This is a genomic window from Yersinia kristensenii, from assembly GCF_900460525.1.
Taxonomy (GTDB): Bacteria; Pseudomonadota; Gammaproteobacteria; order Enterobacterales; family Enterobacteriaceae; genus Yersinia; species Yersinia kristensenii.
In genome coordinates this window covers 401,914-459,584 of sequence record NZ_UHIY01000001.1, presented here as the reverse complement: position 1 = coordinate 459,584, position 57,671 = coordinate 401,914, and the positions used below count along the sequence as shown (strand labels likewise).

Below are 57,671 nucleotides of genomic sequence, written 5' to 3'. Positions count from 1 at the left end.
GCACTGTTTTTGCTGACATATGGTCCATTTGATGCAATCAAGGAATGGCTGATTCTCGGTTCTGTAACCAATCCATTTCCTCTATCACACTGTATTCTTGGATAATTCATTTTTGGATCATTCACTACGTGTTCATTTTTATTCGGTAAGTGCACCTGACAAGATGGCACGATAGTCAGATGTAAATCTATTGTGCCGCTTAGCCCCTGGGCTAGCGACGGACTGGTAAGAATGACCAGCCAAAACATCAATAAAGAATATTTCATGATTTATAACTGCATTTTTAGCCGCTACTATTTTGTTCAGGCAGCTATGACTCTAGGTATCGGACAATTATTTAAAAACTTGAAGATTTAATTCGTACTCATCCCCACATCTCATCCTAATGAATAAGGCTTGTAAACTCAGTGAGAGCTTACAATTAAGATATATTGTACAAAATACAGGCTGTTATTGGCAATCAGAATGATGGATGGTCATTAGTGCTCTATTTCAAATGTTGGCAGTTTTAAGCGCCAGCGAATAGCGGCAAGCCTGATACCTAAGGTTATCACCATGCCTAGCATCATTGCTTGCTGTAGCGGCATACCAAAAGTATAAAACGCAGTAGCATGCACAATACCGCCAATAATACAGGCCGTAGCATATATTTCAGTACGCAGGATCATCGGGATCTCGCGAGCGAGTACATCACGGATAATCCCACCCCCGACGCCAGTTATAACCCCCATACAAATAGCCACTAGCGGGCTGGCACCAGCAGCAAAGGCTTTATTGACCCCGATACCCACGAATACCGCCAGACCAATGGCATCCAGTACAGGTAGAATCCATTTAGGTGTTCGCCGTGGTTGCCTTACCAGCAAGATAGTTGCCAGACAAGTCACCATAGCGACCACTAAGTCGGTAGGATCTTTCACCCAAAATACAGGGCCATTGGCTAAGGCCATATCACGAATTGTGCCACCACCAACGGCAGTCACTACCCCCAAAACCAACACGCCAAAGGGATCCATACGCAACTTCCCCGCCAGTAATACACCAGAGATAGCAAATACCGCAGTACCTAAAATATCCAGCCAATAAACCAGCATTAATGTGACTCCGCCACAGGGGATGGAAGACTGGCCATTTGCTGGCACAGTTGTTTAGCGGCCAGCAGAATACGTGGGCCAGCACGATTAAACCAGTCTTCATTAAGAGTTATCACAGGAACTGCAAGTTGGGGCTGCCAAAAGGCGTGGATATTATCTGCCTGGGACTTATCACCGCTCACCACGATAACCTGTGGTTGGCGGGTCATTACTTGTTCACGACTGACTTGCGGCCAGGGAACTCGGCTACCAGCAAAAATATTTTCCCCACCGCAGAGAGAAACAACTTCACTCTGTAACGTATGTCCGGAACTGGTAAACAGCGGTTGAGTACCGAATTGTAGGAAAGTGCGTAACGGCTGGTTACGCGCATTCTGGCGACGTAACTCGGTGACCTCATGACGCAACTGAATCGCCGCCTGATGTGCTTGCTCTGGGTGTGGGCTATATTGGGCTAATTTATCCAGATCATCTGCGATTTGATCAATATTAATCGGATCAGAGTAGAAAATCGGGATACCAAAAGAAGCTAATTGATCCAGCGGACGTTGGGGATTCCCTCCGCGCCAGGCGAGAATCAAATCTGGCTTTAATGCCAGAATACGTTCGATATTCACCCCTTGCCATGAGGCTACATGTTCCAGTTTTTTAGCGGCTTCAGGATAGTCAGAGTAAGCACTTACTGCAATCAGCTTATCCCCTAGTCCAGCAGCATAGGCCAATTCTGTGGTACTGGGTGATAAACTGATAACCCGCTCAGCCGCCAGTGAGGATGAGGTAAATAGGCTGAGCAACAATAACATCGCTGCTTGAGGCAGGATTATTGTTGCTCGTGCCAAGAGGGCAATATTAAGCTGCACCATTAATCGCGGTGAGCCAGTGTAGTTAACATTGCTTCAATCATTAATGTCGACTGTTGAGCGGCGACCACCAAAAACTCTTCAAAGCTCAGGTGAGATTCCTGATCGGCGACATCAGAAATAGCGCGAACGACAACAAAGGGTGTATTGAACAGGTGGCAAACATGGCCGATAGCCGCAGCTTCCATTTCAACAGCAGCAACTGTCGGGAAAGTCGCGCGAATGCGAGCCAAAGGAGCGGCGCCATTAATAAAAGCATCACCGCTGCAAATCAGGCCACGAACTGCATTTAAATTCAATTCATTGATGCAACTTTCAGCCAGTTCAATCAGCTCAGAAGACGCGCTGAAAGCAGCCGGACAACCAGCCATCTGCCCTGGTTCATAGCCAAAAGCAGTCACATCTGCGTCGTGATAGCGGACTTCAGTAGAAACTACAATATCACCGACTTTTAGGCTAGAAGCCAGACCACCCGCCGAACCGGTATTGATAACAATGTCTGGCTGGTAATGCTCTAATAATAGCGTGGTGCCCATTGCCGCAGACACTTTACCGATACCGGATTTGAGTAGGGCGACATCTACGCCATTGAGTTGGCCGGTGTAAATCTCACAACCTGCACGAGCCAAAGTTTGGCGATTTTCAATTTTGTCACGCAGCAACGTAACTTCTTGCTCCATTGCACCAATAATTCCTACTTTCATATGGATACCTGCCGATTTTAAAGAGTAGATTAGTCTGTAATTATCAATACACAGTTTATCAGGTAAGTGAGATAGTCGGGTAGCTCACCCAAGATAATGCGTAATGTGCCGCAGTTCATACGCAATCAGCCAAAGTTCACACGTAATCAATTGCATCTTCTACTGAGAGTGGGTATCACTGTATTTAGATGAATGATCAGGGGGTAATATGTCCGGGATCGACTTTAAACAGAAAATTAGTGTTCAGCGGCCATTTGGTAAACCAAGTTCGGCTGAAGATGAATATGAGATTACCCGGGTATTTGAAAGTGATCGCGGCCGGATTGTAAACTCTGCGGCTATTCGGCGTTTACAACAAAAAACACAAGTCTTCCCCTTGGAGCGCAATGCTGCTGTTCGCAGCCGTTTGACCCATTCACTGGAAGTTCAGCAGGTTGGCCGTTATATCGCCAAAGAGATCCTCAATCGCTTTAAGCAAGATAAAAAAATCAGTGTCTATGGGCTGGATAAGCTGCTTGATCCTTTTGAAAGTATTGTAGAAATGGCGTGCCTAATGCATGACATTGGTAACCCGCCTTTTGGGCATTTTGGCGAGTCAGCAATTAATAATTGGTTTACTAAACAAATGGATCCTAATGGCGGTGGCGCTGAGCCGCGCAGCAACGATCAATGCCAGGTTAAGGTATTAAAGTTGCGGGATGGGGAAACTGAACTTAATATTTTGCGTAGTAAAATTCGCCATGACTTGAGCCAATTTGAGGGTAATGCGCAAGCAATTCGCTTGGTTTATAGCTTATTAAAGCTGAACCTCACCTATGCGCAGGTTGGCTGTATTCTTAAATATACCAAACCGGCTTATTGGTCGGGTGATATTCCGGTTTCTCATAACTATTTGATGAAGAAGCCAGGATTTTATCTCGCGGAAGAAGATTATGTTAAAGATTTACGTCGTGAACTCAATATGGGTGAGTTTAACCGTTTTCCGCTGACCTATATTATGGAAGCTGCCGATGATATTTCTTATTGTATTGCCGACTTGGAAGATGCGGTCGAAAAGAATATTTTCAGTGTTGAACAACTTTATGACCATATGATGCAAGAGTGGGGCGATGTTGCTCATGGTGATTTGTTTGATAAAGTGGTTGGCGGTGCATTTCGTCAATTAGGACGAGGGCAAGGTCGGCGCAGTTCGGAAGACCAATTCTTTATGTATTTACGGGTTAATACCGTAGGGAAATTAGTTCCCCATGCAGCACAGCGTTTTATTGATAATCTTCCCGCTGTATTTTCAGGCTCGTTTAATCAGGCTTTATTAGAAGATTCCAGTGCGGCGTGTAAATTACTGCAAATTTTTAAAAAAGTCGCGGTGAAGCATGTATTCAACCATCCGGAAGTAGAACAGCTTGAATTACAAGGGTATAGAGTTATTAGTGGGTTGCTTGATATATATAGCCCTCTATTAGCTATGCCCCAAGCAGCGTTTACACAATTAGTGGCAGAAGACAGTCATCGTCAGTACCCGATTGAGACCCGCTTGTTCCATAAATTGTCGACTAAACATCGCTTAGCTTATGCGGAGTCAGCAGAGCGGTTAAGTAATTTATCGCCAGAACAACATGAGATATATGAGTATTATTATCGCGCACGTCTAATTCAGGATTATATCAGTGGCATGACAGATCTTTATGCTTATGATGAATATCGACGTTTGATGGCTGCGGAATAGTATGCAGAAAAACTAAAGTGCCTGTTTAATTAACTATAGATTTGTAAAGGCGGACAATATTTTTTACTTTTGCAGTGATTGGTTCTCTGAACTTCATCCCCCATATTTAATCTTACTATGCAAGACGACTATATTCTTATTACTTGAGATTGCTGTGGTGTGAGCTGTTCGCATTCACCCGATTCACTAAATTGAGTTAGATTCTCGGGTTTGCCAGTTGTAACTGCGGCAACATCAACTATTACGGGATAAGTCTGTTATACACCATTTATTGACTCATTATTAATTGTATAGCGAGAGCCAGAATACATGAAAAAAACAACTTTAGTGTTAAGTGCATTGGCATTGAGCATCGGTTTAGCCATGGGGCCGGTTTCTTCTGCCATTGCGGCAGAGACGGCTTCTTCCAGCAGCCAGCAGCTCCCTAGCCTAGCGCCAATGCTAGAGAAGGTAATGCCTTCGGTTGTGAGTATTAATGTGGAGGGGAGTGCTCAGGTAAGCAATGCCGGTGCCGGCGGTATACCACCACAGTTCCAGCAATTCTTTGGTGATGATTCACCATTCTGCCAGGACGGTTCTCCGTTCCAGGGTTCGCCGATGTGTCAGGGTGGGCCTGGTAGTAAAGGCGGTGCGCCAAACAAACAGGATTTCCGTGCCTTAGGTTCAGGTGTAATTATTGATGCTGCTAAGGGTTATGTCGTTACCAATAATCACGTAGTGGATAATGCGACCAAAATCAGCGTTAAGCTGAGCGATGGCCGTAGCTTTGATGCAAAAGTGATCGGTAAAGATCCACGTACTGATATCGCATTGTTACAGCTGAAAGATGCTAAAAACCTGACTGCGATTAAAATTGCCGATTCTGATCAATTGCGTGTCGGGGATTATACTGTTGCTATCGGTAACCCATATGGCCTGGGTGAAACCGTAACCTCGGGTATCGTGTCCGCGCTGGGGCGCAGTGGTTTGAATGTGGAAAACTATGAAAACTTTATCCAGACTGACGCAGCCATTAACCGGGGTAACTCAGGCGGCGCTCTGATCAATCTGAATGGTGAGCTGATCGGGATTAACACGGCGATCCTGGCACCTGATGGCGGCAACATTGGTATCGGTTTTGCTATCCCAAGTAACATGGTGAAAAACCTGACCTCGCAGATGGTTGAATTTGGCCAGGTGAAACGTGGTGAGTTGGGTATCATGGGCACCGAGCTGAATTCTGAGCTGGCGAAAGCCATGAATGTTGATGCACAGAAAGGTGCCTTTATCAGCCAGGTATTGCCAAAATCTGCTGCGGCTAAAGCAGGGATCAAGGCGGGTGATGTGATTGTCAGCATGAATGGCAAAGCCATCAACAGTTTCGCTGGCTTCCGTGCTGAGATTGGTACTCTGCCCGTGGGCAGCAAAATGACCTTGGGTCTGCTGCGTGAGGGTAAACCGATCAATGTGGAAGTCACATTAGAGCAGAGCAGCCAAACTCAAGTTGATTCCGGTAATCTTTACACCGGCATTGAAGGGGCGGAGCTGAGCAACTCTGATGTGAATGGCAAGAAAGGCGTGAAAGTTGATAGTGTGAAACCTGGCACTGCTGCTGCGCGTATCGGCCTGAAAAAAGGCGATATCATCATGGGTGTAAACCAGCAACCGGTTCAGAATCTGGGTGAGCTGCGTAAAATCCTTGATACCAAACCATCGGTATTAGCGTTGAGTATTCAGCGTGGTGATACTTCACTTTATTTGCTGATGCAGTAATCGTCACTGATACAGTGACCGGTGTTTATATAGAAAAAGTATAAATACCGTAACAAAGGGCACAGCCGTTTATCGCTGTGCCCTTTTTATTTATGTCCGATGCCGCGTTGATATCAGGCTGCGCCCAAATAATTTCGGGCAGCATAGCGAACGTTATCTATCTCATCTAATAATTCAAGCCACTCAGGCTGCAAATCTTGCAACTCAGTTTGCTGGCGTAATTGTTGTTCAATCGTCATACATAATTGCCGCAACCGTGGCACACCGCTACATGCACAGCTGCCATGAAACTTATGAATCAGATTTAGAATATCATCATCTTGAGCACCAGCCAGAATCGCCTGTACGCGCTCTGCCACTTGCGGGGTGAACTCTAACAACATGGTTAAAAGGTCTTTGGCCAGCGTTTCTTTATTTGCTGCTTGTCTCACAGCCAATGGCCAGTCTATTGACCCCTGACATTCCGATGGAGGAATAGATTGAATGTCAGTTTCTACGCTAAGTTCTGATTTATAATCAAATTGATAGCGTGAAATTGCTTGTATTAGCCGAGCTTCATCAATGGGTTTTGCCAGATAATCTGCCATCCCCAATTTTAATAATTGCTCTTGCTGCCCACGGACGGCATGAGCAGTGACGGCAATGATCGGCGTGTCTTGGTGATGTGACATCTGATGAATCACTTCACTGGCACGAATGCCGTCGATTTCCGGCATTTGGATATCCATTAAAATGATGTCCAACGTATTTTCACGGGCGTAGGTTATGGCTTTTGCTCCGCTGTCACATAACACGGTTTCTTCAACCAGTTCTTCCAGTAAGGTTCCTATTAATTTCAAGTTAGCCGGGTTGTCGTCCACGGCCATAACTTTAAATGGCAATTTTGGCAATTTACCGGGTTGTTCTGTCACGGCTAATTCGCTAAGAGGTTCTTCACATAGTAATAAAGGAATCAATCGATTAGATGATAATGGTTTTATCAGACAGGCCTTGGCACCAATTTGTTTAAGTTGCTCAGCTTCCACTTGTGACTGACTTGGTAGTGCTAGAATAACGCGATCAGCAATTTTGAGTGCGGCCACTAATTTATCCTGATGAACTGCCATATTATTGCGGAATGGAATGGGAACCCCTACCAGCAGGAAATCATAATGCTGTAACGGCAATTGCACTAATGTCTGGCTATGAGTGACCTGCAAAGGCGTGATGCTGAGAATATCCAGTGTTGCTCTTGCCGCTGTGGCATTGCGTTCAATATAGGCCAGGGCTTTCCCTTCCAGATGCGACATATCGGGATGGCGATAGGCAATGGTTTCATTGAGATCCAAAGTGAGGTGGAATCTGAAAGTAGACCCTCGATCAACCTGGCTATGGAAGCTGATATCGCCGCCCATTTCTTTGACCAATCTTTCGGTAATGACCAGCCCAAGCCCGGTCCCCCCGTGTCGACGTGAAATACTGGCATCGGCTTGACGAAATGCCTGGAACAATTGGGCTTGCTGGGATTCAGAAATGCCAATGCCGGTATCGTGAATTTCTACCACCAAGGTCACTTGCTGCGGAGTTTTTGCCTGGGTGGCCACCAGAATATCGATATTGCCCTGTTCGGTGAACTTAATCGCATTACCTAGCAAGTTGGTGACTATTTGCTGTAAACGCATAGCATCACCAATCACTTGCTCCGGAACATCATTATTAACATGGAGGGTCAACTCCAAGCCTTTTTCATGGGCGGTATGTGCCAACAGAATAATGACTTCATCCAAGGCACCACGCAGTGGGAAAGGAATATGTTCAAGAACCAGTTTTTCGGCTTCTAACTTGGAGAAGTCCAGTACATCATTAATGATGCATAACAGATTGTTGGCCGATCGCTGGATGGTTTGTAGATAATCAGTTTGTGTCGGTGTCAGTGATGTTTTGAGTGTTTGGCGGGTAAAGCCAATCACTCCATTCAGAGGGGTTCGTAACTCATGAGACATATTGGCCAGAAATTCAGATTTAATCCGCGCGGCTTCTTGCGCACGTTTTTTCGCCAGCCCCAATTCAACGTTTTGGATTTCCATCTGTTCCAGTGTTTCACGCAAATCTGACGTGGCTTGATCAATATTTTGCTGCATCTCTTCGTGATAGGCCGCCAGTGACATGGCCATTGAGTTGATACCATTCTTTAGAATGTTTAGCTCCCCGAGCATTTGTCCTTCAACCCGGCTGTCTAATTGCCCGCGGCGAATGCGGTCGACGGTATTCACCATGTTACGGATGGGGCCTGTGACATCGCGCATCAGCCGATAAGCAAACAAAATCGCCACACACATACAGAACAGCAGCAGCAGCGTCGAAATAAAGATTTCTTTATATTGCTGCAAGCGAACTGATTGTAAATCTAAATCCATGGCGATATAGCCCAATGGCTGATTCGTGATATCGGAATCGGAAGCTCGATCACTGGACAGGTTGGATTCTGACACAATGGGCATCCGCAAAATCAGAGAGTCGCCGCGATAGGAAAGCATCAGTGAGGTAGGAATGGGAGTGCCTTTAGGCAATCTTAATTGTGAGGAATTGTAATTGTAGTTAGATGTGACAAAAAGATTGTTATCTGCGTCAAAAACGGAAATTGACCGAACAATACTCGAATGACGGCGATGAAGTAGATTAATTAACTGCCGAACAGTATCGCGGTTGCGAAAGGTCATTCCATATTCGCTGGCCACCGCTAGCGGTTCAATAATATTCGTGCCGGCGTTAACCAGTTGTTTTTGCAACTCATTGTAACGATTGACCATAAAAGACGTGCTGAGTAACAGCCCAAGAAGCAGCGTGGGGGCCAAGATTAAAATCATCATGCGCGCGCGAAGACTGTATTTGGTCATGGTATTCCAATGTGGGAGAATCAGCAGCTTACAAAACCGATGTTTGATCAATCAACATGGCGTAATTCTACTCTCCAAACCGGCGTGTGACGACCAAACAAACGCTAACTGTGACAGTAAACTTGCTCGACCCGTTGAGTCAGAGGGTTGCGTACCACCAAGGCAAAGCTATCTTTATCCTTGGCGTTTTGCCCTGAGGGGAAGTTGAAAGTGTTACCGGTGGCGAGCGAGATGAGGTTGCCATCTATCTGGCTGGCGGTAATCATAGTCTGAAAAACTTATCGGTGCGGAACCCTATTACCCGATTTGGGGTCTATGTTTAGCGTTTCATTCGCAAGATTTGACTCAAGTCAATGAGGCGTTTAACCAGTAAATGGTGGGGTAGGCTATAGCATGGTTGGATGTGCAGCCCGATGAGCTGAGGTTAGATTTACTCTGCGATAGGGATAATTTTATCTTTTCATTAGCAAAATTTACCCGCGAAGAGGTCGGTGTGGAAGGAGTTGCGGCGTGAGTAGCGAATGGGCAGTATAATGCATTGAATAACGCGTTGCCCAATGGGTCTTTTTTTCATGAAAATTTGGAATCCGACATCAATTGTCAGCCGTGGGCAACACACGTATTCGATAAAATATAGTTAGATCTCGCACGGATGCTGCTGGGGTCATGTCACATATAATTAAATACTAGTTAAACACATAATAGTTAAAAATATTTAGTTAAACTGGCGTCAATGCGGGTGGTGTATATTTCGTGTCATTCCACCACGCTGGCACGAAATAATCAGGTGTTATTAGCCGCCGGTTACCGTCTTGCTCAGGTGCGAATGTTAGATATGTTTCCCCACACCGGGCATCTTGAATCTATGGCGCTGTTGATGCAGGAGCCAGGGGTCGCAAAGTAGGGAGAAGTTATGGTTGCGGTACGAAGTGCACATTTGAATCCAGCGGGCGAGTTTGCTCTCGACGATTGGATAGCCAGTTTGGGACTTTCTAATCCGCAGTCAGGTGAGCGATTAGCCGAGACTTGGCGCTACTGTGAGCAGCAGACGCAAAACCACCCCAATGCATCGCTATTGCTGTGGCGCGGCCTTGAAATGGTTGAGATTCTTTCCACCCTGAGCATGGATAACGACAGTATGCGCGCAGCGCTGCTGTTCCCGCTGGTGGATGCCAATGTGGTGGATGAAGCCACATTGACCGAACAATTCGGTAAAAGTATTACTTATTTGGTGCATGGCGTACGCGATATGGATGCCATCCGCCAGTTGAAAGCCACCCACAATGATTCCATGAGCTCTGAGCAAGTGGATAATGTGCGCCGTATGTTATTGGCGATGGTGGAAGATTTTCGCTGTGTCGTCATCAAGCTGGCAGAACGTATTGCGCATTTGCGTGAAGTGAAAGATGCGCCGGAAGATGAGCGCGTGCTGGCGGCTAAAGAGTGTTCGAATATTTATGCTCCATTGGCTAACCGTTTGGGTATTGGCCAGATCAAGTGGGAGCTGGAAGACTTCTGCTTCCGCTATCTGCACCCGGATGAATATAAGCAAATCGCCAAATTACTCCATGAGCGCCGTATCGATCGTGAGCAATTCATTGATGACTTTGTGGCTTCATTACACACAGCCATGGCGGCAGAGGGGATCAAAGCCGACATTTATGGTCGCCCCAAGCATATTTACAGCATCTGGCGCAAGATGCAGAAGAAGTCGCTGGCTTTCGATGAACTGTTTGATGTGCGAGCTGTACGGGTGGTGGTTGAGCGCTTGCAGGATTGCTATGCCGCGCTTGGTATTGTTCATACCCATTTCCGTCATTTACCTGATGAGTTTGACGATTATGTCGCCAACCCCAAACCCAATGGTTATCAGTCGATCCATACGGTAGTGCTGGGGCCGCGCGGTAAAACGCTCGAAATTCAAATTCGTACCCGCCAGATGCATGAAGATGCTGAACTGGGCGTCGCTGCGCACTGGAAGTATAAAGAGGGTGCGGTAGTCGCAGGCCGCTCCGGTTATGAAGGGCGGATTGCCTGGTTGCGTAAATTGATTGCCTGGCAGGAAGAAATGGCGGATTCCGGCGAAATGCTGGATGAAGTGCGCAGTCAGGTATTTGACGACCGCGTATATGTGTTCACGCCTAAAGGTGATGTCATTGATTTACCCGCCGGTTCTACACCGCTAGACTTTGCTTACCATATCCACAGTGATGTCGGCCACCGCTGCATTGGGGCTAAAATTAGTGGCCGGATAGTGCCGTTTACTTACCAGTTACAGATGGGTGATCAGATTGAAATTATCACTCAGAAGCAGCCTAACCCAAGTCGTGACTGGCTGAATCCTAACCTCGGCTATGTTACGACTAGCCGCGGGCGTTCTAAGATTCATAACTGGTTTAGAAAACAAGATAGAGACAAGAATATTCTTGCTGGTCGGCAGATGTTGGACGACGAGTTGGAGCACCTGGATATCAGCTTGAAAGAGGCCGAGAAGCTGCTGGTGCCGCGCTACAACATGAATTCTATGGATGAAGTGCTGGCAGCTATTGGTGGGGGTGATATCCGTCTGAATCAGATGGTTAACTTCCTGCAAGGCAAATTGAATAAGCCGACGGCGGAAGAGGCAGATTTAGAGGCCTTACGCCATCTGAATAATAAGCATCAGCCAGCGCCGCGTAATGCCAGCAAAGACAGTGGGCGCATTGTGGTCGAAGGTGTCGGCAATCTGATGCACCATATTGCTCGTTGCTGCCAGCCTATTCCGGGCGATGAAATTATTGGTTTTATTACGCAAGGGCGGGGAATATCCATTCACCGTGCTGATTGTGAGCAGTTAGCTGAATTACAATCCCATGCACCTGAGCGGATTGTCGATGCGGTCTGGGGCGAAAGTTATTCCAGTGGTTATTCACTGGTAGTGCGAGTCACGGCCAATGATCGTAGTGGTTTGCTACGCGATATCACCACCATTTTGGCGAACGAAAAAGTCAATGTGCTGGGCGTCGCCAGCCGTAGCGATACCAAAAAGATGGTGGCAACCATCGACATGGATATCGAGATTTACAATCTACAGGTGCTGGGTAGGGTACTGGCTAAGCTGAATCAGTTGCCGGATGTGATTGACGCCCGTCGGCTACACGGCAATTAAGTTTTTTGATCTGGGCGGCTACTGCGCTTTGCCATTTTAGCCTTGGGCTGTGCTCGGCTTCCTCATGTACTCAAGTACATTCCGGAGCCCTGCGCGCAGTCCGCAACTAAACTGGCTGCGCTCGCTACGCCTCGACTTACTATAGCGGAAAATAATGAATCAAAATCACCCCACAACTGACTCTACCGCCTTAGCGCTACAACGTTTGCTGGATATTATGCGTACTTTGCGTGATCCGGAGCATGGCTGCCCGTGGGATCGTAAGCAGACTTTTGACACTATTGCACCTTATACGCTCGAAGAAACTTATGAAGTGCTTGACGCGATTCAGCGCAAGGATTTCGACGATCTTCGCGACGAGTTGGGTGATTTGCTGTTTCAGGTGGTGTTTTATGCGCAGATGGGGCAGGAGCAAGGGCTGTTTGCCTTCGATGATGTTTGTCATGCTATTAGCGACAAACTAGTGCGCCGCCATCCCCATGTGTTCCCTGATGCGCCACAAAACGCTTCAGACGCTATAATTAGCAGTGATACTGCATTGGCGGGCTGGGAATCGCGTAAAGCTGAGGAGCGGGCGGAGAAAGCCTTGTATTCGGCATTGGATGATATCCCCGACGCCCTGCCAGCCCTGATGAAAGCGCATAAAATTCAGAAACGCTGTGCATCAGTCGGCTTTGATTGGGACACTCTTGGGCCGGTGCTCGATAAAGTCTACGAAGAGATCGATGAAGTGATGTTCGAAGCTCGACAAGCTGTGGTGGATGAAGAAAAATTGGGTGAGGAAATTGGTGATTTACTGTTTGCCACCGTTAATTTATCTCGCCATTTAGGGCATAAAGCTGAAAATGCCTTACAGGCAGCAAATCGCAAGTTTGAACGTCGCTTTCGTCAGGTAGAACAAATAGTTACAGCATCAGGTAAAACCATGGAGAGCGCGACACTGGATGAAATGGAATCTGCCTGGCAGGGAGTTAAACAGCAAGAAACTGAAATGTAAGGTGTTTTAATTCATTTGGTGGATGGTTGTTGAGTTTTAATTGCGTTAATATATTGAATTATAACGGATAGCAAGACGATGTTTCGCGCGGTAAAAATGGCAAAAATGGCCACTCGCGCGGAGATAGTTTGTAGCGAAACCAAGGTTCGGGTATACTACTTTCCCGTCTTGGTTCTTCCATCGTCTTTAAACCTAAACTCTCAGGTTCAGCATGACAACTAATTATATTTTTGTGACCGGCGGGGTCGTATCCTCTCTGGGTAAAGGCATTGCCGCAGCCTCTCTGGCGGCTATACTTGAAGCCCGTGGCCTCAACGTTACCATCATGAAACTGGACCCGTATATCAACGTGGATCCGGGCACCATGAGCCCGACACAACACGGGGAAGTTTTTGTCACCGAAGATGGTGCTGAAACCGATCTGGATTTAGGGCATTACGAGCGTTTCATTCGCACTAAAATGACTCGCCGTAACAACTTCACCACTGGCCGTATTTACTCTGAAGTTCTGCGCAAAGAACGTCGCGGCGACTATCTGGGTGCAACTATTCAGGTTATTCCTCATATCACCAATGCTATCAAAGAACGCATCATCGAAGGCGGCGAAGGCCACGATGTTGTCTTGGTTGAAATTGGCGGTACTGTAGGCGATATCGAATCCTTACCATTCCTTGAAGCTATTCGTCAGATGGCGGTTGATGTTGGCCGCGAGCATACGCTTTACATGCACCTGACGTTGGTTCCTTACCTCGCCGCTGCGGGCGAAGTGAAAACTAAGCCAACGCAACATTCGGTAAAAGAGCTGCTTTCTATTGGTATTCAGCCAGATGTGCTGATTTGCCGTTCTGACCGCGCGGTTCCTGCTAATGAACGGGCTAAAATTGCATTATTCTGTAATGTGCCAGAAAAAGCGGTTATCTCACTAAAAGATGTTGATTCCATTTATAAAATTCCAGGGCTATTGAAATCACAGGGCCTTGACGATTATATTTGTAAACGATTCAGCTTAACTTGTCCTGAAGCAAATCTCGCAGAATGGGAACAGGTATTATACGAAGAGTCGAATCCAGGTGGCGAAGTGACCATTGGGATGATCGGCAAATATGTAGAACTGCCGGATGCCTATAAATCTGTGATTGAAGCCTTGAAGCACGGTGGGCTGAAAAATCGTCTGACGGTGAATATCAAGCTAATTGATTCACAGGATGTTGAGGCGCGCGGCGAAGAGATGCTGAAAGGATTGGATGCTATCCTCATTCCTGGCGGCTTCGGCTACCGTGGTGTGGAAGGCAAAGTTCTGGCGGCACGTTATGCCCGTGAACACAATATTCCTTATCTGGGCATTTGCCTGGGTATGCAGGTTGCACTGATGGAGTTTGCCCGCAATGTGGCGGGGATGGAAAACGCGAACTCCACAGAATTTGTGCCAGACTGTAAGTATCCGGTGGTTGCATTAATCACCGAATGGCGTGATGAAGACGGCAACGTTGAAGTACGCACGGAAGAGAGCGATTTGGGCGGTACCATGCGTGTGGGTGGGCAGCAATGTCACCTGACCGATGGTAGCTTGGTACGTCAGATGTATGGCGAACCGACCATCGTTGAGCGCCATCGTCATCGCTATGAAGTAAACAACATGTTGTTGAAGCAGATTGAAGCTGCCGGGTTACGTGTAGCAGGGCGTTCTGCGGATAACAAACTGGTGGAAATTATCGAGTTGCCAAATCATCCGTGGTTTGTGGCTTGTCAGTTCCATCCAGAATTTACTTCGACGCCACGTGATGGTCACCCGTTGTTTGCCGGCTTTGTGAAAGCGGCTGGTGAGTATCAGAAGCGCCAGGTGAAATAAAATATTTGGTAGAAGGGGCGGCAGCGATGTCGCCCCCTCTGTCTGGAGTTTTAGTTTAACTTGTACTGAGGAAAATCTAATGTCCAAAATCGTTAAAGTCATCGGTCGCGAAATCATCGACTCCCGTGGTAACCCAACTGTAGAAGCCGAAGTTCATCTTGAAGGCGGTTTTGTTGGTTTGGCTGCGGCACCATCAGGTGCATCTACCGGTTCCCGTGAAGCACTGGAACTGCGTGACGGTGACAAATCCCGTTTCCTGGGCAAAGGCGTTCTGAAAGCCGTTGCAGCAGTAAATGGCCCAATTGCTCAGGCAGTTATCGGTAAAGATGCTAAAGACCAGGCTAACATCGATAAAATCATGATCGATTTAGACGGTACTGAGAACAAATCACAGTTTGGTGCTAACGCCATTCTGGCTGTTTCTCTGGCAGCGGCTAAAGCAGCAGCAGCATCTAAAGGCATGCCTTTGTACGAGCATATTGCTGAACTGAATGGCACCCCAGGCAAGTTCTCTATGCCACTGCCTATGATGAACATCATCAATGGTGGCGAACACGCTGATAATAACGTTGATATTCAAGAGTTTATGATTCAGCCAGTGGGCGCTAAAACTCTGAAAGAAGCGGTTCGCATCGGTTCAGAAGTGTTCCATACTTTGGCTAAAGTTCTGAAATCCAAAGGCATGAGCACTGCAGTCGGCGACGAAGGTGGTTATGCACCTAACTTGGGTTCTAACGCCGAAGCACTGGCTGTTATCGCTGAAGCGGTAAAACAGGCAGGCTACGAGTTGGGCAAAGACGTCACTCTGGCGATGGACTGTGCAGCATCTGAGTTCTACAAAGATGGCAAATATGTTCTGGCTGGCGAAGGTAACAAAGCGTTCACTTCTGAAGAGTTCACTCACTTCCTGGAAGATCTGACCAAACAGTACCCAATCGTTTCTATTGAAGACGGTCTGGACGAATCTGACTGGGCTGGCTTCAAATACCAGACCGAAGTTCTGGGTGACAAAATCCAGTTGGTTGGTGACGATCTGTTCGTAACCAACACCAAGATCCTGAAAGAAGGTATCGAAAAAGGTGTTGCTAACTCTATCCTGATTAAATTCAACCAGATCGGTTCTCTGACCGAAACTCTGGCTGCTATCAAGATGGCGAAAGATGCAGGTTACACCGCGGTTATCTCTCACCGTTCAGGCGAAACCGAAGACGCAACCATTGCCGATCTGGCAGTCGGTACTGCTGCTGGTCAAATCAAAACAGGTTCTATGAGCCGTTCTGACCGTGTTGCTAAATATAACCAACTGATCCGTATCGAAGAAGCGCTGGGTGACCGCGCACCATTCAACGGTCTGAAAGAAGTCAAAGGCCAGTAATTACTGTGCTTTAGCTTTGATTAAAGTTGATGGAAAACCCGCTGCGGCGGGTTTTTTTATACCTGTAATGTAGCGAGAAAGTCATCTGGTTAATTATAACTACTTTAAATTTATATAATCCCCTTGCGTTACATAAATGTTTCTTATATGTTAATTTTAATGGTGTGATGCTCATCACGAAATATTATTTGTCGTCTAATTTTTTATTACTACAATTAATATCTCATGGATTTGATTAATTAATATTCCTTATTTATTCTGATGCGACTCATGGCTATTCATAATTGATGCAGACATTATAGATATAGGAGGATTTTTATCTTGGTCTAATGGGGTAAGATTAAATGCTCAATAGGATTGTTATTATCGGTGGTGGCACTGGTGGTACTATTTTAGCTAATTTATTAGCAGCTAAATTACATCGAGATATTCTTGAAAATAAAGTTGAGTTAATACTTATTTCTGACTCTCCAGTTCACTACTATAAACCCGCTTTTATGTATGTCGCTTTCAACTTATTTTATAAGCAAGAGTTGGAACGTTCACAGCAAAGTTTGTTACGGCCAGAAGTTACTTTTATTGTCGATAAAGCCGAAAGTTTCGATTTTTCAAAAAGAGAAATATCATGTCGTAGTGGGAAAAAATATAATTATGACTTTTTGGTCTTTGCGACAGGGTGTGTCCCTCGCCCCGATAGAATTGAAGGCCTTGCTGAAGCAGGTGATCATTTTTATCAATATGCCGCTTCACGTCAATTAGCTGATAAATTAGCTAAAATAGAGAAAGGTCGTATTTTTATTACTGTCTCTTTCCCGCAAACACCCAATGTACCCCATCAATGTGGCATTGCTCCGATAGAAACCACACTGATGTTGGATGACTATCTCCGCCGTCGTGGGGTGCGTAATGCTATTGAAATTGTCTATACCTATCCCACAGTTTCTCAGCTATTGCGTAATTGCCTTTTCTTACAAAGACCGACAGGCGAAGTTCTACCTAACATCTTTGCAGCTAAAGATATCAAGCACCAGCGCGGTTTTACGCTGCAAAAAGTCGACCCCGATAAAAAGATTGCCTATTCCGCCGAAGGAGACGCGCAACCCTTTGATATTTTAATGAGTACCCCTCCTATTACTGCTGTTGATGCTGTGCGTAACACCGGCTTGAGTGAATGGGATAATGGGGAGGGCTGGTTGCCGACTGACCATCAAACCCTGCAAGTCTATGGGCAGCCGGGGGTCTATGTTATTGGCGATACCGTTGACTTGCCGATTAGTAAAGCAGGTGGCTCTTGCCATAATCAAGCTCCTGTTATCGCTGACAATATTGTTTCTGAGCTGCGCATTGGCTACCCAACCCATTATTACGATGGAAAAGTACAAGCACTGGCCCAAATGGGGCTGAATGCGGGGATGCCATTGTGGTACGACTACCGTAATGATGTGATGCCAACACCACCGACCAAAGTGGGTGGAATGTTACGGAATGGTTTTAACCGTGGTTTATATTGGGCCACTGTCCGTGGCTTAATTTAATAAGAGAAAATATGAGCGAACATCAATCAGATGAAAATTATGTTGATAAAGCAATAACGCCTGAGGTTGATTTCACGCAATTGCTTAATAAATTACAACCATTACTGGCGGGAGGGCGATTAAATAACGCAGTCGATATGTTGTCATTGTTATCTGATGTGGTTGATATTGCAGATAATGCATTAGTCGAGAAATTGGCTGGTGTATTCGAAAGTATTGTTGCCGTTGGATGGGAAAGTGGTAATGCATTAAGGATAGCGAATACTGAGTTGCGGCTTAATCAAGAGGCAGTTAATTACCGTTCGTTATATTCTTTATTTCGCGACCGAGACACATTAGTCGGAATTACGTTGTTATTACGGACGTTGCAGATAATTGGTCAAAGAATTAATGCTACAAAAATATCGCCACCTTAACGCTATTTTTATGAGGATATATAGATGTCGATGCAGCCAGCAAAGTCTTTTTCTACTCAGGCTATCCATTATGGCTATCACCCTCAAGAGCATTTAGGCGCATTATCGCCGCCGGTCTATATGAGTTCTACTTTTACTTTCCCCAGTGCGGAATACGGTGGGGCTTGTTTTGCCGGAACAGAGAAAGGTTATTTTTACTCAAGAATCAGTAATCCAACATTAGATTTGTTGGAGCGTCGTATTGCCATACTGGAAGAGGGGGAGGCGGCTGTCGCTTTTTCATCGGGGATGGGGGCTATTACGGCTTGCTGTTGGACGTTTCTTAAACCGGGCGATGAAATTATTGTCGACCAAACCATCTATGGCTGTACTTATGCTTATTTTCATCATGGATTGGCACGATTTGGGGTGAAAATTACCCATGTAGATTTAACTGATTCGCGAAAACTGGCTGCGGCTATTTCGGAACAAACCAGGCTGGTTTACTGCGAAACGCCAGCTAATCCGAATATGCGAATTGTTGATATTGCGGCGCTGAGCCAGATTACCCGTGCCAATGGTTCACTCTTTATCGTGGATAACACCTATTGCACTCCCTATCTACAAACGCCTTTGGCGCTAGGTGCCGATATTGTTGTGCATTCTGCGACTAAATATTTGGGCGGGCACGGTGATTTGTTAGCGGGATTAGCGGTGACGCGCAAAAATCTGGCAGACCAAATTCGTCTGGTCGGGCTAAAAGATATGAATGGTGCGGTGCTGTCTGCGCAGGATGCAGCACTGATTTTACGTGGGATGAAAACATTGGCTGTGCGCATGGAAAGGCATTGTGCCAGCGCCCAAGCTATTGCTGAAAAATTATCTCAGCATCCATTGGTTGAGAAAATTTATTATCCCGGATTGCCAAACTTTCCCCAGCATGAGTTGGTGAAACGGCAAATGAGAGGAGCTGGCGGCATGATTGCTTTTGAACTCCGTGGCGGCATGGCGGTGGGTATCGCCTTTCTCAATGCGCTACAACTCATTTATCGTGCGGTCAGTTTGGGTGACTGTGAAACATTAGCGCAGCATCCGGCTAGTATGACCCACTCCTCTTATACCCCCGAGGAACGGCATCAGCATTTAATTAGCGATGGGTTAATTCGACTCTCGGTGGGGTTAGAGGATGTAGGGGATCTATTAAATGATTTACTTCAGGCATTAGAGGTCGCAAAGGCAATCCATGGAAACGCCGAGTTAATCGCTGATTGAGAGGGGAGACTTTATTTTTTACTTTTCTAATTTACTCGGGTTAATCTGCTGTTTTGCAGATTAACCTATTGTTATCGATTACTTATTCCTGCGAGATTAATCCGAATATCGTCAGAACCCCTCACCTGACTCACATCTCTAACACCACCATCGTGCAGATAATTCATCACCCGTTATTATTAATCAGTACCCGAATGATTCGACAATAATGCATAAAGGAAGATAACTGATGAGATTGAAATACTTAACGTTACCGGCGATGCTTTTCACGGGCAGCGTGCTGGCTGCCGGGGTTACCGTGACCATGAATGAAGCGCTGCCAGATGGAAATGGCAAAACGCTGGGCACTGTTACCGTGACAGAAACGCCTTATGGTTTATTGTTCACGCCAACTCTGACTGGGCTAGTTGCGGGTGTTCACGGTTTCCATCTCCATGAGAACCCAAGCTGTGCGCCGGGGCAGAAAGACGGTAAAGCTGTGCCCGCATTGGCTGCGGGCGGTCATTTCGATCCGCAAAAAACCGGGACGCACCTTGGGCCTTATAATGATAAAGGGCATTTGGGTGATCTGCCAGGGCTGGTGGTCAATGCCGATGGCACTGCGACCTACCAAGTATTGGCTCCGCGCCTGAAATCGTTATCCGAGATGAAACAACACGCACTAATGATTCATGCTGGTGGTGATAACTATGCCGACCATCCAATGCCTTTGGGTGGTGGCGGTGCGCGCATGGCTTGTGGGGTCATCGAGTAACGGCCTGATACAAACAAACTGGTAGCTTTGGTGTTACCAGTTTGGTCACAGCCAGGGAATCTGCGATAATCACGCATTGGTTTGAATCACGATAGAGATGCTAATGCAGTACCCGATTAATGAAATGTTCCAGACCTTGCAGGGCGAGGGTTACTTCACCGGAGTACCGGCGATTTTCGTGCGTTTGCAGGGTTGCCCAGTCGGTTGTAGCTGGTGTGACACCAAACATACCTGGGAAAAAGAGGCTGATCGGGAAGTTGATATGCAGCGCATCATGGTAAAAACCGCGGAAAGTGATCTCTGGGGAACAGCCAGTGAGCAGCAGTTACTGGATATCTTCCGTCAACAAGGGTATACCGCCCGCCATGTGGTGATAACTGGGGGGGAGCCAGCGATTTACGATTTGCTCCCTTTAACATCCCAATTGGAGCAAGCCGGTTACAGTTGCCAAATTGAAACCAGCGGTACTCATGAAGTGCAGTGTTCCGCCACCACGTGGGTGACGGTTTCGCCAAAAGTGAATATGCGCGGCGGCCTAAAAGTATTGCCACAGGCATTACAGCGAGCGGATGAAATTAAACATCCGGTGGGGCGTTTGCGGGATATTGAAGCACTTGAAGTACTGTTAGTCACCCTGACAGATGACAAAAAACGGATTATTGCTTTGCAGCCGATCAGCCAGAAAGAAGATGCCACTAAGCTCTGCATTGAAACCTGTATCGCCAAGAATTGGCGGTTGTCGATGCAGACGCATAAGTATTTAAATATCGCTTAATCCCCTTCGTCCTTGCCGCCGCAGCCGTGTTGCGGCGCTCATTCACCCAAATCACTTACTCATGTAAGCTCATTGGGATTCATTCACTTGCTGTCTTGCTGCAACATCAATGACTTTGGGTATCGATTTGTTAGTCGCGATTTATTACCCGCGGTAAACACAACCCGCCGAACAGGTCTCTTTTACCATCACCGCGCTGAGCTCTGGTAATTGCGGTTTAAGCTGCTGCCAAATCCAACTGGCCAGCACTTCACTGGTAGGGTTTTCCAGGCCGGGAATGTCATTCAGATAGTGATGATCCAAACGTTCCCAAATGGGTTTGAATGCAGCCTTGAGTTCAGCAAAGTCCATCACCCAGCCGGAGTGAGCATCAACTTCCCCTGTCACCTCAATACGGATCATAAATGAATGGCCGTGCAAACGACCGCATTTGTGTCCCTCTGGGACATGGGGCAACAAGTGGGCGGCTTCAAACTGAAAATCTTTAAATAGGGTGGTGCTCATAATTCTGACCTTATTGACTCAAAAAAACGCCGCATAGTACCGGAAAGCATGGATGCTGGCTATGAATGCCCGTCACTGTGCGCTCTATTGGGCCAGATGTGGCTTGCTTATATTGAACGTATTCCACTGATTTTTATATAGATATGATTAATTTATAGTGCAATATCAGTGGGCGAAAATTTGCTAATAAGTTGAACACTTTAACTCATATCTATTACCTGAAAAACTGCTTAGTCGTTTTGGTTATTTATTATTTCCATTGCTTCTTTAATTGTTATTATCGGGATGGTTAACCTTACAAACTATCAAGACTTTTGAGCGCAAACTGTTCGCACTGATAGCTGTCCGTGCCTACCGTGGCTAAGCATAAAGGAATTAGTACTGCAATGACGACTCAGGTTCCTCCTACTTCTTTACTCCCGCTATCGCCGGAGCAGTTGGCCCGCTTGCAAGCCGCGGTTGGTGAGTTCTCCCCCACCCAAATGGCATGGTTATCTGGCTATTTCTGGGGCATGGTTAACCAACAACCTGGCGCGGTTGTTGCTCCTGCTGTGGCCGCCCCAGCAGCGACGATCACCCTGATTTCTGCTTCCCAAACCGGTAATGCGCGGCGTTTGGCTGAACAGTTACGCGATGACCTTTTGGCCGCCAAACTTAACGTCAATCTGGTTAATGCCGGTGATTATAAGTTTAAACAGATCGCGCAGGAACGTTTGCTGGTGATTGTTGCTTCCACCCAAGGCGAAGGCGAGCCAGCCGAAGAGGCCGTGGCGCTGCATAAGTTCTTATTCTCTAAAAAAGCGCCTAAATTGTCAGAAACCGCCTTTGCGGTGTTTGGTTTAGGCGATACTTCCTATGAGCATTTTTGCCAGGCAGCCAAAGATTTCGACAACAAATTGGCTGATTTGGGGGCGCAGCGGTTAGTTGAAAGAGTTGATGCTGATGTGGAATATCAAGAATCAGCACAACAATGGCGTCAACAGGTTGTGGCGGCCTTGCAGGCAAGAGTCCCCGCGCAATCAGCGTCTGCGGTAGCAGTAACACAAAGCGGCGCGGTCGATGAAATTACCTCTAGCCCTTACAGCAAGAGTGCGCCACTGACCGCAAAATTATCGGTGCTGCAAAAAGTGACGGGCCGTCACTCTGAAAAAGATGTGCGCCATATTGAAATTGATTTAGGGGATTCCGGGCTGCGCTATCAGCCGGGTGATGCTCTGGGGGTCTGGTTTGATAATGACCCGGCATTGGTCGACGAGCTATTGGCACTCTTGTGGCTTAAAGGTGATGAGCCGGTCAGTATTGATGGGCAGAATATATCGGTGTCACAAGCGCTGCGTAGCCATCTTGAACTGACCCAAAATACCACGGTGATTGTCGATAAATATGCCGCGCTTTCCCGTGATGAAAAATTAATTGCTTTGCTGGCGGATAAACCGGCGCTGCAACACTATGCTAAGAACACTCCTATTGTGGATATGGTTCGTCAGGCCCCCTCTGATCTGAATGCCGACCAACTGATTGCATTGTTGCGGCCACTAACACCCCGTCTCTATTCCATTGCCTCCTCGCAGGCTGAAACTGAGAACGAAGTGCATATCACCGTTGGTGTGGTGCGCTATGAGATTGATGGCCGTCCTCGCACTGGTGGCGCATCGGGTTATCTGGCTGATCGATTGGAGGTCGATGGCGATATCCGCATCTTTATCGAACATAACGATAACTTCCGATTACCGGCTAACCCAGAAACGCCAGTGATAATGATTGGGCCGGGAACCGGCATTGCCCCTTTCCGTGCCTTTATGCAGCAGCGCGAAGCTGACGGGGCCACGGGTAAAAACTGGTTACTTTTCGGTAACCCGCATTTCACTGAAGATTTTCTCTATCAGGTTGAATGGCAACGCTATGTCAAAACTGGCTTGCTGACCCGCATTGATCTGGCGTGGTCGCGCGATCAAGCCCATAAAATATATGTACAAGACAAACTGCGCGAACAAGGTGCAGAACTGTGGAACTGGATCCAACAAGGTGCCCACATTTACGTCTGTGGCGATGCTAATCGCATGGCGAAAGACGTTGAGCAGGTTTTACTGGACGTGGTGGCTCTGCACGGCGCGATGGATGCTGAGCAGGCTGATGAATATTTAAGTGAGCTGCGCCTGGCGCGCCGTTATCAGCGGGATGTGTACTGATGAGTGAAAAACACCCTGGGCCGTTGGTTGTGACGGGAAAACTTTCTGACGGCGAGCGCATGAAGTCGCAAAGCAACTTCCTACGCGGGACGATTGCAGAAGATTTGAATGACGGGCTGACCGGCGGGTTCAACGGCGATAACTTCCTGCTGATCCGCTTCCACGGAATGTATCAGCAAGATGACCGCGATATCCGTGCCGAACGGACGGAACAAAAGCTTGAACCTCGTCATGCCATGATGCTGCGGTGCCGTTTGCCCGGCGGGATTATTACCCCGCAACAGTGGCTAGGCATTGATAAATTTGCTGCGGATAACACCTTATACGGCAGCATCCGTATTACTAACCGTCAGACATTCCAGTTTCATGGCATTCTTAAAGGGAATGTGAAACCGGCTCACCAGTTGCTCAATCAATTGGGTCTGGATGCATTGGCGACGGCAAATGATGTTAACCGTAACGTACTTTGCACCTCGAACCCGGTGGAATCAGTGCTCCATCAGGAAGCTTACGAATGGGCGAAGAAGATTTCTGAACATTTATTACCGCGCACTCGTGCTTACGCCGAAATCTGGCTGGATGCAGAAAAAGTCGCGACCACCGATGAAGAACCGATCCTCGGTGCGACTTATTTACCGCGCAAATTTAAAACCACAGTGGTCATTCCGCCGCAAAATGATGTCGATCTCCATGCTAATGATCTCAACTTTGTTGCGGTGGCGGAGAAAGGTAAGTTGGTTGGTTTTAACGTGTTGGTGGGCGGTGGGTTATCCATTGCTCACGGTGATAAGAATACTTACCCACGTAAAGCCAGTGAATTTGGCTATATTCCGTTGCAATACACTTTGGCGATTGCAGAGGCGGTGGTGACCACTCAGCGTGATTGGGGCAACCGCACTGATCGTAAGAATGCAAAAACCAAATATACGCTAGAGCGTGTTGGGGTTGATGTGTTTAAAGCTGAAGTTGAAAAGCGCGCGGGTGTGAGTTTCGGGGCCATCAAACCTTACCAATTTACGGGGCGGGGCGACCGTATCGGCTGGGTCAAGGGCATCGATAAAAAGTGGCATTTGACCTTATTTATCGAAAATGGTCGTTTGCTGGATTACCCCGGCCGCAGTCTGAAAACCGGGGTGGCGGAAATTGCTAAAATCCATCAGGGCGATTTCCGTTTAACCGCCAATCAAAACCTGATTGTGGCTGGCGTGCCGGAAAAAGACAAAGCGCGCATTGAAGCATTGGCCCGCGAGCACGGTTTGATGGATGACAGTGTTAGCCCGCAGCGCGAAAACTCCATGGCGTGCGTTTCGTTCCCAACTTGCCCATTGGCAATGGCGGAAGCGGAGCGTTTCTTGCCGGAGTTTGTGACCCGCATTGAAGGGATTTTGCAACAACAGGGTTTGCCTAATGAACATATTGTCATGCGCGTCACCGGCTGCCCGAATGGCTGTGGTCGTGCTTTGCTCGCTGAAGTTGGGCTGGTGGGAAAAGCGATGGGGCGCTATAACCTGCATCTGGGGGGCAACCGTGAAGGCACTCGGATACCGCGTATGTATCGTGAAAACATTACCGAAGATGAAATTCTGGCGATTACCGACCAGTTAGTCGGGCGTTGGGCTAAAGAGCGCCATACTGACGAGGGTTTCGGTGATTTTGTTATTCGTGTCGGTGTTATTGCTCCGGTGATAGATTCAGCCCGCGACTTTTATGATGTCCAGGAGGGGGTGTGAGCCAATTCAATCTCAATGAACTTAACGCGTTGCCGAAAGCGGAACAAGCCGCGGCCTTGGCGCTGGTTAATGGGCAACTGGAGCATTTAACCGCGCAAGAGCGCGTCAGTTGGGCATTAGAAAATCTGCCCGGTGAGTTTGTGCTCTCTTCCAGTTTTGGTATTCAGGCGGCAGTTTGCTTGCATTTGGTGACGCTTCAGCGGCCTGATATCCCGGTGATCCTCACGGATACCGGCTATCTGTTTCCGGAAACCTATCAGTTTATTGATGCTCTTACTGAAAAACTTCAGCTTAATTTGCAGGTGTTTCGCGCACAGCAAAGCCCGGCCTGGCAAGAGGCGCGCTATGGCAAACTGTGGGAACAGGGAGTTGAAGGGATTGAGCGCTATAACGACCTGAATAAAGTTGAGCCGATGAATCGCGCACTGGAAACGTTAGGTGCCCAAACCTGGTTTGCGGGCCTGCGCCGTGAACAATCGGGTAGCCGTGCAAAATTACCGGTTTTGGCGATTGCGCGCGGTGTTTTCAAATTGCTCCCTATCATTGATTGGGATAATCGCCAGGTTTATCAGTATTTGACTCAGAATGGCCTGAGTTATCATCCACTGTGGGAACAGGGTTATTTATCTGTCGGCGATACCCATACAACTCGCAAATGGGAGCCGGGCATGAGCGAAGAAGAAACGCGCTTCTTTGGCCTAAAACGTGAATGCGGTTTGCATGAAAGTTGAATGTGGCAGAGAGAGAAAAGGGCGCTCATAGCGCCCTTATTTTTTAGCGCCAGCTAATTCTTGTATCAGCGGCAACAATATCTGCACCGTGTTATGTGTGCGTTTAGTGATGCGGCCGGGCAAGAACTTATCCAGATAATTTAAGTTATCCAGTTGGCTTTGATGGCGGGTGGTTCCTTGAGGGAAATGCTTGCTGATAGCCCGTTGCTGGCAGCCATCTTGATTTCCTAACGTGTAGTTACTGGCCTCAACGAATAACACCGCTATTCCGGCGGCATCAAAAGCATTTTTCTCTGCCTTACAGGGGGAGGTTACCAGGCCTTTTACTGTGGCGGCGGTAATACCATAGCGGCGAGCCAGTGTTAGCGCTTGATCCTTTGCAGCAATGGCTGCGGGCTGATTATTGGCATTAAAATAGAGACGATCACCGGTAATCAGATTATCCAAATTGATCACCAACAATGTATTAGTTTTCTCTGTTGGGCTCATGCGTTGCAGATAGTTTTCGGTTCCTTGGGCACCAATCTCCTCCGCACTGAGCGCGACAAAACGCAAATCATAGCGTAGCGGTGTGTCTTTGAGGCGCTCCGCCAACTCTAGCATCACACCTACGCCCGCAGCATTGTCATCGACACCTTGTAACGTTAGGCCACCCAGGTTTTTATCTAAATCTTTGTCACTTTGCGGGGTATAGGTATCAAAATGCGCCATGATGATTATCTGCTTTTGATCATCCGCTTTGCTGGCCGCATCCGCTTTATCTGTTGATATATTGCGGGCAGCAATCACTGAAGTGGCACTGATATTTCGCCAGTTTTGTTTACCATTTTTACTGGTATAGAGATAGCGGGTGTTAAATCCCCGCAAATTACTTTGATAGCCCATCTGCTGAAAACGATGATTAATATATTCAGCAGCCAGCAATTCAGCTGGGCTACCCGCCATACGGCCAGGGAAATAAGTACTGATGTGGCGAACTTGTTGTTCAGCTATTTGACCGGTGGTGGGTGATGTCGCTGCCTGAAGTGGCAGGACGGTCGTTAAACTCAGCGTAAAGAGTGCCCACTTTAGGCAACGACGGGAAAACATACTGAAATATCCTTGTAAAGTCAGAGCCACACTTACTGGCATGGACAACGCGGTATAGTATGAAACTCTCCGGGGAAATAGACAATTTGTATACTTCCTAAAATGCAGATATTTACGTCACCAGATAAGAAAATCACTCACAGTGATAATCGGCTAGCATAGCTGGGAACCTTGCCATCACGCCTATATATCATTATGGAACTTGTAATTACTTTTCGTCATTTCATAAGGCCATAACCCCCCCCTATAGTCACCCTACGCTTATTATGTAATTGAAGGATGCTGTGGACTATCTACCTCTTTTTGCCGACTTGAAACGACGCCCTGTCTTGGTTGTTGGCGGCGGTGAAGTTGCTGCGCGAAAAATTGACTTACTCCACCGCGCGGGCGCACAGGTGCGGGTAGTGGCACAGACTCTCTCATCTGAACTCGAACAACAATATCAGGATGGCCGCATTCACTGGCTGGCATTAGATTTCTTGCCCGCGCAATTGGATGAGGTGTTTCTGGTGATTGCGGCTACCAATGATACGGCGCTGAATGCCGCCGTTTTCGCGGCAGCGGATAAGCGGCATCTGCTGGCGAATGTGGTTGATGACCAACCCCGTTGCTCGTTTATCTTCCCGTCGATTGTTGACCGCTCCCCACTGGTGGTGGCGATCTCCTCCGCGGGGCAGGCGCCGGTATTGGCGCGTATCTTGCGCGAGAAGCTGGAAGCTTTATTACCCAGCAGTTTAGGCGAGATGGCGGCTGTCGCCGGGCGCTGGCGTGGGCGGGTTAAGCAGCAAATTGCATCAATGGGGGAGCGCCGCCGCTTTTGGGAAAATGCTTTCAGTGGCCGCTTTGCCAGTTTTATCAGCCGTGGTCAGTTAGCGCAGGCCGAAGAGGAACTGCAATTGTCCTTAGACGGTCAGAGCAGCTCTCAGGGGGAAGTCGCCTTGGTGGGGGCAGGCCCCGGTGACCCCGGTTTACTGACCTTACGCGGTCTGCAAGTGATTCAACAGGCTGATGTGGTGCTGTATGACCATCTCGTCAGCCCGGAAGTGCTGGATTTAGTGCGCCGTGATGCTGAACGTATTTGTGTTGGCAAACGCGCGGGGTCGCACTCGGTCACTCAGGAAGAAACCAATCAATTACTGGTCACATTCGCACAGCGCGGGAAGCGGGTGGTTCGGCTAAAAGGCGGCGATCCTTTTATCTTTGGCCGTGGCGGCGAAGAGTTACAAGTTGTGGCGCGTGCGGGCATACCCTTTCAGGTGGTGCCAGGGGTGACGGCGGCGAGCGGGGCGACCGCTTATGCCGGAATTCCTTTGACTCACCGTGACCATGCGCAAAGTGTGACATTTATTACCGGGCATTGCCGCGCTGATGGCGATGATTTGGATTGGCAAGCGCTGGCCCGTGGTCATCAGACTTTGGCTATCTACATGGGCACGGTGAAAGCGGCGGAAATCAGCCGGCAATTAATCACTCATGGCCGGGCCAGCACTACGCCAGTGGCCGTGATTGGCCGGGGCACTCGTGCTGACCAACAAGTCCTGACCGGTACATTGGCAGAGCTTGAATTACTCGCACATCAGGCCCCGACACCCGCCCTGCTGGTGATTGGGGAAGTGGTGGATTTGCATCACCAAATTGCCTGGTTTGGGCAACAACCGCAGACTGAACAGGCTATCAGCCCGTCAGTCGTGAATTTGGCATAAAGGATCTGTTATGGACGAAAAACGACTCACTCATTTGCGGCAATTGGAGGCGGAGAGTATCCATATCATCCGTGAAGTGGCCGCCGAATTCGGTAACCCGGTGATGCTCTACTCCATCGGCAAAGACTCTTCTGTGATGCTGCATTTAGCGCGCAAAGCTTTCTTCCCCGGTCATTTGCCTTTCCCATTATTGCATGTGGATACCGGCTGGAAATTCCGTGAAATGTACGAGTTCCGTGACCACACGGCCAAAGCTTTCGGCTGTGAGTTACTGGTGCATCGTAATCCGGAAGGGGTAGCAATGGGGATTAATCCCTTTGTTCATGGCAGCGCCAAACATACCGATATCATGAAAACCGAAGGTTTGAAGCAGGCGCTGAACAAATACGGTTTTGATGCTGCTTTCGGTGGCGCGCGGCGGGATGAAGAGAAATCCCGCGCCAAAGAGCGTATTTATTCGTTCCGCGACCGCTTTCATCGTTGGGACCCAAAAAATCAGCGCCCAGAACTGTGGCACAACTATAACGGCCAGATTAACAAAGGCGAAAGTATCCGCGTCTTCCCGCTGTCCAACTGGACTGAGCTGGATATTTGGCAATATATCTTCTTGGAAAAAATCGACATTGTGCCGTTGTATTTGGCAAAGCCCCGCCCAGTGGTGGAGCGCGACGGGATGCTGTTGATGGTGGACGACGATCGCATTGATTTGCAGCCGGGCGAAGTTATCACGCAGAAGATGGTGCGTTTTCGTACCTTGGGCTGTTGGCCACTGACGGGCGCGGTGGAGTCTGAGGCGGAAACCTTGCCCGCTATTATCGAAGAGATGCTTATCTCGACCACCAGTGAACGTCAGGGTCGCATGATCGACCGCGATCAATCCGGCTCCATGGAGCTTAAAAAGCGTCAGGGATATTTCTGAGGAGCGCCCGATGAGCACAAAATTTCAAGATAAATCACTATTTCAAGATCCATCGATAGCAGAAAATCAGCCGAATTTAGAAATTAACTCGATGATTTTAAACAATACTTCTATCGCCCAGCAAATTGCTAATGAAGGTGGGGTAGAAGCTTATCTGCATGCCCAGCAACACAAAACCATGCTGCGTTTTCTGACTTGCGGCAGTGTCGATGATGGTAAAAGCACGCTAATTGGCCGTTTACTGCACGATACCCGCCAGATCTACGAAGATCAGCTCACTACGCTGCACACAGATAGTAAGCGTATTGGTACGCAGGGTGAAAAACTGGATTTGGCTTTGCTGGTAGACGGTTTGCAGGCCGAACGTGAGCAGGGCATTACTATTGATGTGGCCTACCGCTACTTCTCGACTGAGAAACGCAAATTTATCATTGCTGATACCCCCGGGCATGAGCAATACACGCGAAATATGGCGACCGGCGCTTCGACCTGTGATTTGGCGATTTTGTTAATTGATACCCGTAAAGGGGTATTGGACCAAACTCGCCGCCACAGCTTTATCGCCACGTTATTGGGTATCCGCCATTTGGTGGTGGCGGTGAATAAGATGGATTTGGTCGATTATCAGGAAAGCGTTTTCGAGCAGTTTAAAGCAGATTACCTGAGTTTTTCTCAGCAGTTACCCACTGATTTAGATATTAAATTTGTCCCGTTATCGGCGCTGGATGGCGATAATGTGGCCTCGCCAAGTGAGAAAATGAATTGGTATTCTGGCCCGACGCTGCTTGAAGTGCTGGAAAGTGTTGATGTGGTGAATGCCAGTCGCCAGCAGCCGCTGCGTTTCCCGGTGCAATATGTGAACCGGCCAAATCTGGATTTCCGCGGTTATGCCGGCACCTTATCTGCCGGTATCGTACGTGTCGGACAAAAAATAAAAGTGCTGCCCTCTGGCGTGGAATCCACCATTGCGCGCATTGTCACTTTTGATGGCGACTTGACCCAGGCCACTCCCGGTGAAGCCATTACGCTGGTGTTGACGGATGAAGTAGATATCAGCCGTGGTGATTTATTGGTTGATGCCAGTGAAACCCTAAAAGCGGCGCAAAATGCGCTGGTGGATGTGGTGTGGATGGCGGAACAACCGCTGGTGGCCGGGCAAAGTTATGACATCAAAATCGCTGGGAAAAAGACCCGTGCGCGGGTTGAAAATATTCAATATCAGGTCGAGATCAACTCGCTGACCCAGCGAGTGGTTGAAAGCTTGCCGCTGAATGGCATTGGTTTGGTTGAATTGGCGTTCGATGAGCCGTTGGTGCTGGACAGCTATCAGCGTAATCGGGACACCGGCGGCCTGATCTTTATTGACCGGCTGAGTAATGTCACTGTCGGCGCAGGGTTGATCCGTGAAACGTTGGAATCGGTTTATCAAGAAAATACTGAATTCAGTTCATTTGAGTTGGAACTGAATGCACTGGTTCGTCGCCACTTCCCACACTGGGGTGCGCGTGACCTGTTAGGGGGGAAATAACGTGCATGCCGATCAGACTAATCATGTGGGCGTCAATGAATGGGTAGGTGCGCCCGCCGATGAAAATGTTGTCTGGCATCCTCATGCTGTGACTCGAGAAGATCGCGAGCAACAGCATGGACATCAGGGGGTGGTGCTGTGGTTCACCGGCTTGTCGGGCTCAGGAAAATCTACCTTGGCGGGCGCACTGGAGCAGGCGCTGTTTGCCCGCGGTGTTAGCACTTACTTACTTGATGGCGATAATGTACGCCACGGTTTATGTCGTGATTTGGGCTTCTCTGATAGTGACCGGCGCGAGAATATCCGCCGGGTTGGGGAAGTGGCTAAATTAATGGTGGATGCGGGTCTGGTGGTGCTAACGGCGTTTATCTCCCCTCATCGGGCTGAACGCCAAATGGTGCGAGATATGCTGGCATCAGGCCAGTTTGTTGAGGTGTTTGTGGATACGCCATTGGCGATTTGCGAAGCCCGTGACCCAAAAGGATTGTATAAAAAAGCCCGTGCCGGAGAGCTGAAAAATTTCACCGGAATCGACTCTGTTTATGAATCCCCCGAGCATCCTGATACTCATTTGCAAGGTGAACAATTAGTAACAAATTTGATTGAACAATTGTTAGACGTACTGCGTGGTCGAGCTATTATCAAATCCTGATATACCCTTTGCTCTTGAAGCTACAGTGTTGTTAGCTGTGCGCACTCACCCGGATCACTGACTTGAGTCAGCTCATCGGGGTGAATCCGCTTGCTGTCTACCTGTCACACCAATGACTTTGGGTATAGATACTTATAGCTGCTGGTAAAACACCCTCAGAGTGTGCCGGTGGTAAACTGTACCCACAGGATTTATATGCTCAATATCACCCAGATTACTATCGACGAACAACGGGAACGGGAGGAGCCGTCTTACTCCTTTCTCGGTGGCGTTACAGGCTTTGTCTTCTATTGGCTGGCGTTCGCGATCCCCTTCTTTGTCTACGGCCCCAATACCGTCTTTTTCTTGCTCTACACTTGGCCGTTTTTTTTGGCTTTGATGCCCGTTTCTGTGCTGATTGGCATTACGCTGAGTATGCTATCGCGCGGTAATGTGCTTATCACCGTGGGTGGGGCAGGGATTGCGGTGGTGTGTTTATTCTGGATGTTATTTACATTCCTCACCGGTTGGTGAGGGCTAAATCAGCGGGCTGTTAGGTTTGCCCCAGGGATAGCCCGCTTCAATTTATTACAAATTCAATCTGTTACCGCTTATCCTTGCGCAGAAAGTACCTTGCTAAGAAACGCCTGCGTACGCGGGTTGCTTGGCGCAGTAAAGATCTCTTCCGGTTTGCCTTCTTCCTGAATAACCCCTTGATCAATAAACAATACTCGATCAGCAACATCACGGGCAAAGCCCATTTCATGGGTCACTACCACCATGGTCATCCCCTCCAGAGCTAATGCTTTCATCACCGCCAGCACTTCGCCCACCAGTTCCGGGTCGAGCGCTGAGGTAGGCTCGTCAAACAACATGATTTTCGGCTCCATCGCCAAAGCTCTGGCAATCGCTACCCGCTGCTGTTGCCCACCAGACAAGCTGCTGGGATAAGCATCAATTTTGTCCAGTAAACCGACTTTACGCAGCAATAATTCAGCCCGTTCAATAGCTTGTGTGCGGGACAGTTTTTTGACATCCATGGGGGCCATAATCAGGTTTTCCAGCACCGTCATATGCGGGAACAGATTAAAGCGCTGGAATACCATCCCGACACTTTCGCGCATACGATTGAGATCGGTTTTGGGGTTGTGGATCTCAAAACCATTCACGGTGATTTCACCACCGGACAAGGTTTCCAGTGCATTAATACAGCGCAAAAAGGTACTTTTCCCGGAGCCAGAGGGGCCAATGATGCAGACGACTTCTTTTGGCTGAATTTCGCATGAAATCCCCCGTAGCACATGGGTTTCGCCAAATTGTTTTTGCAGGTTATGTACGTGAATCACTTTTACCGAACCTCGTTTCCATATGCCGGACTAACAGCGAAAGTATGAATGTAATAACCCAATAAACCACCGAAATGACCAGGTAGGGTTCCCAATAAGTGGCATAGGCCCCGGAAACGGTGCGCGCAGCATAGGCTAAGTCAGCCAGCCCGATGGCGGAGGCCAGTGATGAATCTTTCACAATCGCAATGGCGTTGTTGCCCAGCGGCGGTAACATGCGGCGGAAAGCCTGCGGTAGGATAACCTTGCGCATGGTTTTGCCGTAGCTCATACCCAGTGAGCGGGAAGCTTCCATTTGGCCGCGATCAATGGATTGAATACCCGCGCGGAAAATCTCAGAGACATAAGCCCCGGCGTTCAATGTGATAGCCACGATACAAGATAAAAACGCGCCGTAATCAGAACGCAGCATTCTGGCAAAATCAGAGGACATAATGCCATTGGTGACCAGAATGCCATCCCGCGGGTTGATAAACAGCGGCACCAGGGCAAAATGCACCACCATTATCTGTACAAAGAGCGGTGTCCCACGAATGGCACTAATATAGATACGTACCGGCCATTGAACAAAGTAATACAGTATTGGCTTCCAGATACCATGAGGTGCTTGCGCTAACCGCCCCAGACCGAGTGTTAATCCCCAGGTCGTCCCCAAAATCACACAAATAATGGTGCACTTTATTGTCATCCAGGCGCCGTCCATAAACAGTGGGGCGTATTCCTGAATGATTTCCCAACGAAATCCCGACATAAGACAAACAACCTGGTCAGTGAAGTAAAACGAATGCCACCGCAGTTACACGGCGGCTAAAATAGGATGACATTTATTTTGTAGGCGGTGTTGCTGTAGGCAGAGTAGGAACCTGAGCATCAAACCATTTTTCATAAATTTTGGCGTAAGTGCCGTCAGCCACGATTTTTTGCAGGCCGCTATTGATTTTGCTGCGCAATTCTTCGTTACCTTTCGCTACCGCGATGCCGAAGTATTGGCGCTCAAATTTATCATCAGCCACCAGTTCAAAGGCTTTATCTGGGTGGGTTTTCAGGTAGAACTTGGCAACACCCACATCACCAACTGCGGCGGCGATACCATCTTCATATAACTCTTGCAGCATCAGCGGGGTATTATCAAAACGCTTGATTGCGGTACTATTTTTGCCCAATACATCTGAAACTACGATATCCCCAGTGCTGGAATTCACCACGCCAACATTCAGGTTTTTCAATGCGGCAATAGAATCCACTTTAGAGCCTTTAGGGACCACAATGGTTTGTTCTGCTGGGAAGTAAGGATCAGAGAAATCAACCATTTGCTTACGTTTATCTGTAATCGTGATACCGGAAATAATGATGTCGCGATCACCAGAACCTAAAGTGGCAAAAATACCTTCCCACGGCGTATTCACCAATTTGACCTGAAAACCTTCAGCTTTACCGATAGCTTTAATGATATCGATATCAAAACCTTCCAGCTGTTTTTGGCTGTTTTCATATTCGAATGGGCGATAAGTACCGCCGGAACCGACCACGTAAGTGGGTTCGACGGCCATAGCCGTACCCGCAGACAACACGGCTGCCAAGTAAGTCCCGACCAACATTAAACGTTTAAACATGTGAATCTCCCGGTTAAAAGGTACAGATGAATGAAAGTATGATTTTTTTATTTATGCAGTTTGAGTGCATAAAAATAAACTTTTATAACTACAAACTCAACTGTGACGGGAGTTATTTATTTATGGCGATATTAAATATGCATATTTGATTTAATGACTGGCATAAGCTAATGGAAAAAACAACTTTTCCAGTGTTTATCTCTGTGTGATGTTGTTGCGTGATTAATCGACAATAGCGAGGTGAAAGAGGGCAGGAAATTAGCATTTAATGACATTTTGTCGAGTTACGTGGTATTTTTGCCGGAAATCGTCCTTAATCTGCGCCTTGTGGCCTATTTCCGTCACAGAGTGGAGTCCGACGAAAAGTTGTGGGATGATTATACCCGTCATACTTCAAGTTGCATGTGTGTTGGCTGTCTTCGTTCACTCCAGTCACTTACTTGTGTAAGCTCCTGAGGATTATGGGCCTCATTAGAGGCTGCGCTGTTCAAATTGGTTTACAACCAATTTGTCGCTCAGTTGCTGCTTTCCTGCAACTCGAATTATTTACGGTATAGGCAGTTTTTCAGGGGGCGGAAATGGGAAAACTTACGCTACTATTGCTGATTTTACTTGGCTGGCTACAGTATTCATTGTGGTTGGGCAAGAATGGTGTTCATGATTTAGTTCGGGTTAAGGATGACGTGGCGCTCCAAGAGGTCAATAACGGCAAACTTAAAGCTCGAAACGATCAGCTATTCGCTGAAATCGATGATTTAAACGGTGGTCAAGAGGCTATCGAAGAACGCGCACGTAACGAACTGGGTATGATTAAACCCGGCGAAAGTTTCTATCGTCTGGTTCCTGACCAATCCAGACGTAATGCGAGTCTCCCTTCGACGCAAAATAACGCACAACAATAAATAATGAGTAATTTCGCCGTTTCCCTTTCTGAAGTCGCCGCACCTGAAGTTATTGCGATAGTGCCGGCGGCGGGTATTGGCAGCCGCATGCAGGCTGATTGCCCTAAACAATATTTAATTGTGGGGGGCAAGACAATTATTGAACATGCTATTTTTTCTTTGCTGAGTCACCCTCGAATTCAGCGGATTATTGTCGTGATACATCCGCAAGACACGCAATTCTCCAGGTTATCTATCGCCGAGGATCCCCGCATCAGTATTGTTCATGGCGGTGATGAGCGGGCTGATTCTGTGATGGCGGGTTTGCAGCAGGCCGGGCAGGCCGAATGGGCACTGGTTCATGATGCAGCGCGTCCTTGTTTGCACCCAAACGATCTTGAAAAACTGCTGGCAATTACTGAGCACAGCAAGGTCGGTGGCATTCTGGCGGCGCCGGTTCGAGACACCATGAAGCGCAGTGAACCAGGTGTGCAAGCTATTGCCCATACTGTTGATCGTCAAGCACTGTGGCATGCCCTGACACCACAACTTTTCCCGTTTGAGTTATTAAAAATGTGCTTATCCCGTGCCCTACAAGATGGTGCGGTGGTGACTGATGAAGCTTCAGCTCTAGAGCATTGCGGTTATCATCCGATACTGATTTCAGGGCGTTCGGATAATATCAAGGTGACGCGCCCAGAGGATCTGGCGCTGGCAGAGTTTTATTTAACCCAACGGCAATCCCAAAATTCATTGGAGTGCAATTAATGCGAATTGGCCATGGTTTCGATGTGCATAAATTTGGTGAAAATGGCAGCGGCCCATTGATTATTGGTGGTGTGCGTATCCCTTACGAAAAGGGCTTGTTGGCACATTCAGATGGCGATGTTGCATTACACTCTGCCACCGATGCATTACTGGGGGCGGCCGCGTTAGGTGATATCGGCAAATTATTCCCTGACACGGATCCAGCCTTTAAAGGTGCTGACAGCCGCGCTTTATTGCGTGAAGCATACCGCCGCATTCTCGCCAAGGGGTACAAACTGGGTAATCTGGATATTACGATTATCGCCCAAGCCCCTAAAATGGCCCCCCATATCCCACAAATGCGCGTTCATTTGGCAGAAGACCTACAATGTCATATGGATGATATCAATGTAAAAGCCACCACCACTGAGCAGCTTGGTTTTACTGGCCGTGGGGAAGGCATTGCATGTGAAGCGGTGGCGCTATTAATTAAGGTTGAACAGGTTTAAGGCATAACTGATGGATATGGACAATCTAACCTGGCTGCACGGTAAACCCAAGGCGAATGGTGTTTTAAAAGCCAATCCGGAAGATTTCGTGGTAGTCGAAGACTTGGGATTTGAGCCGGATGGCGAAGGCGAGCATCTATTGGTTCGTATCCGCAAAAATGGCTGTAACACCCAATTTGTCGCGGATTATCTGGCGCGTTTCGCCAAGATTCACCCGCGGCTGGTGAGCTATGCGGGCTTGAAAGATCGCCACGCCGTTACCGAGCAGTGGTTCTGTTTACACTTACCGGGCAAAGAAGCACCGGATCTTGCTACTTTCGAGTTAGAAGGTTGTGAAGTGCTGGAGTCTGTGCGCCAGAAAAGAAAACTGCGTATTGGTTCACTGAAAGGCAATGCTTTTACTTTGGTGTTGCGCCACATCACTGATAATCAGGACGTCGAACAGCGATTGCAGCAGATTGCCGTGCATGGTGTACCGAACTATTTTGGTAGCCAGCGTTTTGGTCGTGGTGGCAATAATCTGGTGCAGGCGCGCTTGTGGGCGAACAATGAAATTCGGGTTAAAGAGCGCAGCAAGCGCAGCTTTTACTTATCCGCCAGCCGCAGTGCTATGTTCAACCTGATTAGCAGTAATCGTTTAGCTCAACAGCAAGCCACGACGGTACTGGAAGGTGATGCCTTGCAGCTATCGGGTCGCGGCAGTTGGTTTGTGGCCGGGGCTGATGAATTGCCCTTGTTACAACAGCGGGTTGATGCGGGGGAATTGAATGTGACCGCTCCGTTGCCGGGTGATGGCGAGCTGGGCACTCAGGGCGCGGCATTAGCTTTCGAGCAAGCCAGTTTAGCGGATCAAACCGAGTTACTGGCACTGATTAAGCGCGAACGTGTTGAAGGTGCACGTCGGGCAATCTTATTAAAACCGCAAAATATGACGTGGAACTGGTGGGATGAGGTCACTCTGGAACTCAACTTCTGGTTACCCGCTGGCAGCTTTGCCACCAGTGTGGTGCGGGAAATCATGAATCAGGATAATGCCGATGCTGCGGATATTGCTGAGTAACGATGACGGTATTACTGCGCCGGGCATACAGACGTTGGCAGCCGCATTGCGGGAGTTTGCGCTGGTACAAATCGTAGCACCCGATCGTAATCGCAGCGGCTCCTCCAATGCCTTGACGCTAGATAGCGCCTTGCGCATTACCACCTTATCTAATGGCGACATTGCAGTACAGCAAGGAACGCCGACCGATTGCGTCTATCTTGGGGTCAATGCATTAATGCGACCCCGGCCAGATATTGTGGTTTCTGGCATCAATGCTGGCCCTAATCTGGGGGACGATGTTATCTACTCCGGTACTGTGGCGGCAGCGATGGAAGGGCGACATTTGGGTTTCCCTGCTTTGGCAGTTTCACTTAATGGGCATCAGCACTATGCAACGGCGGCGGCGGTCACATGCCGTATCTTGCGCGCGTTACAACATAAACCGTTGCATACGGGCAAGATACTGAATATTAATGTACCTGATTTACCCTTATCTGAAATCAAAGGGATTCGGGTAACACGTTGTGGTAGCCGCCATCCAGCAGAGCAGGTATTTTGTCAACAAGACCCGCGTGGGCAAGATCTCTATTGGATTGGGCCTCCGGGGGAAAAGTTTGATGTGGCGGAAGACACTGATTTTGCAGCCGTTGAACAAGGCTATGTGTCTATCACGCCGTTGCAGGTTGATTTAACCGCCTATGGGGCTCAAAACGTGGTTGAAAACTGGTTAGCCAATGCTGAGGTTGACGGGGAATGGTAAATAAACGCATGCAAACATTGTTGATGCTGTTACGTCAGCAAGGTATTCAGGACGAGCGCTTGTTACAGGCGATCGAAGCGGTGCCGCGCGAGCGTTTTGTTGATGAGGCACTGGCCCATAAAGCCTATGAGAATACAGCATTGCCTATAGGTTCTGGGCAAACTATTTCTCAGCCTTATATGGTGGCGCGTATGACGGAGTTGTTGCAATTGACACCCACTTCGCGCGTATTAGAGATAGGAACAGGGTCGGGTTATCAAACCGCTATTTTGGCGCATTTGGTCGAACATGTATGCTCAGTCGAACGAATCAAAGGGTTACAGTGGCAGGCAAAACGTCGCCTGAAACAGCTGGATCTGCATAATGTCTCTACCCGTCATGGTGATGGTTGGCTAGGTTGGGCATCACGCGGGCCATTTGATGCGATCATTGTAACCGCCGCCCCGCCAGAAATACCGAATGCTTTACTTGAGCAATTGGACGAGGGCGGGATACTGGTTCTGCCTGTGGGTGAACAGGCTCAAACATTGAAATATGTGCAGCGTCGTAATAATGAGTTCCAGGTTGAGACGGTAGAAGCTGTGCGTTTTGTTCCTTTAGTTAAAGGGGAGTTGGCCTGAAAAAGTGTCATTATTTCAGTCTTAATCTTTGACTAAAGTTGAAGTTCAGTTTTTTTGTGCTAAAGATGGCACAAAAATCAGTAACATAAATTTTATGGTATGGCAGGGGCGCTATTGATAGCATGCGCGCATCTATAATTATTGCTGTCATGGGGGAAGCATGAGCACGGGAAGCCCAATGATTACATTACGCCGGGTAGCGGCATGTACGGTTATGAGTTTATGGTTGGTTGGTTGCAGCAATGATAATACAACATCTGCGCCAATCAGCAGTGTCGGTGGTGATCGCTCTGGTACCATGCTAAGTGGTTCGGACACCAATAGTTCGGGCGAGCGTATCGTTTATAACCGTAGTTACGACAATATCCCCAAAGGAAGCTACAGCGGTAATACTTATACCGTTAAACGTGGTGACACTCTGTTTTACATTGCCTGGATAACGGGGAATGATTTCCGTGATCTGGCCGCAAGAAATAATATTGCAGAGCCTTATAGCCTGAATGTGGGGCAATCTATTCAGTTGGGTAATGGTTCTAGTGGTGGAATGTTAGCCGCGACTGATGCGACATCAGGCGGAATCTCAAAACCGCCTGCAAATATTCAGAACACAACTACAACGGTTGATTCTCAAGCAACTAGCGCGTATTCTGAAAACTCGGGTAAACAGAATGTTGGCAAAATGTTGCCAGCGTCAGGGGCAGTTGTCGCTACAACCGCACCTGTTATCGCACCGAGCAGTCCAATCAGTGACCCTACCAGCAATGGTGGCCCAGTGAGTAACTGGAAATGGCCAACTGAAGGTAAAACGATCGATAGTTTCTCTGCTTCCGAAGGGGGAAATAAAGGGATTGATATCGCCGGTTCTCGTGGGCAACCTATCTTCGCTACAGCAAATGGGCGAGTTGTGTATGCCGGGAACGCACTGCGTGGTTACGGTAATCTAATCATCATCAAACACAATGATGATTACCTGAGCGCCTACGCTCATAACGATACAATGCTGGTCCGGGAACAAGAAGAAGTGAAGGCGGGTCAAAAAATAGCAACCATGGGTAGCACCGGAACCAGTTCAGTAAGATTGCACTTTGAAATTCGTTACAAGGGGAAATCCGTAAACCCGCTGCGTTACCTTCCGCAGCGATAGACTGGGCAGAATACGCTGTATTCTGCTCGCCGGATTCACGGGTAGGAGCAGCATATGAGCCAAAATACGCTGAAAGTTAACGAGTTGCATGAAGATGCTGATTTTGATGAAAACAGTACGGAAACTGAAATTTTCGACGAAAAAGCATTAGTAGAAGATGAACCTACTGAAAGCGAGTTAGCAGAAGATGAGCTGTTGGCGCAAGGTGTTACCCAGCGAGTACTGGATGCAACGCAGCTCTATCTTGGTGAGATTGGTTATTCACCGTTATTGACCGCAGAAGAAGAGGTTTATTTTGCCCGGCGTGCATTGCGCGGAGATGTGTCTTCACGCCGGCGCATGATCGAAAGTAACTTGCGGTTGGTGGTGAAGATCGCCCGCCGTTACAGTAATCGCGGTTTAGCGCTGCTGGATTTGATTGAAGAGGGTAACCTCGGCCTGATCCGTGCAGTGGAAAAATTTGACCCTGAACGCGGTTTCCGTTTCTCCACTTATGCCACTTGGTGGATACGTCAGACGATTGAACGGGCAATAATGAACCAAACCCGTACTATCCGTTTGCCTATCCATATCGTTAAAGAATTAAACGTTTATTTGCGTACAGCGCGAGAGCTTTCTCATAAATTAGATCATGAACCGAGTGCGGAAGAGATTGCTGAGCAACTCGACAGACCGGTCGATGACGTGAGCCGTATGTTACGCCTTAACGAACGTATCACGTCTGTTGATACGCCTTTAGGCGGCGACTCAGAGAAAGCGTTGTTAGATATTCTGTCTGACGAAAATGAAAACGGCCCAGAAGACACCACGCAAGATGACGATATGAAGCAAAGTATCGTTAAATGGCTGTTCGAATTGAATGCAAAACAGCGCGAAGTTCTGGCTCGTCGTTTTGGTCTGTTAGGGTATGAAGCAGCAACGCTGGAAGATGTTGGCCGTGAGATTGGTTTAACACGTGAACGTGTTCGTCAGATTCAGGTTGAAGGATTACGGCGTTTGCGGGAAATTCTGCAAGCACAAGGCCTGAGTATCGAAGCATTGTTCCGTGAATAAGCACTATCATGAGTAACCTAGAAAACACGAAAACGGTGAACTGATGTTCACCGTTTTTTTATGCCTGTAACTTACTATTTGGTGGGTTACAGGCGGTAAGTGTGTTTGAAAAGAGCCGTTACACCATATTTTTCAGGCGGTAAATCCATTCAAGTGCCTGACGTGGCGATAGAGAATCTGGGTCCAGGGCTTCTAATGCTTCGACGGCGGGCGGGACTTCTTCATTTAGCAATGTGAGTTGCGAGCCATCAATCTTGCTTGCTGCTGCATTATTTGACAATGATTCCAGTTCTTTCAGTTTTTGCCGCGCGCGCTTTATCACGTCCCGTGGCACACCGGCCAAGGCTGCAACGGCTAAACCGTAACTTTTACTCGCCGCACCATCTTGCACACTGTGCATAAAGGCGATAGTTTCGCCATGTTCCAGTGCATCCAGATGAACATTGACCACGCCTTCCATCTTTTCTGGTAGGGTCGTCAGCTCAAAGTAATGAGTCGCGAATAGTGTCATGGCTTTGATACGGCTAGCCAGATTTTCCGCACAGGCCCAGGCCAGTGAAAGACCATCATAAGTCGACGTACCGCGCCCAATTTCATCCATCAACACTAAACTTTGCTCGGTGGCGTTATGCAGAATATTCGCTGTTTCTGTCATTTCGACCATAAAGGTAGAACGACCGGATGCCAGGTCATCCGCTGCACCGACGCGGGTGAAAATGCGATCAATTGGCCCAATGGTGGCTTGAGCAGCGGGAACATAACTCCCCATATGTGCCAGCAATACAATCAACGCTGTTTGGCGCATATAAGTACTTTTACCGCCCATATTCGGGCCAGTAATGATCAACATACGCCGTTGAGGTGACAAGGTTAGTGGGTTAGAAATGAAAGGCTCGCTGAGTACCTGCTCCACCACTGGATGACGGCCCCCGGTAATTTTGATCCCCGGTTTATCACTCAAAACAGGACAGTTATAGTTGAGTGTTTCCGCTCTTTCAGCCAGATTTGCGAGTACATCCAGCTCAGCCAGCGCATTGGCACTGATTTGTAATTCGGATAGATGCGGCAAAAGCAGATCGAAAATCTCTTCGTATAAACCTTTTTCAATCGCCAAAGCTTTGCCTTTAGAGGTCAGAACTTTGTCTTCATACTCTTTTAGCTCAGGAATGATATAGCGTTCGGCATTCTTCAGGGTTTGTCTGCGAACATAATGAATTGGTACCAGATGGCTTTGCCCCCGACTCACCTGAATGAAGTAGCCATGAACGCCATTAAAACCTACTTTTAGTGTATCCAGGCCCAGTTTTTCGCGTTCACGGATTTCCAACCGATCCAGATAATCGGTCGCGCCATCAGCCAGCGCCCGCCATTCGTCTAATTCTGCATTGTATCCCGGCGCGATCACGCCCCCATCGCGTACCAATACTGGCGGTGTTTCAACAATGGCGCGTTCCAACAAGTCTTGTAATTCATCAAATTGACCGACTTGTGACAGTAAATTTTGTATATGAGGAACATCCAGCGGTTGCAATAGCCGATGAATTTCAGGTAATTGCTGGAACGCATGGCGCATTCTTGCCAAATCTCTCGGGCGTGCAGTTCGCAGTGCCAGACGAGCCAGAATACGTTCTAAATCTCCGACTTGACGCAACGGAGTTTGCAGTTCAGCGGTAATATTTTGCAAGCCGCCAATCGCCTGCTGGCGATCGGTCAATACCTTAGTGTCACGGATTGGCATATGCAGCCAGCGTTTCAGCATGCGGCTACCCATGGCAGTCACACTGCAATCAAGGATAGCGGCCAGTGTATTTTCCGTTCCTCCGGACAAATTCTGGGTCAGTTCAAGATTGCGGCGGGTCGCGGCATCCATAACTATGCCATCTTGCTGGCGTTCCATGGTTAAACCACGGATATGAGGCAGGGAAGTGCGCTGGGTATCTTTGACATATTGCAGTAAACAACCCGCTGCCCGCAGTGCTTGATGAGATTGTTCAACCCCAAAACCAATTAAATCGCGGGTACCAAATTGCAGATTAAGCTGCTGTTTGGCTGTTTCCAGCTCAAATTCCCATAACGGGCGGCGACGTAAGCCATGTCGATGTTCTATCAACGACATGGGCTCGAAATTTTCTGGATAAAGTAACTCTGCGGGATTGGTGCGTTGTAACTCGGCAGCCATAGTTTCAAGGTCTGCGGGTTCTGCAACCCTAAAGCGGCCTGAACTGATATCCAGTGTTGCATAACCAAATCCGCGAGCATCCTGCCAGATAGCTGCCAGCAGATTATCTTGCCGTTCTTGCAGCAAGGCTTCGTCACTTACGGTGCCGGGGGTGACGATACGCACTACTTTACGTTCAACTGGCCCTTTGCTGGTGGCAGGGTCGCCGATTTGCTCACAGATAGCGGCTGATTCACCCAATTGAACCAGTTTTGCCAGATAGTTCTCTATTGAATGATAGGGAACACCGGCCATAGGAATAGGTTCACCGGCGGAAGAGCCCCGTTTCGTTAGTGAGATATCCAGCAACTGTGACGCGCGTTTGGCGTCACTGTAGAACAGTTCATAAAAATCACCCATGCGATAAAACAGCAAGATGTCAGGGTGCTGGGCCTTGAGCCGATGATACTGCTGCATCATTGGGGTATGGGAATCTAGCTTATCAGTATTATTCATGCGGTTATGTTTTCTAGTTAAGTCCTTTTTCCAGCCGATATACTAGCCCAGCAGCCCAGAAACTGACATAGCTAAAAACTCGAGACGACTCGCAAACAAAGCAGATTAGCCCCTAAACTCAGGAGCTATGCATTGATCTGTCAGCTTATTGGGGGGGAGGCTACTGGAATGCAGGGTTTTTGGGGAACAGCGCGTGAGCTGTATCCCGCAGGTGGTTGGCCTGAGAGAGGTCATTTTGATATTGAGTAATCATAATAAGGCTTTGATAAACATTCGGATCATTGTGCAATTGAATGTATCGCTCGGCCCATACGCGGAACTGAGTCAGTAACGCAGGATCAGGATTTTGGTTAAATTGCAGTAACAGATTGATATGCCGAATGTATTGATACCTTTCCCACTGGATATAGGGATTTATCAGTTTATCTAACGGCTGCATATCAACCAAACCACTCCTTTCACTCAGTGTCAGTATCCGACCAGTTTTGAAGCCCGTCACCATAAATAGCAGGGTACATAGTGCGGATAGCACAATAACGCCCTGTAGCCAGCGCCGCCACTGGGGAAGGGGAGAGGCTATAGGTACTAACATGTTTTCTGGTACCATCAGTCGACCCAGTAAGATCAGCACCAGCCAGTGAGCAGCAGAGTGATAAAGAGGCAGCTCGGTCATCAGATGCAAAGCAATTGGGAGAGTGAGTACCCAGAGAGGGAAAACCCTCTTCGGTTGAATTAATAGCGGTTTTATATACCCGGCAACTAATACCAGCATCCCCACCAAAGCCACGATGCCACCCTCTGCCCAGCCATAAAGCACTTCATTATGCGGATGAGAAGGGTAACCCGAGTCTTTAAATATTAGCCCGTTCTGTACTAACTCTCGGGCAAAGGCGGACTCAAAGTTACCGTATCCCCAGCCCAGCCATGGGCGTTGTTGTATCATCTGCCAGGTATATTCCAACATTAACCAGCGTTCTTGGTTGCTGGCTCCTTTTGCTACCAATATGCTGACTTTCATCTGTTCCTGCAGATAAAAGGCACCTAACAGACTGATCAGGCTGAATAGCCACAACCAGGCTATTTTTCGTTGACGCCAGTAATAGAGAGAAAGCAATGATAGCGTTGTGACGCCGCCAACCCAGCCAATTCGCGATTGCAATAGCATTAATATGCCGGGGAAAACCAGCAGCGTGAGGGTGCTTATGCCACGTATGACCCGATTGCCTGAGGCCATAAACAGGTAGGTCGCGATGCCATAGCCTGTTGCCAGGTAACTGGCCAGCACATTAGTTTGCTGAAACATCCCGTAAGGGCGCTGGGTAATATCAAATTCCATCCAGTTATCTGCTGTAAAAACAAACCATTGCAGTAAAGCCAGTATAGCCTGGCCCCAGGCCGACAACAGTATTAACAGTAACCACGCTTGTCGTGCATTGTGATTTAGTTTCAGCCGAAACAGCCCAAGCAGCAGTATTATCCCCCCCCACAAACCGAGCATTCGTGGTAGCCAGGCCCCGATATGCTGTAATGACGCGGGCCACAACCCTGGAAGTGTCAGCAGCAGCGCACCAAACAACAGCCATAGATTGCTCGGAGAGTTTACCGAGCGGGCCTCTACACTTTGTGGCCAATAGAGCACAATCACTAACAGCGCCATCATGGCCCAGATGATAATATTATGGGGAAGATGAAGCCCGGCGCCGCCTCGATTGATTTCATAGTGCATCATGGAGACAAACGTCATGACCATGAGCAGCAAAACAATAAGGTTAACTTTTCGTGTGGGAAAAGTGGTTTTAATCGATGTAAAAAAGAATAATTTCATTATTTTCAATTGATTGCTGTTTGGTGAACTGTGTTGGCGGTTAGTGGGTAACGATCATCTAGTGTATTGAGTCATAAATGCTCAATAAGAGTGACTTCAGTTATTTTTCAGTCGGATGAGCAATAAACCAGCGTAGTGAGTTCATCACTTTGGTTTCTGACATTTTGGCTCTATTTTCATCGACTAACTTCATTAATACCAATCTTGCCGTATAAATATCCAGCTGTGCTTTATCAGCAAGCTCTCTTGTTTTTGGCCAATTGATAACTGGGGGAGGTGATTCAGTAAATTGTTCCTTTAGAACATTACATCGTTCTTCCAATATACTCATGACTTCTTCTTTACGTTGATCCTTAGGTTTCATTGATTAATTCCTCATGCAATTTATCTTATTAAGAATGTCTTATTTTTAATTTCTTACATTCCTACTAACAGGTTTATATTTCACACATATTGGTAGGACGTTTCCTACAAATTAAAAGACTATTCATACAGACATCGGTGTTTTCTCTTATTTATTTTATATTGTTTTTATAATCCTTATTTTTATCTTCAGAATGGGTTCGCGAAAATTTAACAATTAGGCTCAGTTAATAAGCCGGGCAACTATTTTATTCAATTAAAACGCTCGGTTAAATACCTTTCTTTATATCTGAAGTGATGGTGGGTGGCATTTTTTAATTATCCATTAATTTCAATAACTTACTGAGTATAATATATAAAAAAACCTCGCTTTCCTTTGACTTAACCAAAGTATTAGCAAGGTTTAAATGTATTATTGTTAAGCTTTTTCTGCTTTTTGCATTAAAATTATAAGGATTTAATATCGATTATAATTTGACTAATGGAATAAGCAATCATTAATTTCGTAAAATAGACTTTTAGCGATCTAATGTGTCGATTTGCTCATTTTTGTAGTAGGATATGTCGAGCGGGCAATGTTTTTCGATCAAAGTTATCGATATTATTGTTTTAAATTAGTTAATTAAGTTAAACACTCTGAATTTTGATTGTTTGAATTAAATAACTATCAAGTGGAGCGTTATATTTGTATTATCTGCGTCGAACAAAAAGGGCTTTATCGTTATTTAAACGTTTTCTAAAGATGTAGATATTCTTCAATGTCTCCATGTTGACTTTATAGCTCTAAGCAGTTCGCAGTTTATCTTCTTGTATTTTTACAACAAGAAACTGCATGAATTTTTATGTTTAAAACAACTTCGATGCGGTATTTACCTTGATTTTATTAAGGTAAATCAGCGGGCAAAACTTTAATTGTGTATAAAGGAATCACGTAATGAAACTGAATAAAACGATCTTGGCTGCAGCTATGGTATTGGGTTTTGCTTCTGTGGCTAACGCTGCTGACCAAGGCCAAGGTACTGTAACTTTCAATGGTTCTATCATTGATGCACCTTGCTCAATCGCAGCAGGTTCAGATGCACAGACTGTTGAAATGGGCCAGATCTCTAACGTGGCACTGCAGAATGGCGGCAAATCATCTGCACATGATTTCAAAATCAAATTGGAAAACTGTGACACCACCACTCTGAAAACTGTAACCACCACTTTCGGCGGTGCAGAATCAGCAGCAGTAGCTGGCCTGTTGGGTATCACTGGTGTAGCTGAAGGCGCTGGTATCGCAATCGTTGATGGTACTGGTTCTGTTATCAAACTGGGTACTGCAACTGAACAGCAGACTCTGGTTGCTGGTAACAACACCCTGGCATTCTCTGCTTACCTGCAGGGCAGCACTGTATCTGACGCTATCAAACCAGGCAGCTTCTCAAGCGTAGCTGACTTCACCCTGGCTTACCAATAAGCATCATTTTCTAATTCGACATGCGGATTTTTCCGCATGTCTTTTTCTCTTGAAAAAGATACGTGCTGGATGAGTTAGGTGATTTATGTCCAAGTCATTTTTTTTGATAGTGCCTCCTTCCTTACTGATGGCGTCATTACTGAGTCTACCGGTAATGGCAGATCCCATGAAAACCAATTGGGGCCGCGTGAGTATGGAAGGAAGTATTACTGATACTGCTTGCGCTATAGATCCGGGAAGTTTGGAACAGACCATTGATATGGCAATTTTGCCTATCGGTCAATTGGTTCAGAACGGCGTTGGAGATGACCATCCCTTTGCCATTCGTTTGCTTGATTGCACGATAGTTCATTCCGATTCGGACAAAGCGAACCGGCAGCATTTTGCCGTGACATTTGACGGTGCTGCGGACGGTAATAATTTTGCGGTTTACGGAGAAGCCGAAGGAGTAGCAATGCAAATTATTGATGATAAAGGCATTGCTTCAACTCCAGGGGTAGCATCACCGGAAATAAATATCATCCCTGCTGATCTGAAACTCAATTATGCCCTGCGGTTAGTGGGCAATGGCAAGATGCTGCGTGCTGGAACTTATCATTCTAGCGTTCGTTTCAAATTGGATTATTACTGATTTCAATGAGTAAGGTGACATATCTCATGGTATCCGCTCGTTCCATTACCTCTGGTATTGCCTGTCGTGATTTATTGCGAATTCTGATCGCTGTTGCATTAAGTGGCAATGCGTATGGTGTGTTTGCTAGTGATGATATTCAGTTTAATACAGATGTGCTGGATACCAAGGATCGCGCTAATTTTGACCTAAGTCAGTTCTCCCAACGCGGTTATATCATGCCAGGGAGTTATAACTTATTGGTTAGTATGAATAAACAGGAACTCAGTGAGCAGCCAATTATATTCTACGCCTCTGAAACAGACCCTAAAAAAAGTGAAGCGTGTTTATCACCCCAGTTAATTGAGTTACTGGCATTAAAAGAAGATAGCTTTAAAAAGTTGGCGTGGTCGCGTGGTGGTGAATGTCTCGATATCAGCAGCTTACCCGGCTTGACCGTGGAAGGCGATTTAGCCACTTCCTCGTTGCACCTGAGTGTGCCGCAAGCCTGGCTGGAATATAGCGAACCTGACTGGGATCCTCCGTCTCGTTGGGAAGACGGTCTTCCCGGTGTGCTGTTTGACTACAACCTGTTAGGGCAGTTGAACCGCCAGCAAAAGAGCAATACCAGCAATAACACATTGAGCGGTAACGGAACCACCGGCGCTAACTTAGGTGCCTGGCGTCTGCGTGCAGATTGGCAGTCGCGTGTCGATCAGAATTCTGATGCCGAGTCTAATCGCAAATGGGATTGGAGCCGTTATTACGCCTATCGCGCTATTCCGAGTTTGGGCGCTAAGTTGACATTGGGTGAAGACTTTTTGAACTCTGCCATCTTTGATAGCTTCCGCTTCAGCGGTGCTAGCCTGGCGACAGATGACAATATGTTACCGCCGAATTTGCGTGGCTATGCACCTGAGATTACGGGTGTGGCCCGAACCAATGCGCGGGTTATTGTGAGTCAGCAAGGGCGAGTGTTGAGTGAAACACTGGTCGCTGCCGGTCCTTTCCGCATCCAGAACTTGAACAGTTTTGTTTCTGGGACGCTGGATGTACGAGTAGAAGAGCTTGATGGGCAAGTTCAACAATTTCAGGTGAATACCGCCAGTATTCCTTACCTGACCCGCCCTGGAATGGTGCGCTACCGGGTGGCCGCAGGTAAGCCTTCGAGTATCGGGCATCAGTCTGAAGGGCCGGTATTTGGTTCCGGGGAATTCTCTTGGGGGATCAATAGCGGCTGGTCATTGTTTGGTGGTGGGATCAGTGGTGAAAACGAATATCAAGCGGCATCCATGGGGATTGGCCGTGATTTGATGGAATTTGGTGCAGTGTCGGTTGATATGACCCAATCATGGGCCACTTTACCCGAGAAAGGCACTTTGAGTGGTGGCTCTTATCGCGTCAACTATTCGAAAAACTTTCAGGAGACAGGCAGTCAGGTGACGTTTGCTGGCTATCGCTTCTCTGAACGTAACTTTATGACCATGACGGAATATCTCGACACACGTTATCGCGGTAATAGTGTGGGTGGCAATAAAGAGATGTACACCATCAGCTTCAACCAGCAATTTCAGGATCTGGGGCTGAGCGCGTATTTGAACTATAGCCATCAAACATATTGGGATCGCTCGGCGAATGACCGCTATAACCTGTCACTCTCGCGCTATTTCGATATTGGCAAAGTGAAAAACGTCAGTATGACATTCTCGGCTTTCCGCAACCGTTATAACGAAAGCAATGATGATGGGGTGTATCTGTCCTTGTCTATGCCGATTGGCAACAGTGCAACAATCAGTTATAGCGCGTCAGTCAATGGCCGTGAAAACAGTCAGCGAGTGGGGTATTCCGATCGCATAGATGCTCATAACAACTACCAGATCAATACTGGCGTAGCCCGTAGCGGCGCGTTGGTCAGCGGTAACTACAACCACATTGGTAGTAGCGCGGATATTAACGCCAACGCCAGTTATCAGGAAGGCCAATATTCTTCCGTCGGTTTAGGTATTCAGGGCGGGGCCACTATTACGGCTGAAGGTGGGGCTTTACATCGGGTGAATACTCTTGGTGGAACCCGATTGTTACTTGATACCCAAGGGGTATCCGGTGTTCCGGTGCAAGGGTATGGCTCATCAATACGCACCAACCGGTTTGGTAAAGCTGTGGTCGGTGATGTGAACAGTTATTACCGCAACCGGGCCAGTATAGATATTGATAACCTGGCGGATGATGTTGAGGCCAGAGGAACCGTAGCACAAGTCACACTGACTGAAGGCGCTATTGGTTATCGCCGCTTTAATGTGATTTCCGGCGAAAAAGCGATGGCCATGATACGCATGGCAGATGGTACATCACCGCCATTTGGGGCCACCGTATTAAATGAAAATCAGCAAGAGACCGGCATTGTTAACGACGACGGTTCCACTTATCTCAGTGGGATAAAAGCCGGTGAAACTATGTCAGTAAACTGGAATGGGAAGGCGCAATGTAGCATCACCTTACCGAAGGCACTTTCTCCGGCAATACTGGCGAATCTACTGCTGCCTTGCCAGCCGATAGCGGCGGGAAATAAGCTCCCGGCATCAGAGTAGAAAGCTTTGGTAACGGACCTGCGGATAACCGCGGGTTCCGGTAAGAGAAAACGTTCGGTGCCACCAGGTTCTGACAAAACTAATTCGAAGGAAAAAGTAATGAAATTGAATAACAAACTGCGTATCACCACGATTCTGGTGACGGCACTTATGGCTCAGCAAGCAACAGCAGCGATTGCACTGGATAGAACCCGGGCCATTCTTAATGGCGGCGATAAGTCCATCAGCTTGAATATCAGCAACCAGAATAAGGAATTGCCTTATCTGGCGCAGGGTTGGATTGAAGATGAGCAGGGTAACAAGATCAATTCACCGTTGACGGTGGTTCCACCGGTTCAGCGGGTAGAACCCGGTGCGATGAGCCAGTTAAAAGTACAAACCTTGCCGGCAGTGAACCAGTTGGCGCAAGACCGGGAAACCTTGTTCTATTTTAACTTGCGCGAAATTCCACCGCGCTCGGACAAGCCCAATACTTTGCAAATTGCTTTGCAAACGCGCATCAAACTTTTCTACCGCCCAGTGGGCATCGTGCCCCAAAAGGCGGATATGTCGACACCTTGGCAGGAAAAGTTACAACTGACTCGTCAGGGCGATCGTTATCAGGTTAATAACCCGACCCCGTATTACATCACGCTGGTCGATGCCAGTGAGAGCAAAAACGGGAAAACAGCAGCGGGCTTCAAGCCACTCATGATTGCGCCAAAAGCGCAGGGTATGTTGGATGTCAGCGCTGCCGCATTGGGTAGCAAACCGGTGTTGACTTATGTCAATGATTTTGGTGGTCGGCCAAAATTGGTATTTGGTTGCACGGGTAGCACGTGTTCTGTGGTTGAAAGCATCAAGTAACGGCGTATTTCTGGGCGCTGCATAAGAAGACAGGGCGGATGTCAGGCTGAACAATGAATAAGGAATATGGGATGACTGTTGTTTTTAGGGGAATAGTTACCCGGCTGACTCCGATGGCCATGATGTCCATCATTAAGATGACAGCCATTGCAGGGACGGCAACCGCAGTGATGACATTATTGTTAAGTAGCTCTGCATGGGCGCTAAATAAGACTGCGACAGTCAATGTTTCGGTCACTATTTTCGCCGCACCGCCTTGTGAGATTAACAGCAACAACACGATTAACGTCAATTTCGGCGATACGGTTCTGACATCAAATGTTGATGGTGTCAACTACATACAGCCAGTGAGCTATACGTTGAACTGTACTGCGGCAGCAGCTAATGCGCTGAAAATAAGTATTAAGGGGAATGGTGCGACTTTTGATACCAGTCTCTTGAAAACAAGCAATTCAGCTTTGGGGATAAAATTGATACGTGATGGGCAGCCGTTTGCACTGAATACTGCATCCAACTTTACCTATCCGAATATTCCTGTATTGCAGGCGGTACCGATCAAACAAACAAATGCAACGTTGAGCACGGGATACTTTTCCGGCACAGCAACCCTGGTTGTGGAGTATCAATAATGAAAATGAATTCATTTATTTCGCGCTGTTCCGTTGCAGTGGTTCTGGCTCTTGGTAGTTCGTGGGCTTATGCGGACAACATGCTGTTCTCGGGGACATTAATTAACCCGCCGCCTTGCGTGATTAACAATACTGGCACCATCACTGTTGATTTTGGCAACGAGGTCATGACTTCGCGTGTTGATGGGGCTCAGTATATACAGCCGGTGACTTATACGTTGAGCTGCACTGGGGCCATATCCAATGCGCTGAAAATGACTATCAAAGGTAATGGTGCCGGTTTTGATGGCAATGTCTTAAAAACGAATAATTCAGATCTCGGGATTAAACTGGTACGCAATGATCAAGCATTAGCACTGAATACTGCGTTCACCTTTTCTTATCCGACGATTCCTGTATTGAAGGCTGTACCGGTCAAAAAAGTAGGTTCGACGTTGAATGCGGGAGCTTTTTACGGCACAGCGACGATGGTTGTGGAGTATCAGTAATGAAAAATAGATCACTGATATCGGGCTGTTCCATAGCGGCTGTACTGACATTGAGTAGCCCACTGGCGTATGCGGAAGACATGCTATTCACGGGAACATTAATTAATCCCGCCCCTTGTGTGATTAATGGGGGGAAAATTATAGATGTGCCTTTCGGGGAAAATCTGGGCGTAAATAAGATTGATGGCATCAATTACACCCAAACAGTGCCTTACAGCATAACCTGTGAAACGGTCAGTAGTAGTTTGGAATTGGGTCTAACGATCGTAAGTGCATCTGTTGCTACATTTGATCCCGCAGCGATACAAACTGATGTTAGGGATTTGGGTATCCGTATACTGAAAAATGGCGTTTCTTTTCCGCTGAATACCCGTGTTGCTTATGACAAAAATAACCCGCCGGTGCTGAAAGCCGTTCCTATTAAGGCCACGGGCGCAACATTAAGTGAAGGCAGTTTTGAGGCCACCGCTACATTATTAGTGGATTATCAATAGGATCAAATGATGACTAATTTAAATCTGCTGATGCGCCGTGGGCGAACTATTTTAAGTATTTTGATTCTGAATATTTTTTGGGCTATACCCGCATCGGCTGCTGATAATATGCGTTTTCATGGTGCACTAGTTGCCGAGCCTTGCACGATTCGCCCTGGTGATGAAGCTATTAGTTTGAATTTCGGTACAGTAGTTGACAAATATCTATATTCGAATCAACGCACCTTAGGTAAGCAATTTCAAATACATCTGGTTGATTGCGACATTAGCCTCGGTACCACGGCCAATATTAAGTTTACAGGTAATGATAACCTTAAATTACCCGGATTATTGTCCGTCGATGGTAATGATGTCGGCATAGGTATCGGCCTTGAAACATTGGCTGGGAAAGCTTTGCCCCTGAATACGTCGAGTGATGATATTGCACTTGATACAGGTAATAACATTATTACCTTGAAAGCTTATGTCCAGGGTGAGCCAGATGCAATAGCTCAACGCACGATTAAACGCGGTGAGTTCAGTGCAGTCGCAACATTTAATCTGCAATATTATTAATGGGTTCCCCCACTAATTTTATTTCAATAAGAATATTTCAATGCTGAAATTTATTATCAACAGCTTAAATGCCGATATGCGGATAGAGACAATGGAACTTAAACGAATGACACAGCCTAATATACGCTTAAGTAGTCAATATTTCTGGCTAATTGCTTGCGTGCTGTTTTTATTTCCACTTTATAGCCAGGCCAGTGCCTGGGTGTCGACTCAAACGCGGGTAGGGCAACAATACCAAGGGACATACTCTTGGCCGAGCGAAGAAATGCAGGGGACACTTTGTACTGCTGCATCTTGTTCTGTGGCGATATGTCACTACTCGACGGCGCCCGGTGCTGAAATATGTGGTAACCCATCCAATGCCTTGACGCGAGTTGTTGTTTCTCAGGGCGCGACGGCCGAGGTGATGAGAGCGGCCTTTGTGGCTAAAAATGGGGTGTCGGGGAGTTGGGGTACCGTGACAACTGACCCATTGCGTGCGGCTGGCAGTTGCTTTGGTGTGATGTATTGGCAAGGTTCGAATGATGGTAATACCAGTGGTAGAGTCATTCCTGGCTCTTATTGTGGCGCGGTTCCACCGACCCCAGAAACCTGTGAAATTACCGGTGATGTCTATATCAATTATGGTTCACTTAATCAGCAAAATGTTGATGGTGCAATAAAAAGTGAGCCATTAAATATCAAATGTACAGTCAATACATCCCTGAAATTAACTTTGGTGGGTTCCAGAAGTATCAATCTTGGACAAAACGGCAAGCTGACTTCAACATTAAAAATGTCAGGGCAAGATCTATACAATGGTGTCACGATAAACGCAACTGCTGGGCAGACACCTTTCCCGATTGAATCAACGCTTCATTCGGTGGGATTACCTGATGCGGGTACCTTTAGTGGTAGTGGAGTGGTTATTATGTCCTACCTCTAAATACAAAATTACATGTACTCATTGGCTGAGTACATGATTATTATGAATATAAAATAGCGCTTTAAAATCGCTATTTTTATATTCATAACTTGGGTGACTTTACTGTTGTTTTATTATGGCAGCGGGTTCCCGTGGCATTTATTTATATATGATTTAAAATTAAATAAATGTTATATTTCGGTTGTAATGTATTACGGTAATATAGTATAAATTCACTGCGTTAAATTAATGGGTTGTTAGCAATAAAACTTAAGATTAAAACGCATACTTCAATGGGCTATTAAATAATAGGCTATAAATTTTTATTTTCCTTTAAGGATTTTTCTCATGAAAAAAATGAACATGGCTGAAGCAAATACAATCGTTGGCGGTACTGGTGTAACTTGTAAAGATACTTACGAGTGGTTGTCAGGTAGTACTACTTTGACTTGCCAGGCTGTTACTACTTGTACTGACAAACACGGTAAAGTGACTAGCCGTACAGCTACAGCTAGCAACATTGCTAACTGCAAATAAGATATAAATTAAGTATTCTTTAATTATTATCGATATTTAATAGTATCCCAGGCAAGTGCGGGAGGGATTTCTGTACTTGCCTGATTTATTTCTTCAAATGTGTCATCGATGCTTAAATTCAAGAATTTTCGCATTAATTGAATGTTAGAAAGATTATTTCGTGGGCATAAATGTTATTTGATTCTGTTTATGTCTTACCTGAACTCTGATTGTGAATAGAACTGAATCTATGTCTACTGAAAAAAATATGTTTAGGAGTAAGGGATTTTTTATAGGCTATACACTGTTAGTTATCCTTATTTCTTCATTGATAACAACGGCCTATTTCCACTATTTCGTTCTTAATCAGGATGAACAGGAAACCCTATTCGCTGTCAGCAGCAGTGAAGTTGAAAACAGCCCAATCAAAGACGATAAAACGATTATCGAGATCTTCTCTTATGGCTGCCATTACTGCGCCATCAATGAAGAGAATGTGACCCAATTAGAAAACCGCATGCCAGAAGGGACGCGTTTTGTTCGCCTGCATATCAGCAGTGATAAGACCACCGGCTTGGGGCGTTTTGCACCTATTTTCGCGACTTTATCCGTCATGGGTATTGAACCGCAGCATCGCCAAAGCGCTTACAAAGCGGTGCTCGAAGACAACATCGACCTGAGTGATAACAGCCAACTCGAAACCTGGCTAAAAGCCAATGGCATTGATGTTGCCAAATATCAGCAAGTGAGCCAGTCAGCTGAAGTGAAAGAGTTGCTAGCCTATATGACGGCGGTGACCGCGCATTACAAAGTTGACGCCACTCCGAGCTTTATTGTCGGTAAAAAATGGCTAGCGCTACAGGATCGTCAATTCCCAGCGTTCTCAGATCATCTCTTGTCATTACTCGAGCACGATAAGGCGCTGGAGAAATAATGAGACTGTTAGCCGTATGGAGCTATTTCGCCTGGAGAAACCAGCTCGATAAGCTGGCTTTTAGTGGGCGGTTCTTTGCCCGCTGGCAGGCCAAAGTGGCGGTCTGGTTGTTGCGGCACGGTGATTATCGTTTCTTACTGATGCTCGGCGCTTTGCGCCGGGCTTTAGGCTTGGTTTCACGGCATCAGAAGAATCTGGCGCGGGTGGCAGCAGCCAACAGTCAGTGTCTGTTGGAAAGCCAAAATCGCCCATCGGCGCAGAGTTTTATTCGCACGGCACAGCGCCGTCAGGTATTGGAGTTGGCCGCAACTTATGGTCAAAATCGGCGAATTTTAGCCCAATTAGCCGCCTGTACTCAGCAGTTAGACAGCCAGGTGAGAGCGCTACATGAGGCCGGTTCGCCGGTTATTCTCGCGCCGTTGCACATGGTTTCTGATGTGCTCGCGGGCATGGTGGGCGCGGCGGCTTATCCGGGGCAGGCCACCGTGGTGGTTTCAGCCAGTGCCGAGGCTTATCAAGAGCAGGCGCGGCAAATGGGTGGAGTGAATATTTCCTATTGTTCTATCCATGCAGACAGCCGTGCAATCGCCGGTAACTTGATGGACGCCATCATGGAAGCTGCCGAGCATAAGCGGAATATTATGATTTTTCCGGATATTACGCCGGATTACACCGTTAATAACCAGCCAGCAGAAACGGCAAAAATGCCCTGCCAGCTATTTAACCGCCCCGCTAATTTGCACAGCGGCATTATTCGCCTTGCCAGAGCACTGTCAGCGCAGGTGGTTTTTTATTATCTGTATTACGACAAAGAAATAAAAATTCATATTTATCCTGCGCTTAGTGCTCGGGAAGTGAAAAGTAAATTACCTGAATTGATTGAAACATCAATGACGCAGCATCCGCAAGATTGGCTGTTATGGCACTCACATTCA

General features: G+C 47.3%; 53 protein-coding genes and 1 pseudogene (2 of these 54 only partly in view). 40 read left to right on the top strand and 14 right to left on the bottom strand.

What is annotated here, in order from left to right:
* The 4 genes from DX162_RS22185 to mtnN form a co-directional block, all read right to left on the bottom strand.
* A protein-coding gene (locus DX162_RS22185; protein WP_127446273.1) for a hypothetical protein crosses the window boundary here: on the bottom strand, nt 1–266 show its 5' portion. Its footprint begins 37 nt before the window's first position; only the first 266 of its 303 coding nucleotides appear in the window; the start codon lies at nt 264–266; its stop codon lies beyond the left edge, outside the window.
* 213 nt (nt 267–479) lie between these two features.
* On the bottom strand, nt 480–1,094 hold the full coding sequence (locus DX162_RS02205; RefSeq protein ID WP_019211026.1) for a TRIC cation channel family protein: 615 nt from the start codon (nt 1,092–1,094) through the stop codon (nt 480–482).
* On the bottom strand, nt 1,094–1,957 hold the full coding sequence (gene btuF, locus DX162_RS02200; protein ID WP_032819176.1) for a vitamin B12 ABC transporter substrate-binding protein BtuF: 864 nt from the start codon (nt 1,955–1,957) through the stop codon (nt 1,094–1,096). The genes DX162_RS02205 and btuF overlap by 1 nt, the downstream gene beginning before the upstream one ends.
* Nucleotides 1,957–2,658, bottom strand: a complete 702-nt coding sequence (mtnN, locus tag DX162_RS02195; RefSeq protein WP_004389077.1) for a 5'-methylthioadenosine/S-adenosylhomocysteine nucleosidase — start codon at nt 2,656–2,658, stop codon at nt 1,957–1,959. Before mtnN ends, btuF begins: the two co-directional genes overlap by 1 nt.
* A 208-nt stretch (nt 2,659–2,866) precedes the next feature.
* On the opposite strand from mtnN, the gene dgt reads away from it, so the two are divergent.
* Nucleotides 2,867–4,384: a dGTPase gene (gene dgt / locus DX162_RS02190; protein ID WP_004389078.1), complete on the top strand. Its 1,518-nt coding sequence runs from the start codon at nt 2,867–2,869 to the stop codon at nt 4,382–4,384.
* Between the two features lie 309 nt (nt 4,385–4,693).
* Nucleotides 4,694–6,136: a serine endoprotease DegP gene (gene degP, locus DX162_RS02185; RefSeq protein WP_032819177.1), complete on the top strand. Its 1,443-nt coding sequence runs from the start codon at nt 4,694–4,696 to the stop codon at nt 6,134–6,136.
* A gap of 113 nt (nt 6,137–6,249) precedes the next feature.
* On the opposite strand, the gene barA is transcribed toward degP, so the two are convergent.
* Together barA and DX162_RS22890 are read right to left on the bottom strand one after the other, a co-directional pair.
* The gene (gene barA, locus DX162_RS02180) at nt 6,250–9,012 is read right to left on the bottom strand and encodes a two-component sensor histidine kinase BarA (protein WP_032819178.1); all 2,763 of its coding nucleotides are present in this window, start codon (nt 9,010–9,012) and stop codon (nt 6,250–6,252) included.
* A gap of 104 nt (nt 9,013–9,116) precedes the next feature.
* Nucleotides 9,117–9,278, bottom strand: a complete 162-nt coding sequence (locus DX162_RS22890; RefSeq protein ID WP_004389082.1) for a hypothetical protein — start codon at nt 9,276–9,278, stop codon at nt 9,117–9,119.
* Here DX162_RS22890 and DX162_RS02175 point away from each other — a divergent pair.
* The 10 genes and pseudogenes from DX162_RS02175 to queE form a co-directional block, all read left to right on the top strand.
* Nucleotides 9,237–9,916 (top strand): annotated as a pseudogene (locus DX162_RS02175) (class I SAM-dependent RNA methyltransferase family protein); the annotation flags it as partial. The gene DX162_RS22890 and the pseudogene DX162_RS02175 overlap by 42 nt on opposite strands.
* Before the next feature lie 9 nt (nt 9,917–9,925).
* Nucleotides 9,926–12,160, top strand: coding sequence for a GTP diphosphokinase (gene relA, locus DX162_RS02170; protein ID WP_004389085.1), 2,235 nt, complete (start codon nt 9,926–9,928; stop codon nt 12,158–12,160).
* A gap of 154 nt (nt 12,161–12,314) precedes the next feature.
* Complete coding sequence (gene mazG / locus DX162_RS02165) at nt 12,315–13,157, top strand: nucleoside triphosphate pyrophosphohydrolase (protein ID WP_004389086.1); 843 nt, start codon at nt 12,315–12,317, stop codon at nt 13,155–13,157.
* Nucleotides 13,158–13,368: 211 nt separating this feature from the next.
* Nucleotides 13,369–15,006, top strand: a complete 1,638-nt coding sequence (gene pyrG, locus DX162_RS02160; RefSeq protein WP_004389087.1) for a glutamine hydrolyzing CTP synthase — start codon at nt 13,369–13,371, stop codon at nt 15,004–15,006.
* 79 nt (nt 15,007–15,085) lie between these two features.
* Entirely contained in the window at nt 15,086–16,381 is a 1,296-nt protein-coding gene (gene eno / locus DX162_RS02155) for a phosphopyruvate hydratase (protein ID WP_004389088.1), read from the top strand.
* Between the two features lie 344 nt (nt 16,382–16,725).
* Nucleotides 16,726–17,916 (top strand): NAD(P)/FAD-dependent oxidoreductase, encoded by a 1,191-nt coding sequence (locus tag DX162_RS02150; protein ID WP_004389089.1) that lies wholly within the window; start codon nt 16,726–16,728, stop codon nt 17,914–17,916.
* Between the two features lie 11 nt (nt 17,917–17,927).
* Nucleotides 17,928–18,332, top strand: coding sequence for a hypothetical protein (locus DX162_RS02145; RefSeq protein WP_004389090.1), 405 nt, complete (start codon nt 17,928–17,930; stop codon nt 18,330–18,332).
* Nucleotides 18,333–18,356: 24 nt separating this feature from the next.
* Nucleotides 18,357–19,583 carry a methionine gamma-lyase gene (locus tag DX162_RS02140; protein WP_050413785.1) on the top strand — a complete coding sequence of 409 codons (1,227 nt, stop codon included), beginning with the start codon at nt 18,357–18,359 and terminating at the stop codon, nt 19,581–19,583.
* 229 nt (nt 19,584–19,812) lie between these two features.
* Entirely contained in the window at nt 19,813–20,337 is a 525-nt protein-coding gene (gene sodC / locus DX162_RS02135; RefSeq protein ID WP_004389092.1) for a superoxide dismutase family protein, read from the top strand.
* A gap of 103 nt (nt 20,338–20,440) precedes the next feature.
* Nucleotides 20,441–21,112 (top strand): 7-carboxy-7-deazaguanine synthase QueE, encoded by a 672-nt coding sequence (gene queE, locus DX162_RS02130; RefSeq protein WP_004389093.1) that lies wholly within the window; start codon nt 20,441–20,443, stop codon nt 21,110–21,112.
* Between the two features lie 144 nt (nt 21,113–21,256).
* Here queE and queD read toward each other — a convergent pair whose 3' ends face one another.
* Complete coding sequence (gene queD / locus DX162_RS02125) at nt 21,257–21,616, bottom strand: 6-carboxytetrahydropterin synthase QueD (RefSeq protein ID WP_032819180.1); 360 nt, start codon at nt 21,614–21,616, stop codon at nt 21,257–21,259.
* Between the two features lie 386 nt (nt 21,617–22,002).
* On the opposite strand from queD, the gene cysJ reads away from it, so the two are divergent.
* The 3 genes from cysJ to DX162_RS02110 are packed head-to-tail and all read left to right on the top strand — an operon-like array spanning nt 22,003 to nt 26,266.
* Entirely contained in the window at nt 22,003–23,805 is a 1,803-nt protein-coding gene (gene cysJ, locus DX162_RS02120) for an NADPH-dependent assimilatory sulfite reductase flavoprotein subunit (RefSeq protein WP_032819181.1), read from the top strand.
* Nucleotides 23,805–25,535 (top strand): assimilatory sulfite reductase (NADPH) hemoprotein subunit, encoded by a 1,731-nt coding sequence (cysI, locus tag DX162_RS02115; RefSeq protein WP_032819182.1) that lies wholly within the window; start codon nt 23,805–23,807, stop codon nt 25,533–25,535. Before cysJ ends, cysI begins: the two co-directional genes overlap by 1 nt.
* Nucleotides 25,532–26,266: a phosphoadenylyl-sulfate reductase gene (locus DX162_RS02110; protein ID WP_032819184.1), complete on the top strand. Its 735-nt coding sequence runs from the start codon at nt 25,532–25,534 to the stop codon at nt 26,264–26,266. The genes cysI and DX162_RS02110 overlap by 4 nt, the downstream gene beginning before the upstream one ends.
* A 36-nt stretch (nt 26,267–26,302) precedes the next feature.
* On the opposite strand, the gene DX162_RS02105 is transcribed toward DX162_RS02110, so the two are convergent.
* Entirely contained in the window at nt 26,303–27,355 is a 1,053-nt protein-coding gene (locus tag DX162_RS02105; protein ID WP_032819248.1) for an aminopeptidase, read from the bottom strand.
* A gap of 284 nt (nt 27,356–27,639) precedes the next feature.
* On the opposite strand from DX162_RS02105, the gene cysG reads away from it, so the two are divergent.
* From cysG to DX162_RS02080, 5 genes are all read left to right on the top strand, one after another.
* Nucleotides 27,640–29,058 (top strand): siroheme synthase CysG, encoded by a 1,419-nt coding sequence (gene cysG, locus DX162_RS02100; RefSeq protein WP_004389098.1) that lies wholly within the window; start codon nt 27,640–27,642, stop codon nt 29,056–29,058.
* Nucleotides 29,059–29,068: 10 nt separating this feature from the next.
* Complete coding sequence (gene cysD, locus DX162_RS02095; protein ID WP_004389099.1) at nt 29,069–29,977, top strand: sulfate adenylyltransferase subunit CysD; 909 nt, start codon at nt 29,069–29,071, stop codon at nt 29,975–29,977.
* Nucleotides 29,978–29,987: 10 nt separating this feature from the next.
* Complete coding sequence (gene cysN, locus DX162_RS02090) at nt 29,988–31,505, top strand: sulfate adenylyltransferase subunit CysN (RefSeq protein WP_004389100.1); 1,518 nt, start codon at nt 29,988–29,990, stop codon at nt 31,503–31,505.
* Nucleotide 31,506: 1 nt separating this feature from the next.
* Nucleotides 31,507–32,157, top strand: coding sequence for an adenylyl-sulfate kinase (gene cysC / locus DX162_RS02085; protein ID WP_004389101.1), 651 nt, complete (start codon nt 31,507–31,509; stop codon nt 32,155–32,157).
* 195 nt (nt 32,158–32,352) lie between these two features.
* Nucleotides 32,353–32,670, top strand: a complete 318-nt coding sequence (locus tag DX162_RS02080) for a DUF3561 family protein (protein WP_004389102.1) — start codon at nt 32,353–32,355, stop codon at nt 32,668–32,670.
* A 77-nt stretch (nt 32,671–32,747) separates the two neighbouring features.
* On the opposite strand, the gene DX162_RS02075 is transcribed toward DX162_RS02080, so the two are convergent.
* The 3 genes from DX162_RS02075 to DX162_RS02065 form a co-directional block, all read right to left on the bottom strand.
* Complete coding sequence (locus DX162_RS02075) at nt 32,748–33,482, bottom strand: amino acid ABC transporter ATP-binding protein (RefSeq protein ID WP_032819185.1); 735 nt, start codon at nt 33,480–33,482, stop codon at nt 32,748–32,750.
* The gene (locus tag DX162_RS02070) at nt 33,466–34,233 is read right to left on the bottom strand and encodes an amino acid ABC transporter permease (RefSeq protein WP_004389104.1); all 768 of its coding nucleotides are present in this window, start codon (nt 34,231–34,233) and stop codon (nt 33,466–33,468) included. The genes DX162_RS02075 and DX162_RS02070 overlap by 17 nt, the downstream gene beginning before the upstream one ends.
* Nucleotides 34,234–34,306: 73 nt before the next feature.
* A complete protein-coding gene (locus DX162_RS02065) occupies nt 34,307–35,095 on the bottom strand; it encodes a basic amino acid ABC transporter substrate-binding protein (RefSeq protein WP_004389105.1) in 789 nt (262 codons plus the stop codon).
* Nucleotides 35,096–35,673: 578 nt separating this feature from the next.
* Here DX162_RS02065 and ftsB point away from each other — a divergent pair.
* From ftsB to rpoS, 8 genes are all read left to right on the top strand, one after another.
* The gene (ftsB, locus tag DX162_RS02055) at nt 35,674–35,997 is read left to right on the top strand and encodes a cell division protein FtsB (protein WP_032819186.1); all 324 of its coding nucleotides are present in this window, start codon (nt 35,674–35,676) and stop codon (nt 35,995–35,997) included.
* Nucleotides 35,998–36,000: 3 nt separating this feature from the next.
* Nucleotides 36,001–36,744 (top strand): 2-C-methyl-D-erythritol 4-phosphate cytidylyltransferase, encoded by a 744-nt coding sequence (gene ispD, locus DX162_RS02050; protein WP_004389111.1) that lies wholly within the window; start codon nt 36,001–36,003, stop codon nt 36,742–36,744.
* Entirely contained in the window at nt 36,744–37,232 is a 489-nt protein-coding gene (ispF, locus tag DX162_RS02045; protein ID WP_032819188.1) for a 2-C-methyl-D-erythritol 2,4-cyclodiphosphate synthase, read from the top strand. Before ispD ends, ispF begins: the two co-directional genes overlap by 1 nt.
* Before the next feature lie 10 nt (nt 37,233–37,242).
* Nucleotides 37,243–38,292: a tRNA pseudouridine(13) synthase TruD gene (gene truD, locus DX162_RS02040; protein WP_004389112.1), complete on the top strand. Its 1,050-nt coding sequence runs from the start codon at nt 37,243–37,245 to the stop codon at nt 38,290–38,292.
* Nucleotides 38,270–39,034, top strand: a complete 765-nt coding sequence (gene surE, locus DX162_RS02035) for a 5'/3'-nucleotidase SurE (RefSeq protein WP_032819190.1) — start codon at nt 38,270–38,272, stop codon at nt 39,032–39,034. Before truD ends, surE begins: the two co-directional genes overlap by 23 nt.
* Nucleotides 39,028–39,654 carry a protein-L-isoaspartate(D-aspartate) O-methyltransferase gene (locus DX162_RS02030; protein ID WP_032819192.1) on the top strand — a complete coding sequence of 209 codons (627 nt, stop codon included), beginning with the start codon at nt 39,028–39,030 and terminating at the stop codon, nt 39,652–39,654. Before surE ends, DX162_RS02030 begins: the two co-directional genes overlap by 7 nt.
* A 178-nt stretch (nt 39,655–39,832) precedes the next feature.
* Complete coding sequence (nlpD, locus tag DX162_RS02025) at nt 39,833–40,798, top strand: murein hydrolase activator NlpD (protein ID WP_004389115.1); 966 nt, start codon at nt 39,833–39,835, stop codon at nt 40,796–40,798.
* Between the two features lie 54 nt (nt 40,799–40,852).
* On the top strand, nt 40,853–41,851 hold the full coding sequence (gene rpoS / locus DX162_RS02020; RefSeq protein ID WP_004389116.1) for an RNA polymerase sigma factor RpoS: 999 nt from the start codon (nt 40,853–40,855) through the stop codon (nt 41,849–41,851).
* Between the two features lie 118 nt (nt 41,852–41,969).
* Here the strand turns inward: rpoS and mutS are convergent, their stop codons facing one another.
* From mutS to DX162_RS02005, 3 genes are all read right to left on the bottom strand, one after another.
* Nucleotides 41,970–44,525 carry a DNA mismatch repair protein MutS gene (gene mutS / locus DX162_RS02015; RefSeq protein WP_004389117.1) on the bottom strand — a complete coding sequence of 852 codons (2,556 nt, stop codon included), beginning with the start codon at nt 44,523–44,525 and terminating at the stop codon, nt 41,970–41,972.
* 160 nt (nt 44,526–44,685) lie between these two features.
* On the bottom strand, nt 44,686–46,275 hold the full coding sequence (locus DX162_RS02010; RefSeq protein WP_276329931.1) for a PglL family O-oligosaccharyltransferase: 1,590 nt from the start codon (nt 46,273–46,275) through the stop codon (nt 44,686–44,688).
* 175 nt (nt 46,276–46,450) lie between these two features.
* Nucleotides 46,451–46,714, bottom strand: coding sequence for a hypothetical protein (locus DX162_RS02005; RefSeq protein WP_004389119.1), 264 nt, complete (start codon nt 46,712–46,714; stop codon nt 46,451–46,453).
* A 933-nt stretch (nt 46,715–47,647) separates the two neighbouring features.
* Between DX162_RS02005 and DX162_RS02000 the strand changes: the two genes are divergently transcribed.
* The 12 genes from DX162_RS02000 to DX162_RS01945 all read left to right on the top strand — a co-directional run.
* Nucleotides 47,648–48,172, top strand: a complete 525-nt coding sequence (locus tag DX162_RS02000) for a fimbrial protein (protein WP_004389120.1) — start codon at nt 47,648–47,650, stop codon at nt 48,170–48,172.
* A gap of 127 nt (nt 48,173–48,299) precedes the next feature.
* Nucleotides 48,300–48,803, top strand: coding sequence for a fimbrial protein (locus DX162_RS01995; RefSeq protein WP_004389121.1), 504 nt, complete (start codon nt 48,300–48,302; stop codon nt 48,801–48,803).
* A 26-nt stretch (nt 48,804–48,829) separates the two neighbouring features.
* Entirely contained in the window at nt 48,830–51,370 is a 2,541-nt protein-coding gene (locus tag DX162_RS01990; protein WP_004389122.1) for an outer membrane usher protein, read from the top strand.
* 99 nt (nt 51,371–51,469) lie between these two features.
* The gene (locus DX162_RS01985; protein ID WP_004389123.1) at nt 51,470–52,216 is read left to right on the top strand and encodes a fimbria/pilus periplasmic chaperone; all 747 of its coding nucleotides are present in this window, start codon (nt 51,470–51,472) and stop codon (nt 52,214–52,216) included.
* 71 nt (nt 52,217–52,287) lie between these two features.
* On the top strand, nt 52,288–52,845 hold the full coding sequence (locus DX162_RS01980; protein WP_032819195.1) for a fimbrial protein: 558 nt from the start codon (nt 52,288–52,290) through the stop codon (nt 52,843–52,845).
* The gene (locus DX162_RS01975; RefSeq protein WP_050413786.1) at nt 52,845–53,333 is read left to right on the top strand and encodes a fimbrial protein; all 489 of its coding nucleotides are present in this window, start codon (nt 52,845–52,847) and stop codon (nt 53,331–53,333) included. The genes DX162_RS01980 and DX162_RS01975 overlap by 1 nt, the downstream gene beginning before the upstream one ends.
* Entirely contained in the window at nt 53,333–53,827 is a 495-nt protein-coding gene (locus DX162_RS01970) for a fimbrial protein (protein ID WP_004389125.1), read from the top strand. Before DX162_RS01975 ends, DX162_RS01970 begins: the two co-directional genes overlap by 1 nt.
* A gap of 9 nt (nt 53,828–53,836) precedes the next feature.
* The gene (locus DX162_RS01965) at nt 53,837–54,382 is read left to right on the top strand and encodes a fimbrial protein (RefSeq protein WP_032819196.1); all 546 of its coding nucleotides are present in this window, start codon (nt 53,837–53,839) and stop codon (nt 54,380–54,382) included.
* A 91-nt stretch (nt 54,383–54,473) separates the two neighbouring features.
* Nucleotides 54,474–55,307 (top strand): MrpH family fimbial adhesin, encoded by an 834-nt coding sequence (locus tag DX162_RS01960; protein ID WP_050413787.1) that lies wholly within the window; start codon nt 54,474–54,476, stop codon nt 55,305–55,307.
* Nucleotides 55,308–55,634: 327 nt separating this feature from the next.
* Complete coding sequence (locus tag DX162_RS01955) at nt 55,635–55,823, top strand: DUF4762 family protein (RefSeq protein ID WP_032819197.1); 189 nt, start codon at nt 55,635–55,637, stop codon at nt 55,821–55,823.
* A 229-nt stretch (nt 55,824–56,052) separates the two neighbouring features.
* Nucleotides 56,053–56,736, top strand: coding sequence for a DsbA family protein (locus DX162_RS01950; RefSeq protein ID WP_227744191.1), 684 nt, complete (start codon nt 56,053–56,055; stop codon nt 56,734–56,736).
* Nucleotides 56,736–57,671, top strand: the 5' portion of a protein-coding gene (locus DX162_RS01945; protein WP_004389128.1) for a lysophospholipid acyltransferase family protein. The gene runs 21 nt beyond the window's last position; only the first 936 of its 957 coding nucleotides appear in the window; it begins with the start codon at nt 56,736–56,738; its stop codon lies off the right edge, out of view. Before DX162_RS01950 ends, DX162_RS01945 begins: the two co-directional genes overlap by 1 nt.

Coding starts and splice junctions, on each gene's coding strand:
- DX162_RS02205 (WP_019211026.1), bottom strand. CDS start 1,094: ATGCTGGTTTATTGGCTGGATATTTTAGGTACTGCGGTATTTGCTATC.
- btuF (WP_032819176.1), bottom strand. CDS start 1,957: ATGGTGCAGCTTAATATTGCCCTCTTGGCACGAGCAACAATAATCCTG.
- mtnN (WP_004389077.1), bottom strand. CDS start 2,658: ATGAAAGTAGGAATTATTGGTGCAATGGAGCAAGAAGTTACGTTGCTG.
- dgt (WP_004389078.1), top strand. CDS start 2,867: ATGTCCGGGATCGACTTTAAACAGAAAATTAGTGTTCAGCGGCCATTT.
- degP (WP_032819177.1), top strand. CDS start 4,694: ATGAAAAAAACAACTTTAGTGTTAAGTGCATTGGCATTGAGCATCGGT.
- barA (WP_032819178.1), bottom strand. CDS start 9,012: ATGACCAAATACAGTCTTCGCGCGCGCATGATGATTTTAATCTTGGCC.
- DX162_RS22890 (WP_004389082.1), bottom strand. CDS start 9,278: ATGATTACCGCCAGCCAGATAGATGGCAACCTCATCTCGCTCGCCACC.
- relA (WP_004389085.1), top strand. CDS start 9,926: ATGGTTGCGGTACGAAGTGCACATTTGAATCCAGCGGGCGAGTTTGCT.
- mazG (WP_004389086.1), top strand. CDS start 12,315: ATGAATCAAAATCACCCCACAACTGACTCTACCGCCTTAGCGCTACAA.
- pyrG (WP_004389087.1), top strand. CDS start 13,369: ATGACAACTAATTATATTTTTGTGACCGGCGGGGTCGTATCCTCTCTG.
- eno (WP_004389088.1), top strand. CDS start 15,086: ATGTCCAAAATCGTTAAAGTCATCGGTCGCGAAATCATCGACTCCCGT.
- DX162_RS02150 (WP_004389089.1), top strand. CDS start 16,726: ATGCTCAATAGGATTGTTATTATCGGTGGTGGCACTGGTGGTACTATT.
- DX162_RS02145 (WP_004389090.1), top strand. CDS start 17,928: ATGAGCGAACATCAATCAGATGAAAATTATGTTGATAAAGCAATAACG.
- DX162_RS02140 (WP_050413785.1), top strand. CDS start 18,357: ATGTCGATGCAGCCAGCAAAGTCTTTTTCTACTCAGGCTATCCATTAT.
- sodC (WP_004389092.1), top strand. CDS start 19,813: ATGAGATTGAAATACTTAACGTTACCGGCGATGCTTTTCACGGGCAGC.
- queE (WP_004389093.1), top strand. CDS start 20,441: ATGCAGTACCCGATTAATGAAATGTTCCAGACCTTGCAGGGCGAGGGT.
- queD (WP_032819180.1), bottom strand. CDS start 21,616: ATGAGCACCACCCTATTTAAAGATTTTCAGTTTGAAGCCGCCCACTTG.
- cysJ (WP_032819181.1), top strand. CDS start 22,003: ATGACGACTCAGGTTCCTCCTACTTCTTTACTCCCGCTATCGCCGGAG.
- cysI (WP_032819182.1), top strand. CDS start 23,805: ATGAGTGAAAAACACCCTGGGCCGTTGGTTGTGACGGGAAAACTTTCT.
- DX162_RS02105 (WP_032819248.1), bottom strand. CDS start 27,355: ATGTTTTCCCGTCGTTGCCTAAAGTGGGCACTCTTTACGCTGAGTTTA.
- cysD (WP_004389099.1), top strand. CDS start 29,069: ATGGACGAAAAACGACTCACTCATTTGCGGCAATTGGAGGCGGAGAGT.
- cysN (WP_004389100.1), top strand. CDS start 29,988: ATGAGCACAAAATTTCAAGATAAATCACTATTTCAAGATCCATCGATA.
- DX162_RS02080 (WP_004389102.1), top strand. CDS start 32,353: ATGCTCAATATCACCCAGATTACTATCGACGAACAACGGGAACGGGAG.
- DX162_RS02070 (WP_004389104.1), bottom strand. CDS start 34,233: ATGTCGGGATTTCGTTGGGAAATCATTCAGGAATACGCCCCACTGTTT.
- DX162_RS02065 (WP_004389105.1), bottom strand. CDS start 35,095: ATGTTTAAACGTTTAATGTTGGTCGGGACTTACTTGGCAGCCGTGTTG.
- ftsB (WP_032819186.1), top strand. CDS start 35,674: ATGGGAAAACTTACGCTACTATTGCTGATTTTACTTGGCTGGCTACAG.
- ispD (WP_004389111.1), top strand. CDS start 36,001: ATGAGTAATTTCGCCGTTTCCCTTTCTGAAGTCGCCGCACCTGAAGTT.
- ispF (WP_032819188.1), top strand. CDS start 36,744: ATGCGAATTGGCCATGGTTTCGATGTGCATAAATTTGGTGAAAATGGC.
- truD (WP_004389112.1), top strand. CDS start 37,243: ATGGATATGGACAATCTAACCTGGCTGCACGGTAAACCCAAGGCGAAT.
- surE (WP_032819190.1), top strand. CDS start 38,270: ATGCTGCGGATATTGCTGAGTAACGATGACGGTATTACTGCGCCGGGC.
- DX162_RS02030 (WP_032819192.1), top strand. CDS start 39,028: ATGGTAAATAAACGCATGCAAACATTGTTGATGCTGTTACGTCAGCAA.
- nlpD (WP_004389115.1), top strand. CDS start 39,833: ATGATTACATTACGCCGGGTAGCGGCATGTACGGTTATGAGTTTATGG.
- rpoS (WP_004389116.1), top strand. CDS start 40,853: ATGAGCCAAAATACGCTGAAAGTTAACGAGTTGCATGAAGATGCTGAT.
- mutS (WP_004389117.1), bottom strand. CDS start 44,525: ATGAATAATACTGATAAGCTAGATTCCCATACCCCAATGATGCAGCAG.
- DX162_RS02010 (WP_276329931.1), bottom strand. CDS start 46,275: ATGGTCATGACGTTTGTCTCCATGATGCACTATGAAATCAATCGAGGC.
- DX162_RS02005 (WP_004389119.1), bottom strand. CDS start 46,714: ATGAAACCTAAGGATCAACGTAAAGAAGAAGTCATGAGTATATTGGAA.
- DX162_RS02000 (WP_004389120.1), top strand. CDS start 47,648: ATGAAACTGAATAAAACGATCTTGGCTGCAGCTATGGTATTGGGTTTT.
- DX162_RS01995 (WP_004389121.1), top strand. CDS start 48,300: ATGGCGTCATTACTGAGTCTACCGGTAATGGCAGATCCCATGAAAACC.
- DX162_RS01990 (WP_004389122.1), top strand. CDS start 48,830: ATGGTATCCGCTCGTTCCATTACCTCTGGTATTGCCTGTCGTGATTTA.
- DX162_RS01985 (WP_004389123.1), top strand. CDS start 51,470: ATGAAATTGAATAACAAACTGCGTATCACCACGATTCTGGTGACGGCA.
- DX162_RS01980 (WP_032819195.1), top strand. CDS start 52,288: ATGACTGTTGTTTTTAGGGGAATAGTTACCCGGCTGACTCCGATGGCC.
- DX162_RS01975 (WP_050413786.1), top strand. CDS start 52,845: ATGAAAATGAATTCATTTATTTCGCGCTGTTCCGTTGCAGTGGTTCTG.
- DX162_RS01970 (WP_004389125.1), top strand. CDS start 53,333: ATGAAAAATAGATCACTGATATCGGGCTGTTCCATAGCGGCTGTACTG.
- DX162_RS01965 (WP_032819196.1), top strand. CDS start 53,837: ATGACTAATTTAAATCTGCTGATGCGCCGTGGGCGAACTATTTTAAGT.
- DX162_RS01960 (WP_050413787.1), top strand. CDS start 54,474: ATGGAACTTAAACGAATGACACAGCCTAATATACGCTTAAGTAGTCAA.
- DX162_RS01955 (WP_032819197.1), top strand. CDS start 55,635: ATGAAAAAAATGAACATGGCTGAAGCAAATACAATCGTTGGCGGTACT.
- DX162_RS01950 (WP_227744191.1), top strand. CDS start 56,053: ATGTCTACTGAAAAAAATATGTTTAGGAGTAAGGGATTTTTTATAGGC.